We start from the raw sequence: 55,597 nt of genomic DNA on the forward strand, positions 1-55,597 counted from the left end.
CGGACCTCCGCACCGATCCGCACGATGCCCCGCTCATCCAGATCAGCGAGCACCTCATCGGACACATTCGGAATATCCCGAGTGATCTCCTCCGCCCCCAGCTTGGTGTCGCGCGCATCGATCTCGTGCTCCTCGATATGAATCGAGGTCAACACATCCTCTTCCACCAGGCGCTGCGACAAGATGATCGCGTCCTCGTAGTTGTGACCCTCCCACGGCATGATCGCCACCAACAGGTTCTTACCCAGGGCCATCTCACCGTTCTCGGTGCACGGACCATCAGCCAGAACCTGACCACGCTCCACCCGCTGACCCTCATCCACAATCGGACGCTGATTCGAGCACGTACCCTGATTCGACCGGTTGAACTTCCGCATCCGATAGGACTTACGCGTCCCATCATCAGCCATCACCGTCACATAATCGGCCGAAACCTCCTCGACCACACCGGGCTTCTCGTTCACCACCACGTCACCGGCATCGATCGCGGCACGCGACTCCATACCGGTGCCGACCAGCGGGGCCTCCGAGCGGATCAGCGGAACCGCCTGCTTCTGCATGTTCGCGCCCATGAGAGCCCGGTTGGCGTCGTCGTGCTCGAGGAACGGGATCATCGCGGTCGCGACCGACACCATCTGACGCGGCGACACGTCCATGTAGTCGACTTGGGCGGAATCGACGAGCTCGACCTCGGAATTCCGGCGCCGCACCGCGATTCGCGGCTCGACGAAGCGCCCCTCGGTATCGAGTGGCTCGTTCGCCTGCGCCACGACATGCAGGTCTTCCTGGTCGGCGGTCAGGTAGTCGACCTCGTCGGTCACCCGGCCGTCGACCACTTTCCGGTACGGGGTCTCGATGAAGCCGAACGGATTCACCCGCGCGTACACCGACAAATAACCGATCAGGCCGATGTTCGGGCCTTCGGGTGTCTCGATCGGGCACATCCGGCCGTAGTGGCTGTAGTGCACATCGCGGACCTCGAGGCCGGCGCGCTCCCTGGTCAGGCCACCCGGGCCCAGCGCAGAAAGGCGGCGTTTCTGGGTCAGACTCGCGAGCGGGTTGCGCTCGTCCAGGAATACCGACATCTGCGAGGTTCCGAAGAACTCCCTGATCGCGGCGACGACCGGGCGGATGTTCATCAGAGTCTGCGGCGTGATCGCCTCGACGTCCTGAGTGGTCATCCGCTCACGGACCACACGCTCCATGCGGGAGAGACCGATTCGCATCTGGTTCTGGATCAGCTCGCCGACAGTGCGCAGGCGACGATTGCCGAAATGATCGATGTCATCGACCTCGACCCGAACCTCGATGCCACCGGGGGCGGTCATGGTCTTGTCACCCGCGTGCAGGCGCAGCAGGTATTCGATGATCGTGACGATGTCTTCCTCGGCGAGCACCGGTGAGCCGATGACTTCACCGGAGTGGATGCCGAGCTTCTTGTTGATCTTGTAGCGACCGACGCGCGCCAGGTCGTAGCGCTTCTCCTTGAAGAACAGGTTCTCCAGCAGGGTCTGCGCGGACTCCTTGGTCGGCGGCTCACCCGGACGCAGCTTGCGATGGATGTCCAGCAGCGCCTCATCGGTGCCCGGCGTGTTGTCCTTCTCCAGCGACGTCATCATGATCCCGGAGAAACCGAACCGCTCACGGATCCGCTCATCCGTCCAGCCGAGCGCTTTGAGCAGGACCGTCACGGGTTGGCGGCGCTTGCGGTCGATGCGCACACCCACGGTGTCGCGCTTGTCCACGTCGAACTCCAGCCACGCACCGCGCGACGGAATCACCCGCACACTGTGCAGGTCCTTCTCCGTGCCCTTGTCGACACTGTGGTCGAAGTACACACCCGGCGAACGCACCAGCTGCGACACCACGACACGCTCGGTGCCGTTGATGATGAACGTGCCCTTGTCGGTCATCATCGGGAAATCACCCATGAAGACCGTCTGGCTCTTGATCTCACCGGTGTTGTTGTTGATGAACTCCGCCGTCACGAACAGCGGAGCCGCATACGTCAAGTCCTTGTCTTTGCACTCATCGATCGAGGCCTTGACCTCCTCGAAACGGGGATCGGACAGGGTCAGCGACATCGTCCCGGCGAAATCCTCGATCGGCGAGAGCTCCTCGAGCACCTCCGCCAATCCGCCCGCCCGCGCGTCGCCGCGCGCCGCCGCCCGTTCGTGGCGGCCGGGCGCGCCGATCAACCAATCGAAAGAATCGAGCTGGATATCCAGCAACCCCGGAACATCGAGGGGCTCACGAATTTTGGCGAACGAGACCCGCTTCGACGCCCCGGAGACCCCGGTCTCGACGGGCATTCCTGTATCGGCGTCGGCCTGACTCGAGATTGTCAAGATGCGTCCTTCCAGCACCTCGCGCCGCCCACGCGTTCGCGTGGTCGTCGCGGTATCTGCTTGTCCTGTGGGCGGTAGTTCTCCTGTACGCACCGTGCTGGACTGTGCCCGAACATGCCTCGACAACAACGGGTGGAAAGTGGCACGCCGACAGTGCCACTTTCCACAGTCATTTCGTATTTCGAGAGTTGGACAGCACGCGACCCGGCGCGAAGCCTTAAATTACACCCAAACTTGGCCGATGTCGAGGACATCAAGAAATAGACACATGATTTCTCGTGTCTTCCCATATTGATAGTGACATCTCGATATGCGGTTCGTCAAGTCTATTAGCGGTAATTCGCCAGCTTTACTCGATCGGGTCTCCTGCCAGGGCCGCGGCGTCGGCCGCTCGTGGTGCGACCGGCCTTCGCGCGGCCAGGATGACAGCCATCGCGGCGATCGAGAAGGCGGTGCCGCACCACAACGCCTCCGCGGGCTGACCGGTGTGGTCGACGACCACGGCGGCGGTGGCGGGGCCGAGAACGGCGCCGATATTGAACGCGGTGGTGGCCAGCGCGCCCGCGAGCCGTGGCGCGGTGGGCGCTGCGGTCTGCACGATCGTCGCGATCAGCGTCGATCCCACCCCGAACGCGATCGCCCCGGACGCCGTCGCCATGATCGCCACCCCGGGCAGGGTGTGGGCGGTCGAAGCGGCCAGCAGCCACACTCCGACGAGACCGCTCGTACCGAGCGTGATGATCCGCTCTCGGTGATCGTCGCTGTAGCGGCCGGTCGACGTCACGCCGACGAACGATCCGATGCCGAACAGGGCCAGCACGATCGGAACCCAGCGGCTGCCCGGCTCGGCGAGCCCGGCCGTGATCGAACCGAGGAACGTGAACCCCGCGAACGTCGCGGCGTTCACCAGTACCGCGACCAGGACCGCGACGAGAACCGGGCGTGTGCCGAGCACCGCCCACTCCTTCATCGAAGAGGGTTCCTCGGGTGTCTGCCGATCACCGGCGCGCACAGTGCGAGGCACCAGCGCCCATACCGGGATCACCACAGCACCGCTGATGACGGCGACGGCCCAGAACGCGGCACGCCAACCCCACACCTGTCCCAGCAAAGTCCCGGCCGGCACACCTGCGATGCAGGCCACGGTCACCCCGGACACCACCACCGAGGTCGCGCGGCCCACCACGACCGGGTCGACCAAGCGCGGCAGAGCGGCCAGCACGATGGCCAGGAACCCCGCGTTGGCGACCGCCGCGACGATCCTGGTCGTCAGAAGCACCGCGAACTCGCTGGTCACCGCGCCGACGACATGAATCGCGCAGAACACCGTCAAGAACGCCGCTACCGAATGCCGGACCGGTAACCGGCCCGCCGCCACCGCCATCGCCGGTGCGCCGAGCACCATGCCCGCCGCGAACAGCGAGGTCAGCAGGCCGGCCGTGCCGAGCGAGACCCCGAGATCCTCGGCGATCCGCTCCAGCAACCCCGACACCATGAATTCGGACGTGCCCTGCGCGAACACCGCGACAGCCAGCACGAACACCACAATGGGCATAGAAGGACAACTCCCCGGATAAGGGCGCCGCGCAGCCGACACGGCGCCCGAGATGGTCGCGGAATCGGGCGAACCGTCGCCCGATCGCGGAGAAACGAACATCGTCCGGCGTCGCGAAAAATCTGCCTGTCGCGTTACGACCAGCAGTTTCTGCATTCACAACGCCGCCCAGCGCATATGCCGGGCGGCTATCGTCTGGACGCATCCGGGGAATTCACGCCCACACCATAACAACGTGCCCGGGCGGGACCAACACAATTACCGATTCGCCTTCGGACCGAAAGTCCCGGTGCTTCAGTGCGACCGCAGGCGTGTTATGGCGGCGTGGTTCGCCCGCGGATCCAGCGTTATGGCCGCCGCCCACACGTGTGCCGCGACGGCGCGCTGGTCGAACAGGGCGACCCAGGCGTCGGTGGACGCGCGGGTGTCGTTCACCCAGGTGGGCGTCGGTCCGAGTTCGGGAAGGTGCGTGTAGGTCAGCGCCGTGTAAGCGCGTGCTCGGCCATCGAAAATCGTTGCCGCGCACATGGGGTCGGCGGTCGCGCGTTCGCTCAGCAGACCCGCCTCCGCGGCCTGGATCGCATCCGGCGGGACGCCGTCGGCTCCGGGGAATATCTCGCCCACCGTCAGGTATGCCAGGCCGAAACCCCACACGCGGCGGGTGAATCGCCGGATCAGCCATTCGGCCGAATCCAGGATGGGGGAGCGTTCGGCGTCGGGATCGAGCACTATCGCGGTGTGGGCCGCGTCCTGTGCCGTGGAGGTCTCCGCGTGGGCGAACCCCCAGAAGTGCACGGTGTCGGAGCCGGCGGAATCCGCGCGGCGTTCGGCCATCATCGTCGTGAGTATCGAGTCGATCGTGGTCCTCGGTGGATATCGGATGGTGGAATTCGTCGGCTTGGGGGTCGCGGGTCGCGGTCGATTTCGTCGCTTGGACATTCGGCTCTCGGTTACCTGTGTGAAGTAGCGGATCAGGCCAACTCATCCGCTCGGGGCGGGACAGGGAGGTCTGCGGTGCGCGCGCCGTGCGCGGGCAGCAGAACATCCCAGAACTCGGCGCGGACCGCGTCCCACAGCCGGAAGTGGCGCGGGAACCATTCGCGGACCTGCGCCAGATCTGGCAGTGCGCGCTCGTCGAAGGCGACGAGACCGCTCTGCCCCAGGGGAATCGGCACGGTGTCGCCGTTGTCGCGCAGCCGGTAGGCCGGTGTGGGGTCGGAGCCGTCGCGGAAGAACACGATCTCGATCCGACTTCCCACCACCCGCCAGGCAGCCTGCGCGGCTCCGATCGTGGTGCGATGCAACCGGCTCACCCCCGCAGACCATCGGGTGGGGCCGCCAACGCCGACAATCGCTCCAGCACCGCTTGGATCGTCCGTACGTCGAGGGCGCGGTCGATGCTGCCGCTTTCGTCATGTGACGGGAACCCGATTCCGCGTGCGGCGGCGCGTTCCCGATGGCTCACCGCCTGCGGTGTCAGCCGTCCCGCGATCACCAGCGTACGGTACGCGGCCGCCTTCCACGCACACCGCTCGATCCGGCAAGTCAGGTGCGCCCGCATCTGCTCGTGCGCCAGCCGCACGTCGGCGCGCGCGCAGACTCCGGGCGGAACGAGTAGTCCATCCACCACCTCGCGATGCCCGTGCCGGTGTGTCCCGATGCCGTGTCCCGTCGGTTGTCGATCGTCCGTAATCCACTCCGACGCGCGGAAATTCGTGACGAAATCGAGTTCTGTTCCGTGTTGTTCGGCCATGTGCATATGCTGCGAACGTGCTCGCGACGGGGAGCTCGATTCGGCCGGTGCCCAGCAATCGGCGCGTACGCGCTGAGCGCTTCCCGAGTGGGCGGACATCGATTCCCGCCGTGGGAAAAAGCAGGTCACACCGTGGGATAGCAGGGGAGGACACAACGGAAATGGTCGGTACCAAGGCGGACATCGGCCGGACGACGCTGCCGCGTCGCCAGTTGGGCCGCGCGCTGCGCGACGCGCGTCAGGCCGGCGGTTACACCCTCGAGCAGGTAGCCGAAGTCCTGGAGATCAGCCGATCCTCGCTCGGGCGGCTGGAGTTGGGGCAGAACGAGAAGATCAAAGTTCGGGACATCGAGTACATCTGCCGGTACTACGGGCTACCGGACGAGCGGATCGAGTACCTGAAATCGCTTGCCGAGCAAGCGCGTACGAAACCGTGGTGGGAGGATTATCGGGACCTGGTGAGACCAGGGTTCAACACGTATCTTCAATTAGAAACCGCCGCCACGGAATTGCACTTCTTCCAAACGCTCATCATACCGGGTCTATTGCAGACTCCAGACTATGCCCGCAGTGTGCGACCGTCCGCGTCGATGGACCCCTCTGAAGAGTCCGACTGGCTCGTGGAACGGAGAATAAGACGATCAGCGATCCTTACTCGGAAGCACAGGCCGATGCGAGCAGAATTCCTGGTGCACGAGTCGGCTCTGCGTACTGTTGTCGGCTCCACGCGAATCATGTCTTCGCAATATCGTCACCTTGCTGACATGGGTACGAGAGAGAACGTCTCGATCAGGGTTGTTCCGTTTACCGCTGGCTTCCCCGGAGGACTGGCGGTACCGCCGTACATAATCATCGACTTCCCGCATGACGAGCCGTCCGTCGTCTACACCGAAGGGGCCATAGGCACAATGATTTTCGAGGAAAAGGACGAGGTGAACCGCTTCCGGGTGATTCACGAAGCCGTCAGCGGTGCTGCACTCGAAGAGCAACGATCGAGAGACTTGCTCAGAAATATGGCCAGGAGATGCGAACAATGATCATCGACCTATCCGGAGCGAAGTGGTTCAAGTCTGTCCATAGTGGTGAGGCCGACGCCTGCATTGAAGTCGCGTGGCTCGAGGCCGGTTACGTCGGTGTCCGCGATTCGAAGAACCGGACCGGCCCGGCGTTGACCTTCACCCCGGGTGGATGGGACGCCTTCATCACCTGCGTCACGAATGATGTATTCACCCAGGCAAATTGAGCTGCGAAGCTACGGAAGCCGACAGACGACGGTCCGGCCTCGCCTGCGCAGCCGAGGCCGGACCGAAGTCGTGTCGACACAGCCGATAGCACGCCGGACGGCGTGCTATCGGCACGCAGGGATCAACGGCGGCTGAGCCAGACTGCTGCCAGCGGGTATGGGGCAATAATCGGGGTACCGGCGATATTCACCGTTCCGCTCCAGAGCCCCTGGCGGGGGTCGATGTCATGCAGGTCGAGGCCGAGCGGCACGAAGTCGAACGAAACATAGGTCTCGTCCGGGCCGACCGGCGTCTGATGCCCACCCCGGCTCGAGCCGCCGCAAACCAGCGCCACAGTCCTGCCATCGACAAAAACTTGCAGGTCGCAGTTCTCGATCGGTGACCCGATCACATTGGAGGGGCCCCTCCCGATGTGGTAGGTCCCCGGCGGGATGACACCGTTGCGCGGAAACTCCGGATCATCAGCGGAGGCAACGGCGGGAGCGACAGAGATTGCGGCAGCGGCCAGCGCGAACCCGGCTACGATCTTGCCAAACTTCATCGATTAGCTCCTTCGAAAATCAGTCGAACTCAGTCGTATGTCCTAGCTTTCGTCCAGCTCGTTACTGCACTGCCACCCTAGAACCGGAACCAAACCCGCTACCCCCGAACGCGGAGAGCCCTTGGCAGCGCGCGGCGACCGAACCACAGGCCGCGTCGCATCCGGCGCGCTCCGGACACCGCAGGACCAGCGCGGGCAGGGGAGCAACATGTCGTTGTCTGCTAGTGTTGCCGAACCTGAGTCGTCGCGGGTCGAGAGGGTGGGGATGAGTCGTCGAATCACGTTGACACTGCTTATCGGTGCGCTGGCGACCGGGGTTGTCGGCTGTGAGGACACCACGAGCGGATCGCCGGCAGCGGGGTCTAGTACGACTGCTGCCCAGGCTCTGTTCAACCCGTGCACGGGGATTCCCGATGAGGCGTTGCGGAAGGCTGGGGTCGACCCGGCCACCGAGGAGCCCGGAATCGCCGGGGTGCCTCAGTCCGGCTGGGAAATCTGCAACTGGGATGGCCCCAAGTACTTCATTACCGTATTTTCCACCGGTCGTACGGTCGCAGAGTTCGAGCGTAAGCCCGGGAATGTCGATTTTCAGGATGTCACCGTGGGAGGGCGCCCAGGTCGGCAATTCAGGGTCGAGGGTGCTTCGAAGTATCTCGATTGCGATGTGTTATTCCCTGCGAGTCAGGGGGTTGTGCAGTTGAAAGTCCTGAACCGGGCAGGTCGGGACGACCTCGAGGACCCATGCACGATCCTGCAGCGGGTCGGCGTGTCGATTGTGCCTGCGCTACCACATTGATCAGGGAGGGGTCATATGAGCGAGGACAATGCGGAACTGTGGATTGGGCTGGCAGGACGAGCTCGGTCGGGGGAGCTGTACGTCGACGACGAGAATACCGCGTATCAGTGCGCGAAGGCATGTGACCAGCGTCTGGCGGACCTGGAGGGATTACGTAGGTTCACCGCTGTTGCCCAAAGCGTCTCCGGCTTCGGTGATTTCGACATGGCGGACAAGCTCGTCGGCAAGTTTCTGAAGCAGGCCACTGGTGATACCAACTCGATCGACCAGATCATCCTCGAACACATCGAGACCGTGAAGAACATGCGAGAAGTCATGGCGATCTCGTTCAAGCGGATCACCGGGCAGGACATCGAGAACGCGGCGCAGATCACTACTGCCACCGATGGGGCGGGCTGAAGTGTAGCCGCGAACAGCGGTACAAGACCCTTGAATCAAATTCCTTGTCTCGAGCCACCAAGGTGATCATGAACGAAGAACTTCTTGATGAAATCGCTCGGTTCCACGCCTACACGAAGGCGATTTCCGGTTTGATGCAGGATGTTTTCGCCGCCGCGCCGCCCCGGACCACCGGTCGTGACAACACGGGAGTGGTCGAGGCTACTCTCGCCGAGGCGGGCGAGTTGATCGACATCCTCATTTCCGACAACTGGGCGCGGCACATCGACCGAGGTGAGATCGGCCGAGCTGTGATCGACGCGATCAAAGATGCCGAACAGCAACGTTTCGCGTCAACGATGACCGCCGCAGTCGACAACGGAACCATAGATCGGCTCGAAGCACTGGACATGAACGATGTGGTGCCGACGAGATTCGATCCACCAGCACCACCACGGCGCCCCATAGTCGGCACCCCGCAGCTGGTAGAAGAGACTCTTCACGCCATGAGTAGCCGAACCGACGTAAAGCGCGACCAGTCCGTTGGAACGGTCGGAACGGAAGATGATCTCTATACATCGGTCACCCTGAGTCGCAGCGGCATCGTCGACTGCGTCGTCCGTCTCCCGTGGGGGATGGATGCCGGAGGCAGCACCATCGCCTGGGCTGTCAAACAGGCCTACGACGAAGCGCATCGGCTGCTCGCCACTGCGACCGATGCTTCGACCGACACATTGAGCAACTTGATGAACGATGCCATCCATGCCCTGGCATCGCTGCAGAACCAATCGCCGAGGGGGAAATCGTGAGTCCAGGAAAATTCGAAGTCGCGCTCGACTCATTGCGCGCAGACGCGAGGGTCTGGTCTCGTGAGTCGGCAGCGATGTCGGATCTGGGGGGAAGGTTGGACGCATTGAGATTCAACCATCTCCAAGCCGGGTTGTTTCAGTTCATCGTCGACGCCAATGATGAACTCGTCAGCAAGATGTCCGACCGATCAGCCGCGGCTTCTCGGCGGTTCGCCGAGGTAGCCGATACCCTCAGCTTCTGTGCTGACACATACGAGGCCGAGGATGCCGCGGGTAAACATCGCATCGATAACGTCTGGTGAGGGGAGGATCTCGTAATGACTTTTGATATCACGTCGTACGATCTGGTGGTACGCGAGCTCGAGAACTTCTTGAAGAAGATCGACGGGTCGATCGAAGTCGATGTGCCCTCTGCTGAAAGCATTGCTCTCGATCTTCCGTATGTTCGTCTGATTCCGTCGGTACAGCGAGCGGTCAAGGTGTGTGCAGACAAGATAGTCGAGGTCTGCAAATGGATTTGGGAGAAGGTCTACCAGATCGTACAAGGGATTCGCGCCCCGTACGAAATGTACCTGCGCAGCAACGACTGGGCTGCGATACGCAACGTTGTAACGAGTATCCAGGGCGAGATCGACCCGAACAACCTGCAAGCCAACCGAACATGGAAAGGCGCGGCACAGCTTTCGTACCTCAAGACGAGTACCTCGCAGAGCGCGGCTTCCGGAAAAATGGGGGATGTCTCCGATAAAGCCAGGAGCGCGATGATGGAATGCGCCGCCGGAGGCCTGGCCTTCTACAGCGGGGTCCTCGTTATCTGCGCGAGTTTCCTGGGCGGCCTCGCCAGGGCGATCGGGGAGTTGGCAAGCGGCATCGGCGCACCGATCAGTATCGCCGACATCGCTGCGACATCAGGATTATCCGCGGGTCAGCTGTGGACTGCGGTCACGTTGGCGACCGGTTTCGTCGGACTGCAAGCCAAAGCATTCAGCGAGCTGAATGCCGCACTTTCCGATAACAGCACCTTCCCAGGGGGATGGCCGGATTCGCAGGCGTGGACATTCGCCGACGCGTCGGTAGAGGGGGACGGTGAATCCAAGTGGCAGCTGAGCTGAACGAGGCCGAGGGGAGGCGTAGACGGGTCGAGAGGTGGGAACTGGGGGTTCGCTTGTTCGGCCTCATCGTGACAGCCGTTCCACCCACCGTGATCGGGTGGGCGCTCACTTGCACGGTCGTGGGCGAATTGGTGGGCATCGAGGCAGTGCAGCGCGGAGCGATCGTATTCGCCTTGGGGGTACAGGTGTTCGCGATCGCGGTCAGTCGACGGCAGCCGCCTGAGGGGCGGATGCGGGCGGCGGTCCGCGGTGCCTTCGTCAGTGCGTACGTGGCGGTTGCGGTAACGGGAGCGGCGGCGGTGATGCGAGGCTTGATGGGCAAAGTTGAAAACTGGGAGATATGGGCAGCTCCGCTCTACCTGGCGCTTATTTTCTCCCTTCTCGCTTTATTCGAACAATGTGTTAAGCCGTCACGGCCGTTCGGCGCGCCACGAGGGGGCGGGGATGGCGTGAGAGAATAACGTGAGGTTATCGGTAAATGTGAGGATCGTGATTCCAGTGGGCTCGAGCTTTCGGCGGGCTCAGTCGATCGACGTGCGATGATCCGCCCGTGCGGCCTCGAACCCATTGCACCCCAATACATTTGGCCCATGCATCGGCCGTTCTGGGGGCCATTTCACTCGGCGCGCAGGTCGGTGGGTTTCTCGTGGACTGCCTTACTACCCAGCGCCGTCTGACCCAGCGCAGGCAGCGAGAGATCAGGTTGACCGTCTGCTACTGTGGGCGCACTTGAGTCGTCACGGGTCGAGAGGGTGGGGATGAGTCGTCGAATCATGTTGGCACTGCTTATCGGTGCGCTGGCGACCGGGGTTGTCGGCTGTGAGGACACCACGAGCGGATCGCCGACGGTGGGTTCGAGTACGACTGCGGCGCAGGCTCTGTTCAACCCGTGCACGGGGATTCCCGATGAGGCATTGCGGGCGGCCGGGGTCGACCCGGCCACCGAGGAGCCCGGCATCGCTGGGGTGCGTCAGTCCGGCTGGGAGATCTGTAATTGGGAAGGTTCCCGATACTTTGTCTCGGTGTTTTCCACTGCTCGTACGGTTTCGGAGTTCGAGAAGAAGCCTGGCAATGTCGACTTCCGGGACGTGACAGTCGCCGGTCGCGCGGGACGGCAATTCAAGGTCGAAGGCGCATCGAAGGATCTGCTCTGTGACGTCGTGTTTCCGGCGCATCAGGGTGTGATTCAGCTGCGTGTCTCCAACAAGGCCTCGATCAACAGTGTCGAAGAACCCTGCACAAGCTTGTCTCGGGTGGGCGGGGCCATCGTGCCGGTATTTCCGCAATAACTGGGGGAGGAATTTCCGATGAACGAGGACAATGCGGCGACTTGGAAGAATTTGGCTGGTCAGGCCCGTGCAGGAGAGCTGTATCTCGATGATGAGAACGCCGCATACCTATGTGCCAAGGCATGCGATGATCGTCTCGCCGAGTTGAACAGGATCCTCTTCGCGACCCAAAATGCTCAGAACGTCTCAGGTTTCGGTGATTTCACGATGGCTGCTGCATTGAGCAAGAAGTTCCTGAAACAGGCAACGGGGGATTCCAATTCAATCGACCAGGTCATTCGAGAGCACATCGAGACGGTGCAGAATATGCGTGAGGTCATGGCGATCTCGTTCAAGCGGATCACCGGGCAGGACATCGAGAACGCGGCGCAGATCGCGAGTACCACTGAGCAGGTGCGCTGATGGGTAATCCGTACGGTGGTATGCCGCAGTTTCAGCTCGATCAAGGGCTGGGCTCGGCTATGTGGCGCAGTGTCACCGATTGGATCGCCGGTGAGGAGTTGCAGCCGAAGGTCGATACGGCCGAGGTGCAGGGCAAGTACAACCAGCAGCGGGACGGCGTGCGCAGCCGGGCTGCCGGTGTCGGGTTCGAGGGCGCGTTCCGGCCGAGGGAGGTCCTGGATGCGGACGAGTTCGAGCGGCACGATGTCGCCACGCTGCGTCAGAAGGTCGATCAGATCGATCTGAATGCGGTGAACGATCTGATCGCCGCGTGGAACACCATCGCGGATCGGCACCAGACCTCGCTGGAAACCTTCAAGACGGCGATGGAGCGGGCCACCGATGACAGTGTGTGGCGTGGTGAGGCGCGCAATGCCGCAGCGAGTGCGGTCAGTGACTATGCCGCCCAAGGTGCGCAAGTTTCGCACGCCGCCCGGCTGACCGGTAACAAGCTGTCCGAGTTGCTGACCGGCCTGGAGCCGACCAAGCAACTGGTTCCGCACGCGCCGGAACATCGCAGTGGATGGGACAATCTGCGTGGATTCGTGGTCGGGCGAGATTGGCGCAATGACGACGTCGCCGAGTACAACGCGAAAACAGAGGCGTTGCGGGTGCTTCGCACCGTGTACTCCCCAGTCGTCATGGAGTCCGATACCAATGTCCCAGTGATTCCCCGTCCGGTGTCGACTGCGAACCCGAACGGCAACGGCGACGGTAGCAATCCACGGGGCACGAACAACGGCAGCGGAAACCCGTCGGGGACGTCGTCTCCTGGTTCGAATCCGTCCGATACGAACTCCACCGACGAGCCGACGACTTCGTCGAGCACCGAGCCCTCGGACACGACCTCCGAAATGCCGGAGTCGACCAGTACCGATCCGGCTTCCACGACGGAGGATTCGACCACACCGGCTTCCACCACACCGGCGACGACACCCGCTTCGACGACGCCTACGCCGACCACATCGCCGAACACTCCCGGCACCCCACACACGAGTACGCCGGGGAGTCCGGGAAGTCCTTCCAGTCCGGGCGGGCCGGGTGTCTCGGTGCCATCCAAAGGCGTGCCGAACAACCCCAACGCCGTATCCGCCGCAGCCGCACGTACCGGTGCCTCGCCCGGACGCGCCGGTACCAGCGGCATGGGCGGAATGGCGCCCGGTGCGCGGGGCGGCAAGTCCGATGAGGAATCTACCAAGGGCATCCCGGATTACCTGATCACTCAGGAACACGGCAACGAGCTCACGGGGCTGGACGAACTGCCCCGGACGGTGCCGCCGGTCATCGGTGACAACCCGCGATAAGGATGTCATCGAATGCCTGAGGTGCAGAGCTGGCGGTTCACCGCGCTCGAATTCCGGACGCTGTGGGAGTCGACCGGCCGGGACGTGTTGCCGTATCCCTTGCAGCATCAGTACACGACGGAATTCCGGTCGGAGAGTTTGCGATTGCGGCAGGCGGCGGCGCAGTCGTTGCGCCCGCGCATCGATGACGACCTGCTCCGTGCGGTGGAAGTGCTGCTGGCGCCGGAGGCCCGGGTGGAAGTGGCCGGATTCGCAGGCAAGCGCAAGGACCGGAAGCTGCGGGCGCATGCGGGGGTGCACTACGAGCACGGCGCGATCGCGGTGCAGGAACCGGGACCGGACGTCGAGCACGGCGGTGATGTGGTGTTGACGTTGCTGTCCGCCGGTGCGGTGGCGCGGGCCGTGGTCGATGTGTTCCCCGCCTGCGGGCCGGGGCAGGGCAAGCAATTGCAGGCTTCCGCGGAGGAGTTGGCGCGGCCGCGTCCGCCGGTGCGCGATGCCTGGCGGCCGACGCCGCGGGAGGAGTTCGAGCGGTTCTTCACCCGGGCGATGACCTTGATCGGTCATGTCGGCGTCTACGCGATGGGAAGTGTGGACAATCGGCACATCGACGGGCGCAAGGATTTCCAGCTCAACGATGTCGAGAAGGACGGCAGGTACGTCACTTTCGGCGACGACCCGGTGACGATCAAACCCACCACTTCCGAACGCATCACCGCCACCCTGCAACAGATGATCGCCAGAACGGTCAAGGACGTGCGCGACGGGGTTCACTTACCGTACTGACCTCGCGAGCGGCGAGGCGTTTCGACGCCGCCGGCAGTGCCGCCACCGCATTCGTCCCTACCAGGCGCGCGTCACCGCAGGCCCGGCTCAGGGTGTGCCCCTGCTCCAGGGGCCTGAGGCGAAGCGGTGGGAGGGTGCCGCGGCCCCTGCCTCCGGCAGGTCACGACACGCGCGACACACGCCACCGGCCCCGACTCGGCAGAAGCCGTGCGGCCGACATGTCGGGAACGCCACGGCGGCTCCGTCCCAGGAGTAGACGGCCGAGCCGTCCGCATGGGCACGCACCGCCAGGCCCACGCCCAACGACAATGAGACCTCTAGAGCACACGAGCCTACGTGTCGAGATCGGCGCGCCAGTTCCGTTCCGCAGCGCGAAACATAGGGAGTAGAAGTCATGCCCATCAAGTTGGAGAACGTCGCCATCGCGGTTCGCGACCTCGAAGCGACGATCGCTTTTTTCACCGACCTCGGTCTGACCGTCATCGGCCGGGACACGGTCAGCGGCGAGTGGACCGACACCGCCGTCGGCCTCGACGGCAACCACGCCAAGATCGCCATGCTCCAGACACCAGACGGCAACGGTCGGCTCGAGCTCTTCGAGTACATCCACCCCGACGCAATCGAGACGAGCCCGACCCGGCCCAACGAGATCGGGATGCACCGCGTCGCGTTCTCGGTGGACGACCTCGACGAGGCCCTCGAGATCGCGGCGAGGCACGGCTGCCACCCTCTGCGCGGCGTGGCGACGTACAGGGACGTCTACAAGCTCACCTACGTCCGCGGACCCAGCGGCATCATCGTGATGCTTGCCGAAGAGCTGAACAAGAGCTGACCGCGCCCACGGCGCGCACCTCGCGATACCGGCGCGCATCAGCGCTGCGGACCAGAGCGAGCAAAGCGCCGATCAGGCACGTTCTCTCGGAACGGCGAAACCGAACGTCCGCCCGTCGCCGCGGTGCGGGCCGGAACCCGTGGCGGATCCCGGATTCACTCTCCGGGCGACGAGCGGACGCTCGGCTGGGGGGCCGGATCCGCCGGAGGGGGGACGGCGGATGCGACGCCCGTGTCCCGCGGTGTCCGGGCCGCGGGACCGGCTGGGGCGGTCAGACGTTCGCGTAGGCCAGCGAGGGAACGCGCTGGATGGCGAACGAGGACCGCAGGTAGAACCACCAGGTGACGGTGGCCATCACCAGGAAGGCCCCGGCGTAGGCCCAGAACGCGGGGGCCATGCTGTGCAGGTGGGTGTTGGACAGCCGCAGGGCCTGCTGCAACAGCCAGCCGCCGGAGGCGCCGACCGCGCCGATGACGCCGATCGCCGCGCCCGCCTGGCGTTTCGCCGAAGCGGCGGCCTCGGCCGCGTCGAGGCCGTGCTCGGAGGCGTACTTCTTGGACTCGGCGCTGAAGATGGTCGGGATCATCCGGTAGGTCGAGCCGTTGCCGATGCCGGTGAGCACGAACAGCAGCAGGAACGCCAGCAGGTAGAGCGGGAAGCTCTTCAGTTCCAGCCCGGCCATGATCAGCGCGACCGCGACCGCCATGGCGCCGAAGACGTAGAAGGTGATCTTCGCGCCGCCGACCTTGTCGGACACCCAGCCGCCGAACGGCCTGCTGAACGAGCCGACCAGCGCGCCGAGGAACGCGAGGTTACCGAGCGTGGTGATCCAGCCGATCTTGGCCAGGTCCGGGAAATTGGCCTTGATCAGCGTCGGGAAGGCGAAGGAGAAGCCGATGAACGAGCCGAAGGTGCCGATGTAGAGGATCGCCATCACCCAGGTGTGCCGGTTGGTGAGCGCGAGCCGGTAGGACTTGCCGTCGGACTTGGCGGTGCTGATGCTGTCCATGTAGCGCAGCGCGCCGAACGCGGCGGCCAGGATGAACGGCACCCAGACCAGCACCGACAGCGTGATTCCGAAGCGGTAGCCGCCCGGGTCCTTGGCCATGAGGTGGGTGCCGAAGGTGATCAGCAGCGGCAGCACCAGCTGCGTCTGGGCGACGCCCAGGTTGCCGCCCGCGGCGTTGATGCCCAGCGCCGCACCCTTCTTGCCCTCGGGGAAGAAGAAGTTGATGTTGGCCATCGAGGAGGAGAAGTTGCCGCCGCCGACGCCCGCGAGCGCCGCCAGCAGCAGGAACACCCACATCGGCGTGCCCGGCTGGTTGACGAACCAGGCCAGGCCGAGCGTCGGAATCAGCAGCATTCCCGCGCTGAACACGGTGAACGCCCGACCGCCGAACCGGGGAATGGCGAAGGTGTACGGAATGCGCAGCGCGGCGCCGACCAGGGTGGGGGTGGAGGTGAGCAGCAGGGCGTTGCTCACCGCGACGGGGTTGCCCTTGCCCAGACCGGCGAGGAAGTCGAATCCGGCGGCGCCCATGCTGGTCACGACGGTGCCCCAGATGACCCAGATGCTGAAGCCGAGATTCTCGGCGAATACGGAGAACATCAAATTCTTGCGCGCGGTTTTCGCGCCACCGGATTCCCAGAACTTCGCGTTGTCCGGATCCCAGTGATCGAGCCAGCGTCCACGTTTCTGGTATTCGAAAGTCGTTGGGTGCGACTGCTGGCCGGTGGCTGCTACGACGGTCATCGGCTTCCTCTCGATTCGGCTCGACCGGCCCTCATCGCGGCTGTGCCGCCGGCGGCTGTCGAGTGCCTGGCTACGGTCGAGATAAAGGTAGGAGCCGCGTGTTGCGTCCCCGTGGCCCTCGATGACGTTCCCGGCAAATCCGACTCACATCGCGCGGCCCCGAATGGTGACCACTCGGTTACCTGCGCCGTTTATCGCGCGTCCGGATATTCCGCGATGAGCGAGTTGAGGAAGCACCGCGTCGCCGCGGCGGCGCGTTCGGGATCACCGTCGATCACCGCGTGCACCAAGGCGGCGTGCTCCTCGGTATAGGAGTCGTCGGACTTCGATGTCCGTGCGCGGATGACCTGTTCGATGATGGGCAGCAGCGAATCGTAGAACTCGAGATACACCGCGTTGTGGCTCGCGACGACGATCGCGCGGTGCAGCTGGACGTCCGCCTCGATCGCGGCGGCGGAGTCCTCGTCCCACTTCTTGTCGCGTTCGGCCAGCAGGCGCAGCAGATTCGCGATATCGGTGTCGTCGCGGCGGCGCGCCGCCAAGCCCGCGGCGGTGACGTCCAGCGCGAGGCGCAGTTCCAGGACGTCGCGTTCCTCGGCGTCGGCGAAATACTTGCCCAGTGTTCCGCCGAGGTCCGACGCCGCGATCACGTAGGTGCCGGAACCTTGGCGACGCTCGAGCATGCCGGCGTGCACGAGGGCCTGGACGGCCTCGCGCACCGTGTTACGGCCGGTGCCGGTGAGCTCGGTGAGCTCCGGCTCGGTCGGGATGCGGGAGCCGATCGGCCAACGGCCGGAACGAATTTCGGCACGCAGCTGGTCGGTCACCTGGGCGATGAGGCTGGTGCGCCGGACGGGTTGCACCTCGACAGAGTACCGCCCATCACAAATCGTTGCCGGTCATCATCCGGTCATCCTATGATTTCTCGGTGACTGTGACCCTTCCCGGAACCGAGGCTCGCCAGGAATCCGTCCTGGTCGAGCGCCGTCGACGTGCGCTGACCGAGGGCCGCCTGCTGGTACTCACCGCCATCGTGATGTCGGCGCTCACGCTGCGGGTCGCCGTCACCGCGTACAGCCCGCTGGCCGAGCGGATCGGCGCCGAGATCGGTTACGGGGCAGCCGTTGTCGGCGTCTTCGGCATGATCCCCACCGCCATGTTCGCGCTGTCCGGGCTGCTCACCCCGGTCCTGGCGGTCCGGCTCGGGCTGGAGCGCACCGCGCTGACGGCCATGCTGATGGCGGGCGCGGGCATGGTGCTGCGGGTACTGATGTCGGGCACCGCCGAACTGCTCGTCTTCTCGGCCCTCGCCCTCGCGGGCATGGGCATCGGAAACGTGGTGATCCCGCCGCTGGTGAAGCGGTACTTCCCGGATCGCGTCGCCGTGATCAGCTCGCTGTACATCGTGATGGTGCAACTCGGCACGGTCGTGCCCGCCTTCATCGCGGTCCCGGTCGCGGACGCGCACGGCTGGCGCGTGTCGCTCGGGGTGTGGGGCGTGCTCGGCTTCGCCGCGGCGGTGCCGTGGCTGGCGGTGCTGCGCGGCAGGCGCGGTCACGACGGCGCGGACCGGACGGCCGTGCCGGAGCAGCCGCCCACCGGGCGCGTGTGGCGCTCGCCCATCGCCTGGGGAATGGCGGGCATGTTCGGCATGACCTCGCTCACCACCTACGCGATGTTCACCTGGTTGCCGAAGATCCTGAGCGAGGCGGGCGCGAGCGCCGCGTACGGCGGGGCCATGGTCGGTCTGTTCGCCGTGGTCGGCCTAGTGGCCGCGCTCACCGCACCCACCGTGGTCGCCCGGTTCCGCAATCCGTTCCCTGTGGTGGTGGGCTGCGCGGTGCTGTTCTTCATCGCGTTCGCCGGACTGCTCATCGCGCCGATGGCCGCGCCGATCCTCTGGGTCGTCGTGCTCGGTCTCGGCCCGAGTACGTTCCCGATGGCGCTGACGCTGATCAACCTGCGCACCCGCACCCCTGCCGGGTCGGCCGCGCTGTCCGGCTTCACCCAGGGCGTCGGCTACGCCGTGGCCTGCGTGGGCCCGCTGCTGTTCGGCGTGCTGCACACGGCGACGGGTGGCTGGCTGCTTCCGTTCGCGCTGCTCGGCCTGGCGGTGCTGGTCCTGCTGGCGGGCGCCTGGCAGGCGTGCAAGCCGCGGCTGCTCGAAGACACCTGGAATTGAGGCGCGGCGCCGTCGGCGCCGAATCTCACAGCTCCGGTTGCGCGACTGTGCGAACAGGGTGAGGATGTGCGCATCCGAATTGTGCGACGTAGCGCGCGTCACACCTCACCGCCCGCGGAATTCGAATTCTGTCCTTTTGTGACGCATGGAAACCGTTGTGTCACATGCCTGAAACATTCCCGCGAAACTCACCCCCGATCGCGGGTAATCGTGAGCAACCGTTGATTTGACGGTCATTTCGCGCAGCATTTCGGCAATACCCCTTTCCTACCGTGGAGCCAACCGACATTGGGAGGCCCCGTTGAGCACGCTGACGCGTAACCGTCTGGAAGCGCTGGGACGGACGAAGATCCGCAGGCCGCGCATCGAGCACTGGGATGCGGAGGATGTCGCCGCCTGGGAAGCGGGCGGCAAGGACGTCGCCCGGCGCAACTTGATCTGGTCGGTCTTCGCCGAGCACGTCGGATTCTCGGTGTGGTCGATCTGGTCGGTGATGGTGCTGTTCATGCCGACCGACAAGTTCGGCATCGACCCGGCGGGCAAGTTCTTCCTGGTCGCCATGCCGACCCTGGTGGGCGCGTTCCTTCGGATTCCCTACACCGTGGCGACCGCGCGGTTCGGCGGGCGCAACTGGACGGTGTTCAGCGCGGCGATGCTGCTGATCCCGACGCTGCTCACGCTGTATTTCATCAACCAGCCCGGCACCTCGTACACCACCTTCCTGGTGGTCGCGGCCTTCGCGGGCTTCGGCGGCGGCAACTTCGCCTCCTCGATGACCAACATCAACGCCTTCTACCCGCAGCGGCTCAAGGGCTGGGCGCTCGGCCTGAACGCGGGCGGCGGCAACATCGGCGTTCCGGTGATCCAGCTGATCGGCCTGCTGGTCATCGCGACCATCGGCAACGGGTACGCCTCGCTGATCTGCGCGGTCTACCTGGTGCTCATCGCGATCGCCGGACTGGGCGCCGCGCTGTTCATGGACAACCTGCCCAACCAGAAGGCCGATCTGTCCTACATGCTCATGGCCCTGAAGGTGCCGCAGTCCTGGGCGATCGCGTTCCTCTACATCGGCACCTTCGGCTCGTTCATCGGCTACAGCTTCGCCTTCGGCCAGATCCTGCAGATCAGCTTCCGGGCAGGCGGCGACAGCGTCGCGCAGGCCACGCTGCACGCCGCGCAGATCGCCTTCATCGGTCCGCTGCTCGGCTCGCTGGCCCGGCCCTACGGCGGCAAGTGGGCCGACCGCATCGGCGGCAGCCGCGTCACCCTCTACGTCTTCGGCGCCATGATGGCGGCGGCCGTGGTGGTCACCGTGGCCAGCACGATGGCCGACAGCAACAACGGCGTGGCGGGCGGGGCCGTGATGACCGCGCTCGTGGTCGGCTTCATCGCCCTGTTCGTGCTCTCCGGCATCGGCAACGGGTCGGTCACCAAGATCATCCCGTCGGTGTTCGAGGCCAAGTCCAGGAGCCTGGACGCCACGCCCGCCGAACGGTCGGCCTGGTCGCAGAACACCTCCGGCGCGCTGATCGGTTTCGTCGGCGCCATCGGCGCCCTCGGCGGCGTGGGCATCAACCTGGTGCTGCGCTCCTCCTACGCGTCCACCAAGTCGGCCACCACCGCGTTCTGGGTGTTCATGGCCTTCTACGTGCTGTGCGCCCTGGTGGTCTGGGCGGTGTTCCTGCGCCGTCCCAGCCTGCGGGGCCTGCCCGCCGACTCCGATGTCGTGACCGAGGCGGAGACCTTCGTCCTCGAAGCCGAAGCGGGCCAGTCCCCGTCCCAGACCCCGTCCGCCGGCTCGTCGGCCCGCGCTTGACACCCGATCCAGTCCAGGAGGACACACAGATGAACCCCACAGTCGCTCGTAAGACCGCGGTGGTCGTCGGCCACGGAATGGTCGGGCACCGGTTCGTCGAGGCGCTGCGCTCGCGCGACACCGAAGGCCGCTGGCAGGTGATCATCCTCAGCGAGGAGAAGCTGCCCGCCTACGACCGCGTCGGCCTCTCCTCCTACGTCGGCGCGTGGGACGCGAGCGCGCTCGCGCTGCCCGGCAACGAGTACGCCGGTGACGAGCTGGTCGAGCTGCGCCTGGGCCAGAGCGCCGAGTCCATCGACCGGGCGGCGCGCAAGGTGACCACCTCGTCGGGCGACATCCTCGCCTACGACGCGCTCGTGCTGGCCACCGGTTCCTACCCGTTCGTGCCGCCGGTGCCCGGCCACGACGACCCCGCCTGCTTCGTCTACCGCACCCTCGACGACCTCGACGGCATCCGCGCGGCCGCCGAAGCCGCCGGTCCCGGCGGGGTGGGCGTGGTGGTCGGCGGCGGCCTGCTCGGCCTGGAGGCCGCGAACGCGCTGCGCCTGCTCGGGCTCACCCCGCACGTGGTCGAGTACAACACCCGGCTGATGCCCGCCCAGGTCGACGAGGGCGGCGGCGCCATCCTGGAGCGCCTGGTCACCGATCTCGGCCTGCACGTGCACACCGGCGTGGGCACCTCCTCGATCGAGGCGGCCGACCAGGGAGTGAAGGTCACCCTGTCCGACGAGACGGTGATCGAAGCCGGGCTCGTGGTGTTCTCCGCCGGTGTCCGCCCGCGCGACCAGATCGCCCGCGACGCGGGAATCGAGGTCGGCCCCCGCGGTGGCATCATCACCGATCTCGGCTTGCAGACCTCCGACCCGAACATCTGGGCCATCGGCGAATGCGCCGCCGTCGAGGGCGTGTGCTACGGCCTGGTCGCGCCGGGCTACAGCACCGCCGAGATCGTGGCCGACCGCCTCCTGGGCGGCTCGGGCGAGTTCCCGGGCGCGGACATGTCGACCAAGCTCAAGCTGCTGGGTGTGGACGTGGCCAGCTTCGGTGACGCGCACGGCGTCACCGAGGGCGCGCTGTCGGTCGTGCTGCACGACGCGGCCAAGGGCACCTACGCCAAGCTGGTCGTCTCCGACGACGCGAAGACCCTGCTCGGCGGCATCCTGGTCGGCGACGCCACCGCCTACTCGGCGCTGCGCCCGCTGGTCGGCCGCCCGCTGCCCGCCGAACCGGCCGCGCTGATCTCGCCCGCGGGCGCCGAACTGGGCGCCGACGCGCTGCCCGACGACGCGCAGATCTGCTCGTGCAACAACGTGTCGAAGGGCGCGATATGCGGGGCGATCGCCGACGGCGCCTGCGACGTCCCGGCGATCAAGAGCTGCACCACCGCCGGAACCTCCTGCGGCGGTTGCGTTCCCATGCTCAAGAAGCTGCTCGAGCAGTCCGGCGTGGAGATGTCCAAGGCGCTGTGCGAGCACTTCGAGCAGTCGCGCGCCGAGCTGTTCCAGATCGTCCAGGTCACCGGCATCCGCACCTTCTCCGGCCTGATCGCCAAGTACGGCAAGGGCGCGGGCTGCGACATCTGCAAACCGACCGTGGCGTCCATCCTCGCCTCCACCTCGAGCGACCACATCCTCGACGGTGAGCAGGCCGCGCTGCAGGACACCAACGACCACTTCCTGGCCAACCTCCAGAAGAACGGCACCTACTCGGTGGTGCCGCGGATGCCCGGCGGCGAGGTCACCGCCGAGCAGCTGATCACCATCGGCGAGGTGGCCAAGGAATTCGGCCTGTACGTGAAGGTCACCGGCGGCCAGCGCATCGACCTGTTCGGCGCGCGCGTCGAGCAGTTGCCGCTGATCTGGAAGCGGCTGGTCGACGCGGGCATGGAATCCGGTCACGCCTACGGCAAGTCGCTGCGCACCGTGAAGAGCTGCGTCGGCTCCACCTGGTGCCGCTACGGCCAGCAGGACTCGGTCGGCATGGCCGTGCTGCTGGAGAAGCGCTACCGCGGCCTGCGGTCGCCGCACAAGCTGAAGCTCGCGGTCTCCGGGTGCGCCCGCGAATGCGCCGAGGCGCGCGGCAAGGACGTCGGCGTGATCGCCACCGAGAACGGCTGGAACCTCTACGTCGGCGGCAACGGCGGCCTCACCCCGAAGCACGCGGTGCTGCTGGCCGGTGAACTCGACGACGAGACGCTGATCAAGTACATCGACCGGTACCTGATGTTCTACATCCGCACCGCTGATCGTTTGCAGCGCACCGCTCCCTGGCAGGAAGCGCTGGAGGGCGGCATGGATTACCTCAAGCAGGTGATCTGCGAGGACAGCCTCGGCATCGCCGAGGATCTGGAGGCGGCGATGGCCCAGCACGTCGCCGGCTACCGCGACGAGTGGGCCGCGGTGCTGGACGACGAGGAGAAGCTTTCTCGCTTCGTGTCGTTCGTCAACGCCCCGGAGGAAGCGGATCCGACGATTTCGTTCGACGATTCGGGCGAACGGAAGGTTCCCGTCCTGCTCGGACTGCCCAAAGTTCCCGTCGCCACGCAGGGGAAATGACCGCTTAACCGCTTGGAAACAGAACGCCGGTACCAATGAGTAAGGCGTTTGGAGGATGACACCGATGACCGTGATCGATACCCCCGGCATTGCCACAGCTACCACCACCGGGTGGACACAGGCTTGCCGTCTCGACTACCTGATTCCCGGCCGCGGCGTTGCGGTGTTGCTGAAAGGCGGCCAGCAGGCCGCCCTGTTCCTGCTGGATAACGGCATGCTGTATGCCGTCGGCAATATCGATCCGATCGGCCGGGCGGCGGTCATGTCGCGTGGGATCGTCGGCGACCGCGGTGGGGCGCCCGTCGTGGCCTCGCCGCTGCTGAAGCAGGCCTTCTCTCTGGTCGACGGGCGTTGCCTGGACGACGAATCGGCGGTGCTGCCGGTGTACGCGGTGCGCGTGGACGACGGCATCGTTTCGATTTCCAACGAGCCGGTTGCCGCCGCGCTCGCGTCCTCGGATGGATGAAACGCCAATGACAACAATTGACGCCGGCGAGAGCCTGGCCGGATTCACGGTGGGCATCACGGCGGCCCGGCGGGCGGTGGAGTTCGCCACGCTGCTCGAACGCCGGGGCGCGACCATCGTTTCGGCGCCCGCCATCCGGATCATCCCGCTGTCCGACGACAACGAGCTGGAACGAGTGACCCGGCAGCTGGTCGCCGATCCACCGCAGATCACCGTGGCCACCACGGGAATCGGGTTCCGCGGGTGGATGGAGGCGGCCGAAGGCTGGGGCCTGGCCGAGGACCTGCGCACGACGCTGGGGACCACCCGGATGCTCGCGCGCGGCCCGAAGGCCAAGGGCGCCATCCGCGCCGCGGAATTGCGCGAGGAATGGTCGCCCGCCTCCGAGTCGTCCGCCGAAGTGCTCGATCACCTGCTCGCCGAAGGCGTGGAGGGCGTCCGGATCGCCGTGCAGTTGCACGGTGCCACCACCGAGTGGGAACCGGTACCCGACTTCTGCGAGGTCCTGCGGTGCGCGGGCGCGGATGTCGTGCCGGTGCCGGTGTACCGCTGGGTGCCGCCGGACGATCAAGGGCCGATGGATCACCTCATCGAGTCGATCGTCACCTCCGGCATGGACTGCGTCACCTTCACCAGCGCCCCTGCCGTGGCGTCGATGTTGATGCGTGCCAAGGAAACCGGACTGCTGGAGGGGTTGCTCTACGCGCTGCGCGGCCGGGTGCTGCCCGCCTGCGTCGGCCCGATCACGGCCGCGCCGCTGGAGGAACTCGGGGTGCCCACCTCGATGCCGGGCCGGGCCCGCCTCGGTGCGCTGGCCCGCCACGTCGCCGAGGAACTGCCTCGGCGCGCCAACCGGATTCACGCCGCGGGCCACATCATCAGCGTGCGCGGCGCCTGCGTGGTGGTCGACGGTCAGGTGCGTCAGCTGGCGCCCGCCCCGATGGCCCTGATGCGCTCGCTGGCCCGTCAGCCCGGCCGGGTCGTCTCCCGCGAGGACTTGCTCGCCGCGCTGCCCGGCGGCGGGGACGACACGCACGCGGTGGAGACCGCCATCGCCCGGCTGCGCGCCGGACTCGGCACGCCGAAGGCGATTCAGACCGTGGTCAAACGCGGGTACCGGCTCGCGCTGGACCCGGCGGAATGTACCGACAACAATCCACGGCCCACCGCGACAGGAGGCCCGCAGGTGCCCGGCGTCGGAATTCCGACCCGGGCACCTCGGCACATCCAGACTGCGGGGAGCTGGTGACCGCGCCCGCCCTGGTGCTGGTGGCCCACGGGACGCGCAGCACCAAGGGCGTGCAGATGATCGCGGCGCTCGCCGAGGCCGTGACGAAGGAACTCGGTGCCGGGATTTCGGGGCCCGGCACCGAGACCGGCGACAGTCCCTGGGTGCGCACGGCATTCGTGGACGTGCTCGGCCCTTCGCCGTCGGAGGTGCTGCGCGACCTGGTCACCCCCACCGGCGAATCCGTACCCGCCGTCCTGGTTCCGGCGTTCCTGGCCTCGGGATACCACGTGTACCAGGACGTGCCGCGTGAGGTCGCCGAGAGCGCCCATCCCGCGGTGACGGTCACGCCCGCCATGGGCCCGGACCCGGCGCTGGCGCGGATCATGGCGATGCGCCTGCGCGCGGCGGGCTGGGCCCCGGGCGACGCGGTCGTCTTCGCCGCTGCGGGCTCCTCGGATGCCCGTGCCCGGCAGGACGTCCGGCGCGCGGCCGCGCTGCTGGCCGAGCACCTCGGGGTCGCGGTCCGCATCGGCTACGTCGCGACCGGCGCGCCGCGCGTGCCGGACGTCGTCGCGGAATTGCGCGCGGCGGGGGCGGACCGGGTCTTCGTCGCCTCGTACCTGCTCGCGCACGGCCTGTTCCAGCAGCGCCTGCACGAAGCGGGAGCCGACGGCGTCGCCGAGCCCATCGGTGTGCACCCGGCGGTCGTCCGGTTGATCGCCGACCGCTACCGGGTGGCCGCGGGGGAGATGGTCCGGGCGCGGGCTCGCTGAGCGATCGGCATTCCGCGCCGCCACCGGTACCGGCAGGGCTGGTCTACGGTTCCGGCGGCTCGGACGAGGCGGTGAGCCGCCCGGTCCGCCGCGGTTCCGCGGTCATCGCTTTCGTTCGGCGGCATAGGGATTCGCCGGGTTCGCCGCGACGAACTGCGACCAGGTCTGTGTGCCGTCGGGATGATCCGGGCAGGTGTTCAGGCCCGCGCGGAACGCGCTCCCGATTCGGCCGGGCACCGGGAGCGGGACGATCCGCCGCGGCCGCTGCCGGGCGGCTTGCCAGACCTGCGCCAACTGGCTCATCGTCCGCACTTCCGGACCCCCGAAGTCCGGAGCCCGGCCGAGCGGCTCGCCGTCGGCCAGCGCGGCGAGCCGCCGCGCCACGTCGGCGGCGGCGACCGGCTGGAAACGGAAGTGCGGCGGCAGCGGCGCCACCGGCCATCTCTCGACGCTGTGCAACACGGCCGCGATCAGCTCGTGGAACTGCGTCGCCCGCAGGATCGTGTGCGGCACGCCACTGTCGATGACGGCTTGCTCGCAGGCCAGCTTGTTCCGGTAGTACCGGAACGGGATGCGGTCGATCCCGACGATCGACACGTACAGCAGGTGCCGGACCTCTCGAGCGTGCCGCAGCAGATGCTCGGTCTGGGCGAGGTCGGAGCCGCCCATCCGGCGGAAATCCGAGGCCGCGTGCACGATTACGTCGGTACCCGCCGCGGCCTCCGCCACGCCGGTACCGGTGCGCAGATCGCCCACATGCGTGCCCGCTCCCGAGCGACGGGAGAGCACCCGCACATCATGACCCGCTTCGCGCAGCCGATCGACCACAAGCCTGCCCAGCGCGCCGGTTCCGCCCGTGACGAGAATCTTGGTCATGGTCAACTTCTACCGAGGAAACCGGGCAGGCGTAGGCAAGTGCGCCGTCACAGTGGCGAGTCGCACAGCCGGTAGCAGGGCCGGCCGCGGAGCGATTGTTCGGTCGCGTCGGTTCGGTGGGCCCGCCTGCCGCGCGCTAGGGCCGAGTAAGTTCCCCGCGGCTCATCGAGGCGGGCGCGCGGGTGAACGACGCGCGGTAGCTGCTCGGTGGCACCCCTACCTGCCGGATCATGTGCTGCCGCAACGACTCCGCCGAGCCGAGGCCGCTGTGCCTGGCCACCTGGTCCATCGGCAGCGTGGTGGATTCCAGCAGTTCCCTTGCGCGTTGTAAGCGCTGGTGCAGCAGCCATTTCTGCGGGCTGAGACCGGTTTCCTCGTGGAAGCGGCGGGTCAGTGTGCGAACGCTGGTGCGCGCGTGGGCGGCCAGGTCGTCCAGCGACAGCGGCGTGTCCAGCCGCCGCAGCGCCCAGGCGCGGGTGTCGGCGAGCGTGACACCTTTCTCCGCGGGCAGGGGTGCGTCCACGAACTGAGCTTGCCCGCCGGACCGCACCGGCGTGACGACGGCGGTGCGGGCGGCGGCGTTCGCCACCGTCGCGCCGTAGTCGATGCGAATCAGGTGCAGGCACAGATCGATTCCGGCCGCCGCGCCCGCGGCCGTGGTGATCGGGCCGTCCTCGATGAACAGCGCGTCGCTGCGGACCGCCACATCCGGGTGGTTCGCCGCCAGTTCGTCGGCCAGGCCCCAGTGCGTGGTGGCGGTGCGGCCGGACAGCAGGCCCGCCTGCGCCAAGACGAAAGCGCCGCTGCAGATCGAGGTGACGCGTTTGCCCGCGGCCACCGCGCCACGCAGGGCGGTCAGTGTGGCGGCGTCGGCGTCCGCGCGGCTGCCGGTGCTCGGCACGATGACGATGTCCGCTTCCTCGATCGCCGCCAGGCCGCGGGAGACCACCACGTCGAAGCCACCCAGTCCGGCGGGCAGCACGCCGGGCGCCGCGGTGCACACGAGGATGCGGTAGCCGGGTTCGCCGTCCACCATCGCCGCGCCGAGCACCGTTTCCGGCATGGCCAGGTCGAAAGCCTTCACCGGGGGAACCGCGACAACGGCGACAGTCAGCATGGCCCGATCCTTGGGATAGTTGGCAATCCGGCCAGTAGTCTACCCGCCCGCGTCCCGGCAGGCTGACTGGTACGCGATCGGCAAACGGCACGGACAGACCTGCGTTCGCGTGAATCTGGTTGTTGTAGAGAGGAATTCGCATGCAAACGCATGTCATCGTCGGTCGCGGCGCCACTGCTTCGGCCACCGCGGCGCTACTCGCCGAGTCCGGCGACCGGGTACGCATGGTCAGCCGCAGCGGCGCTGGGCCCGAGCACCCGCGGATCGAACGAATCGCCATGGACGCGCTGGATGCGGCCGCGCTGACCGCCGTCGCGGAGGGTGCGGAAACCTTGTTCAACATGGCCATGCCCGCGTATCACACCTGGCCGCAGACCATTCCGCCGTTGTTCGGGTCCATCCGGTCCGTCGCCGAGCGGACCGATGCGAACTACGTGATGCTCGGCAATCTGTACGGCTACGGTCCCGTCGACAGTCCGGTCACCGAGCAGTCCCCGCTCGCGGCCACCGGCCCGAAAGGACTGGTGCGCGCCCGCATGTGGCGCGAAGCCGAAGAAGCGCACCGGGCGGGACGGGTGCGCGTCACCGAGGTCAGGGCGGGACAATTCGTCGGCCCCGGTGCGATCTCGTTGTTCTCACTGCTCGCCCAGCCGAAGATCCTGGCCGGGCAGTTGGCGCTGCTGCCGCAGGAACTCGACCTGCCGCACGCCTACACCGCGGTCGGTGACGCGGCGGCGGCGGCGGTCGCCGTCGCTCGCGACGAGCGCGCGTGGGGCCGCCCCTGGCATGCGCCGAGTATCACGGCGACCGTACGGGAGATGGCCGGGCGGTTCGCCGCGGCCGCCGGAGCGCCCGAGCCGCGGCTGGCCGTCATGAGCGATCGGGAGCTGACGCTGCTCGGTCTGACCGATCCGTTCTACGCCGAACTGTTCGAGACATACCACATGTCCCACGAGGTCTTCACAGTCGACGATTCAGCCATTCGTGACACGTTCGGACTGAAGGCATCCGATCTGGATGAGGTGTTCGCACAGGTGGTGCGCGGGGATTGATGGCGGTGCGTGCGAGATCCGCGCGCGGGTCTCGCACGCACGGTGGATGCGCGGCCCGCCGGTCGCAGCGGGATCGTACGTTGATATTTGCCGAATAATTGCTTTATAGGTCGAATAATCGAGATTATCGGCGTTGATAGCATTTGAGCAGCAATTTCATGTGCGATTGAGAACATGCTCGACGAATGCCAGATGCGTCCCGGTGGGGTGATGGACACTCGTTTCATGTACCGGCTCCTGCGATGCCTGGTTCCACTTCTCGCGGTGTGCGCCGCCTTCGTCCCGGCCACGACCGCCGCCGCCGATCCCGGCGCGAGCATTCTCGACGTGCGCCCGCTGGGTGGGCGGGAGTTCGAAGTCGTCGTCCACTCCGCGGCGATGGATCGCCCCATCACGCTGTGGATGTCGCATCCGGGTTCCGGCGCTCCCGCGCTGTACCTGCTGAACGCCGTGGACGGGGGCGAGGACGGGGGTCCGTGGACCCGGCGCACCGACATCGCGGCGTTCTTCGCGGACAAACCGGTCAACGTGATCGTGCCGTTGAGCGGGCGCGCCAGCTATTACACCGATTGGCTGCGCGATGACCCTGTGCTCGGCCGCAACATGTGGACGACGTTCCTGACCAGGGAACTGCCGCCGCTGCTCGGGGCCAGGTTCGGGATGAACGGCCGCAACGCCGTCGCGGGACTTTCCATGTCGGCGACTTCCGCGTTGGATCTCGCGATCGGTGCGCCCGGCCTGTATCAAGCCGTCGGCGCCTACAGTGGGTGTCCACGCACCAGCGATCCGATGGGCCAGGCGATCGTCCGATCGCAACTGGGAGTGTTCGGCGCGGACCCGGCCAATATGTGGGGTCCGCCCGGCGATCCGGCCTGGGCCGAACACGACCCCATGGTGCAGGCCGAGCGGCTGCGCGGTGTGGCGCTCTACATCTCGGCGAGCACCGGCGCACCGGGATCGCACGAGACGCTCAGCGATCCCGGCATCGACGGCAACCCCTTCCGGCTGATGGATCGGTTGCTGGTGGGCGGAGGCATGGAGACGGTGATCAACGGTTGCACCCGGGCGTTCGTGGACCGGCTGAGCGCTCTCGGCATCCCCTTCACGGCGAATCTCCGCCCCGCGGGCACGCATGCCTGGACCTATTGGCAGGACGACGTGCACGAGTCCTGGCCGCTGTTCGCGGGTGCGCTGGGCGTCTGATCGGGACCACCCGGCGGCCGGGCCCGGATCGGCCCGGTAGGCGCGAGTTCGCTACGGATTCCAGGGGTCGAGTCCGCCCTCGGGATCCAGGTGGTCGAGGTTGGCGACGCGTCTGGCCGATCGCATCAAGGCTTCCCGGTTGATGTCGTTCGGATTCTCGTAGTAAGTCCGGGCCGCCTGCTGGTGCAAGGTCGCGACTCGGTGCCCGATCGCCCATCGGGTGTCACGCCCCGCGCCGTCCCACTCGTCCGGCGTGATCGCCGCCCGCAGCGCCCGGTCCGAATGCCAATTCTGCTCGACCCGCTGCACGAATCCGTGATCGATGGCGGCGCCGGGGGCCGGTGCGTTGCTGTGCCGGACGAAACTGTCCGCCGCGATGACCGCCTGGGCGGCGAAGGCGTCGTGCGCCTCGTGGTCGACATGGTTGTCCACCGCCCAGGCCGCCGCGATCGCCTTCTGCAACGGTGCGAAGCTGTACGGATTCTGCGATGCCGTCGATTCCTGGACGGAGTACGCCGTGAACGCGTGGGTCACCCGCTCGTGGGTGGCGCCGGAGGAGAGCAGCACGGCATGGATCCGTGAATCGGGAACCTTGTTGTCCCGAAGCACCTTCAAGGCACGGGATACGCCCAGCTGGGTGCGCATGCCGCCCATCGGCGCGGCCGCGTCGACCGCGACAGCGCGCCAGTTCGTGCGGGCCAGCTGGTGCTCGATGTATCCCTCTTCGCGGCTGGTCAGGATTCTCCTGGTGGAGCGTTCGATCCTCCTTCGTGTGCTCGACAGCGGGTTCAACGGATTGACCCGTCCGCCGGCGAGCCATGCCGTCACCGGCGAGGAGTTGATGGCGTTGAGCGTGGTGAGGGTGCTCACCAAACCCATTCCGGGCGCCGACTTTCCAGCGCCGCCACCCCCACCACCCATGCCGAGGGCGGTGCCGCTGCCGCCGCTCGCGGACTTGCCCTGACCCTGGATCGCGAGGCCGAACCGGTTGGCGATCCAGTCGTTGCCGCGGCTGAGGCCGCTGCTGAGGCGTTTGAGCTGGAACACGGCGACGATCTCGACGGTGCCGGCGATGATGATCACCGCCATGACCTGGCCGCGGGCCTGCGCGAACAGGTTGCCCATGAAGAGGATGTAGACCCCGAGAAAGATGGTGTACGCCGTCATGCGCGCCGCCGCGACGAAGCTGTCCACGATATTGCGAACCAGGAAGGTCTGCGTCGGGCCGTACACGAATCCGCCTGCGGCGAAACCGAATATCGACATGAACCCGTGATAGATCGTGTCGAGCGCGGCCTTGATCACCTTGAGTCCGAGGTACATCGCGAAGACCAGCAGGATGCCGCCGCAGGTCAGCAGCATGAGCCCGGTGGCGACCTGCCCCATGGATGGGTTCTCGGCCTTCGCGTGCGCGGCGGAGTCGCCGCACGACTTCAAGCCGCTGATCACCCGGGCGTCGTCGCCTGCCGCCACACCGGCCGACCAGGCCGACCGGCAGGCGGGCCGCTGGTCGACCGTGTGGCCGAAATTCCACACCTGCAACGGCTGCCGGGCGAAATTGTCGGCCAGATCGCTCTGCATCGTCGCCACCAGCTGGGTCGGATTCGGATCGGCGTCGCCGTTCAAGCCCGCCGCCACCGAGATGCCGAGATCGCGGCCCTGCGCCAGCAACCCGTGCGAGGACAGCACGTCCGCCAAGGGCTCGGCCAGGAACAACGGACCCAGCAGCGCCACGCCCACCATCGTCACCACCTGCATGGTGGCCTTCGCGTGGTAGCCGCGCGCGATGAACCACCCGACGCAGACCGCGCCGATGCTCGCCGCGGTGACCAGCATGATCGGGGTCGCGATCTGTGCCGTCATGGCGTCGGCCACGCCGTGCAGGGCCGCACTGAACATGTCCAGCCACCGGAAGCTCAACGCGTAGCCGATCAGCCAGATGGCCGTCGTCACGATGGCTATGTAACCGATGAACTCGAAACCCAATACGGCCCACAGGATGGTGGCGCGCGGCTTGAACAAGCTTTCGTCGCCGGTCGCGAATCGGTAGTCCGACAGCGCGATACCCGACGAGTCGTGGATGTTCATCCAGCTGAGACCGTCGATCTGGGAGGTTCCGGCCGTGCCGCCCGCCGCGTCCTGTGCTGCGGCCAGCGCGCCGACGAAGCCGGGGAAGACGAAGAGCGCGAAGATGATCAGGGCGATCCAGACGGCCCGGCGCCGCCAAAGCCCTTTTTCGAGACGCGGCCACCGGCTCGGCACCCCGCCGCGCAGTGCGCGCCCCGCTGTGCGGAACGTGTCCGGGAACGGAATCGGATGCCGCCTCGATGACCTACGGCGGACAGCGCGTGATCGCACCGCTGGGGGGCAGATGTGCACGGAAGAGTCCTTCGTCCCGTCTGTGGGGGCGCAGCCGATTGCGAGAAGTCGAACGGATTGCGCGCCGAGGCCGATGACGATGCGTGGCCCCGTCTCACGCCTGTATTACAGACAGGTACGGAAACATCCGCTTGAACGTCCAATGACAACCAGGCGGCTCGGGAGTGTACGTACGTACTCCGGCCGTATACCTAGAGGTCCGATCAAAATGACTGTGGTGCAGTAATTTTCAGTTTCGGCCACGGCCCTGGGACGCATGCCGTGTCATCGATGTGCTCGGCCGCTCACGCCGCCCCGAGGCCCCGGAGACGACACGCGGGCGTTCTCGACCGGCGGAACGCGGACTTGTCGGACACCGGGTGAACAATGCCGCTATGGCATACGACGAGGAGCTGGCCGAGCGGATCCGGGAACTGATCGTGCCCGGCCCCGAACTCACCGAGCGGAAGATGTTCGGCGGACTCGCCTTCTTGATCAGTGGCAATATGGCGGTCGCCGCCAGCGGGCAGGGCGGTCTGCTCGTGCGGGTGGATCCCGAGGAGGGCGAGCGGCTCCTGGATGACGCCGTGCAGCCCATGGTCATGGGCGGTCGCGAGATGGTCGGCTGGTTGCGGGTCACCGCCACCGACGACGACGAAGTCCTGCGGGAATGGGTCGAGCGCGGCGTCGCCTACGCCCGGACCCTCCCGCCGAAGAAGAAATAGAACCGGCCCGGCTCAGGGCCGGACCTGCCGCCGGAACAGCACACGGTCGAACTCGCGGCCGTACTCGTCGACCGCGACCACATCCATCTCGCTGGCGAACACGCCGGGCCGGACGTCGACGCGCAGGAACGAGTAATTCCGGAAGCGGACCCGTGACCATGGCGCGGCTTCGTCCTGCTTGCCGCCGCCCGGCGTCCAGACGTAGCTGTTCGGCACCCCGGTGTCGGGCAATTCGTTGCCGCGGAAGGTCTCTCGTGAGCCCGGCTGGAATTCGTAGCGCGGGCGACCGCCGCCGCCCACGGTGTAGTAGACGGTCCCGTCGGTCTCCGGGTAGACGATCGAGTTGTCGCCCGCGACCTTCGTCGCCTGGCCGCCGCGGATCGGGTCGGTGCGCTCGTAGACGTGATTGTGGCCTTGCAACACCAGATCCACCTGGAATCGGTCGAACAGTCCTACCCACGCGTCCCGCACGCCGCCGTCGCTGGCGTGCGATTCGGTGGTCGAGTACGCGCAATGGTGGAAGAAGCAGACGATGAAGTCGATGTCGGCGTCGGCGCGGTAGGCGGCCAGGGTGCGCTCCACCCAGCTCGTCTGCGCGCCACCGGAGTAGCCGCTGTTCGCGCGGATCTCGTAGGAGACTTCGTTGGCGTCCAGCGAGAGCACCGCGACGTTGCCGTAGGTGAACGAGTACGCCGACGGGCAGCCCGCCGGACCGTTGCCGGGGAAGTCCAGGCGCGCCAGGTGCCCGCCGTAGCCGTGCTCGCCGTAGGTGCCTTCCATGTCGTGATTGCCGGTGGCGAACATCCACGGCGTCTGCGCGGCGCTGGACTCGATGGCGTTGAAGTAGACGTCCCAGACGTAGGGGTTGTACTTGTCGAACCCGCTGGCCGGTCGCGCTCCGTGCGCGGCGAACTGTCCCGGCTTGCCCGCGCCGGAAGGATCGGCGTAGGCGATGTCGCCCGCGAGGATGTGGAAATCGGGCCGCGCGGCGGCGATCTGGCGCAACACGTTGCTCGCATGCGGCACGGCCGGATCGTTGTCGGCCTTGTAGTACTTGTCGTCGTAGTCGCCGGGAGCGACGCCTTCGGGCAGCGCAGGGGTCTCGTCGGTGCCCTGGTCGCCCATCATGGTGAAGCGGAACGGAAGGACCGCGGGGCGTGCGCTGGGCATCGCGGGCGCGGCGGCGCGGATGTCGCCGACGAACCCGTCGGAGGTCCGCCAGCGGTAGAAGTGCGGCACCCGGCCGGGCAGGCCGTCCACCGGGGCGTGGACGTAGAACTGTTCGGCCGCGAGCACGCCGCCGTCGTCGGTGGGCAGTTGGGTGAGCAGATTGCGCACTTCGGCTTCGACCGTGCCGCCCAACGCAGGCGTCGGTCCGTGGTCGAGGTACACCGTGGCGCCCGCCGGACGCCGGGACAGCTGCGCCGCGAAACGCAACTGGCCGGCCGCCTCCGGGCCGAAAGCGACGCGTCGTCCACCCACCGCCAGCTGGGCGTCCTCGGCGTAGGCGCGCCTGCCGAACGGCGTCGTGCCGATCGTGGCCACGGCGGCGGCCGCCGCGGCGCCGCGCAGGATATTGCGCCGGGACACCGGATGACGGCGCAGGTAGGCACGGTGCCATTCGTGCTGCTCGGCCATGGTCATGTGAGCGGCGAGATGGCCGGGGATTCCGGTGTCGGGAACGTCGCCTGCTGGATTCAGCGGTGTGGACGGCATACCGCAGATGCTGTACCGGCCGGGCGCGCGGAGCAACTCGACACCGCACCGCAGGCGGGAATACCTCGCGAACGACCGGCTTCGGCGGGTGCGAAACAGGCATATGCCGGAAAAGAACTGCGCGGGCCGGGCATTCGTGGAGCGTGGCGCGGTCGGCTCGGTCTACGCCGGTGGCTGGTCCGGCGGGTGCGGCGACCGATCCCGGTCGGTGGGGAGATCGGGGGAGAACGGGGAGACGAGCGAATCGCTCCACGCGAAGCTCTGCGCGCCCGGTCGCGCGCGCCCGGCGGCAGCCGCCGATGGTTCGTTGTTCCCGGTCAGCCTCAGGACGGTCCGCTCCAGCGCGGGCAGGATCTCGGTGATGTCGAGATCGGCGTTCGCGAAGCGGCCGATCAGCGCGTAGGTCATATGGGTCAGCACGAGCGCGATGTCCGCTACGTAGTCGGGCTCGGCGTCGGCGAAAAGGACTGCGATAGCGGGCAGCACGGCGTCGAAGCCTTGAGCGTCCAGTCGTCGGCCGCCGGGGCCGAATCGTGCGCGATAGTAGGCTTCGAGCATCCGGGGATTTCGTTCCCAGGGTTCGAATACATACCGCAACAACCGGATCAGGCCCTCGCGAAGCGTCTCGCCTTCGATCTGCGGCGCCGGGGTGGCGTAGGTATTGGTCGCCATCCATCGCTCGACCGCGGCGAGCATCAGATCGTCACGGGTGGCGTACCGCTTGTAGACCGTGGCGAGAGAGACGTGCGCGTTCCGCGCGACCGCCCGCAACTGGACCGCGTCGTAGCCGTCCGACTCGAGCATCGACAACACCGCGTCGATGATCTTCGCCGCCGAATCCTCTTCGTCTGTCCGGGCCACGTACGTACGGTAATCCAGGGATCTTGTCGTGGATACTCGCCACGACAGCGGCGTCGCTCGGCAGGATTCCGATTCTCCCGCATCGTCACCGAACGGGGCTCCGGTGCGGCACCCCCGTGACTAGGCTGCGGGGATGACGCTCTTTCTCCGCGTCGCCGTGGTGCCGGTGGCGCTCGCCGCCGCCCTGGTGAGTGCGGCACCTGCCGACGCGACGCCCGGTAGCGACATCACCGCCGTCACCCTCGGTGAGGCCCGGATCCCCGCCGGGCTCCTACCGTTCGTCGCGGGCACCGATCTGGTCGTCCGCGAGATCACGATCGGCCCCGGCGGCTCCACCGGCTGGCATTATCACGTCGGCCCGGTCTTCGGCTTCGTCCGATCCGGAACGCTCACCCACCCCGGTCCCGAATGTGACGCACCGGTCTATCGCACGGGCGAGTTCATCTACGAGCCCGCGGGCGAATGGAACGTCCACGTCGGTCTGAACCGCGGCAGCGAACCGCTGGTCCTCGACGTCGTCTACGCCCCACCGACAGGCGAGCCATTGTTCATCGACGCACCCGCCCCGCCCTGCGCGTAGCGTCCTCGGCACCGGTCGAAGGTGCCGACACTCCGAGCGTAGTGGTCTCGGCGGCTCTTGGATAAGCGGTTGTCTCGGGTTCAGCAGTCGTGTGCACGACGATGCGCCCGTGTCCGAGTTCGTGAAGTTTCGGCGCGTGCGGGATCGATCGAACATGATCCGGCCGCGCTGGGCTCCGGTCGGCGTGTGCGAACTCGGATGACGCGGACCGTGTAGCAAGCTGTGCGGTGATCGTCCGCGGCGGGCGATCTGCGGTGCGTCGACTTCCGGATGGAGCCCAGACATGTCGATGATTCCTGCTGAATTGAAATACACCGATGCGCACATGTGGGCACGGCTGGAGCGCGATGGCACGCTGGCGGTTGGACTCACCGACCATGCGCAACAGAACTTGGGCACGATCCTGTTCGTCACCACGCCGGGCGTCGGCACGTTCGTCGGGACCGGCGAGGCCGTCGGCGCCGTGGAGGCGGTCTCGGCCATCGCCGAGATGTACAGCCCGGCGCGCGGCGTAGTCGTCCAGGTCAATCCGGCGATCGTCGATGACCCCGAGCAGGTGAACAACGACCCGTACGCGGCCTGGCTGTTCAAGATCAGGCGGGCGGAAGGCGTCTCGGATGACGAGCTGCTCGATGCCGACGCCTACCGCCGGTTGCTCGAGGATCTCGGCGCGTGAGCGGGGAACGCCGCCGCGCCCGCAGGCGAGAAATCAGTGGTCCGGGTCGCGGTCGGGCACTGTTTCGCGACGTGCACCCCGGCCGCGCCAACTGCGGTAGCCGCGATGGGCGGCGAAAGCTCCGATGATCGCGGTGACGCACCATACCGCGATCGCGGTGTAGGCCAGAGGGGCCGAGAGGTCACCGATCGATGCGCCGAGCGCGGTGTAGACGAAGGCCCGCGGCGCCGATCCGATCAACGCGCCGACGGCCATCTGCCACAACGGAATTCCGAAAGCGCCGAAGACATACGACGCCAGGGCGTCGGAGATACCCGGGACGAAGCGCTGACCGACGACGGCCCACATGCCACGCCGTTCGATCTGGGCGTCGATGCGCTGGGCGCGCTCGGCGCCGAGCAAGCCGCGCGCGCTCTCGCGGCCGGCCCGCCGCCCGAGGAAGCTCGTGATGGTCGCCGTGCCCACCGCCGAACCCAGCGTTACGAACGTCCCGACCAGCGGCCCGAACAGCAGACCACTCCCGGCTGCCAGCAGCGGCCCGGGAACGAAGACGGCGCCGAGCACAGCCGACACCACCAGGTAGGCGAACGGCGCCGCAGCCCCGGTCGCCGCGACCATGCCGCGCACCCCCTCGACGTCGATCACCCGCGCGACGGCGACGAGATAGAACATCACCGCCAGGCCGGCGGCGAACAGCGCGAGCCGTGCGATGTGCAGCCGCCGGCTGCCGGGAGAGAGCTGATCGTCGCCGGTCATGGTGCGTCCAATCCTGCCGCACGCCCGACCGCACCTCGATTCGTGGTTGCCGAGAAGGCTCTCCAGCATGTTCCGCTGGACTCGAATCAGGGTGGGTCGCGGGGGAGGAGGGTGCCGAGGGGGCCGAGGTCGATGTTGAGGTCTTCGGGGGTCAGGCCGAAGTGGTCGCGCAGTTCGTCCATGCGTTGTTCGAGCAGCATGAGGGTGGTGCCGATGCGTTCGATCTGGGTGTCGGTGAGGTCGCCGGCGTCGACTCGGCGGAGTGCTTGGCGCTCCATGAGTTGGCGGAGGAGTTCCACCAGGGTGAGGACGAGGCTGACCAGTCCGCGTTCGACGGATTCGGGTTCGGTGTCGATGCGCGGGGGGATGCCGCCGAATTCAGTCATCGGGCGGTTCCAGCGCGCCGTGCGTCGCGGGCCCGAGTGACGTGGACAGGGTGCTGATCGAGGAGATGAGGGCGCGCAGCGAGATCTGGACCAGGTCGACGTCCGCGATAGCGAGCCTGATGTCGCCGGTGATCACCACGCCGCCTGCCAGCACCCGATCCAGCAGGTCGACCAGCGCGACGCGGCGCTCGTCGACATCGTGGCCCGCCCTGCTCATGCCGGCTCTCGTTCCACGCCCGCGAACGAGTACGGCGGCCAGGGGCCGGTGAGTTCGAGCCGGATGCCGGGGAATTCGTCGCCGAGCGCGGTGACGGTAGCGGCGAAGTCGTCGGCGTGCTCGTCGTCCACGAGATAGGTGCCGTTGAGCACCATCCAATCCCGGCGGCCACTCAGTGTCGGATCGGTCAAGGCCTGCCGTCGACCCGCCGCGGCGCGGCGGACCAAGCGCGTGTGAATTTCCTCGGCCCGCTGCGCCGCGTCGCGTTCCACGGTTTCCTGCGCGGACAGTTGCGCGCGGCGCCGGGCCAGATACGCCGCGCCCGCGCCTTTCCCGCTGCCTTCGCTCGCACGGGCCTCGGCCACGGCGGCGGTCAGGGCGGCCCGGTCACCATAGGCCTTCACGCCCCACTCGGTGCGCCCGCTCACCAGCGCGAGCGCCGCGGCGAAGTCCGTTCGCCGCTCGTCGAGCAGGTCGCGCACCCGGTCGTCGTCGAGGAACACGGTGGCCAGCCGGAGCGGGACGGTCGGACCGCGGCGCACCGAGGCCGACACGACGGCGTCATGTGCCCGGGCCGTCCCCTCCAGCCAATCGAGATCCTCCAGCTGACCGCGCAGCGGCTCCTCCCCGAACACCTCCAGCGGCACGGAGCCGACGAGGGCCGCCAGATCGCCGGAGACCACCGTGCGCACCGGCTCACCCGCGACGCCGGTCAACTCGCCGAGGTCCTCCGAGCCGCCCCGGCTGGACGTCACCGCGTACAGCCAGACTCCGAGACCCTCGCTCACGACCGATCTTCCCTCGGCTCGCGGCGGTGTTCGATCGGTCGGCGTTGTTCGCCGGCGGCCTCCAGTTCGGCGATCCGGTCGCGGAGCTCACGGTTCTCCAGTTCGAGATCGTGATCCTGCCGTTCCAAGGTGTGGGCCTTGCTGTTGAGCCAGGGGTCGGTCTCCCACCAGTCGATGCCGACCGACTTGGCCGTCTCCAAGGACGCGATCACCAAGCGCAGCTTGATCGTGAGCAGTTCGATGTCGAGCAGGTTGACCTGGATGTCGCCCGCGATCACCAAGCCCTTGTCGAGCACCCGCTCGAGAATATCGGCGAGGTTCGTCGAATGCCCCCCGCCGCCGAAGGGCTGCGGTGCGGACGAACCGCCGCCGACCACCGTCATCGCCGCTCCCTTCCGATATCGGTGCTGCCCCGGGCGTAGCGCCGCGTTCTGCGGTAGGCCACCAGGTTCCCGTCGAGATCGACCTCCACCTCGTAGAGCGCGAGAATGTCCGCCGACGAGGGGATACGGCGGTCCTCGAGCACTTCGATCTCCACCTGCCAGCCGTCCTCGGTCGGTTCCAGCGAGGTGACGCCCTGCACCTGTTTCGAGGTCAGTTCCACGAAGAGTTCCACCGCCACCGCGACGGCCTGTGCCGTGGTGAGGGGCGGTGGCTCGTCGGAAGCCGAGTGCACGTCCTCGGAGTCTGCGGAGGTGGTCTTGCGTGCCACGCGAGTCACTCCTTCCGGTCGATCGCGATCACGCCCGCCGACCGGTCATACGGTCCAGGACCGCCTGCTGCGCTTGTTTTCGCTCCTCTTCGGACAGTTGACCGGCTGCGGCGGCCGCGTCGATCTCCTCGAGTTCCCGCCGCATCAAGGCGGGATCGTGCATTTTCTGGTCCACCTGGTCCTGGATCAATTCCCCCAACCAGATCACTCCGCGCACCGGGGCGACGGGCAACGACAAGATCGACGTGACCACACCGAACAACATGCGTTACTCCTCGGGTGCGCGCTTCGTCACGAAGTCGTAGGCGGCCATCGGACCGAGGAAGTTCAGTTCCACGCGGCCGTCCCACTCCTCGCCGAGCCTGCGCAGTGCTTCCTCCAGTTCCTGTTGCCGGGCCAGCTCGACCAGCACCGCGATGTGGACGGCCTCTTCCTCATGGGACGGGTCGCGCTGGTTGACCAGTGGCTCGAACTGCTCGATTTCGGAGACCACCCTGCGGGTGTCCTCGGCGCGCTTGGCCTCGATGGCCTGATTGATCAGCTCGCCCAAAGCGATCCGGGCGTTGCGCGTGGCGTCCTCGGGTTTGTCGCGGATCTCGTCGCGCAGCTGGGCGGCCCGGTCATTCTCGTCGAGCAGTTCCCGCAGGATGGTGTTCTCCACGTACCGCCCTCGGATCACGAACTGCGCACGGCCCTCGAGTTGCTCCAGCGCGGAACGGAATTCGTTCTCGTTCGCCTCGAGCAATTCGTTCTCCACCGCCTCCGTGTCGGTCATGACCGCGCCGAACCGCAGCGGAAGGACCGGGGCGACCGCGGCGGACCCGTCCAGCAACTCGGCGTGGGCGGTGAGGTCGTCGGGCGTGCCCAGCGGTCGATCGGATTCGAGTGTGCTGATCAGCGCGGCGATCTCGCCGTGCCGCACCACACCGACCTTGCCCGGGGGATCCCCGACACCGGTGGCGTTCGACTCGGGTTCCACATCGGCGGGCACGATGCCGTAGACATACACGGCGGCTCGAGCGGTAGTCATCAATCCTCCTTGCGTCTGGGCCTGTTCGCCGTCTGGCGCTTCTCCTGCACGTCGCCGAGAAAGTCCATGACCTTCTCGCCCGCCGCCTCGAGCGCGCCGCTCGTCTTGTGCTTCGCCAAGCCCTGGGTGCCCTCGCCGACGAGGTCGGTCAGCCCCTTCGGTTGGGTGGAGATCTCCAGCCGGTTGACGGCCTCGGCGAAACGCAGATACGTGTCGACGCTGGCCACCACGACGCGGGCGTCGATGGTCACCAGCTCGATGCCGACCAGCGACACGCGCGCGAACGCGTCGATGACCAGGCCTTTGTCGAGAATCGTGTCGATCACGTCGGCCAGGCTGGAGGAATTCGGGCGCGCCATCGTGCCCGCTCCGCCACCGCCGCCGCCTCCTGCGGGTTCGATGGTCATGCGTTTGCTCCTCGCTTCTCGCGCGACCGGCGGGTCACTGTGGTGCGGCGACGGCGGGCGGCCGGTCGACGGCGGGGCGACTCGGATTCGCCCTCCTCGTCTTCGTCGCGCTCGTCGGCGTCTCGCTCGTCGGTCTCGTCTGTTTCTTCTTCGTCCGGCTCCTCGTCCGGTTCCTCGTCCGCGGAGCTCTCCTCGTCCGCGCGGTCTTCTTCGGTGTTCTCCTCTTCTTCTCGTCGTGCGGTCTCGTCGTCCTTGACGACCTTGCTTTCACGGATCTCGCCGTGCCAGCCGACGATGTCGTCGGGGTGCAGCACGGACTCTGTCATGACGTGGCGTTGGAAGTGCTTGAGTTCCAGGCGGCACCGGCGACCGGCCGCGCGCCACATATTGGCGGTCTTCTCGAACAGTCCCTGGGGGTGGTACTCCAGCACCACGAGGATGCGGGTGTAACCCGGCGTGAGCTCGTGGAAGGTGACCGCGCCGTCGATGTAGCCTTTGTGGCCCTTGGACCGCCAGACGATCCGCTCGAAGGGCACCTGCTCGAGAATCGTGGATTCCCAGGTGCGCCGGGACCAGAACACTTTGCCGGTCCAGCTGAGCTTCTCGTCGGCCATCTGCTCGACTTGCTCGAGCTTCTTGGTGAACTTCGGGAAGTCCGCGAACTGGGTCCACTGGTCGTAGGCGAGGTCGATCGGGACGCCCACGTCGATGTGCTCGACGATATTGGTCAGCTTGATCTTCTTGCCGCCACCCTTGCCCTTGCCGCCGGTCAAAGACTCCTTCGCCGTCTCGAACCCTTCACGCAGCGTGTGGCCGAGCTTGCTCTTGCCCATGCTCATGGCCGCCTGGAACGGCGAGGCGCCTCCGGCCAGCTTCTCCACGCCGGTCAGCGCCGACAGCAGGTTTCCTCCGCCGCCTTCGGCGTAATCGGTCAGTCGGCCCGCCGTCTTCGAGACCTGGTTCGTGAGCCCGGACGCCGCACGCTGGGCCAGGGTTCCGGCAAGGTTCTGCATCGATTCCTGTAGGAGACCGGTCGGCGAGGTCTGTGGGCCCTTCTTCTTAGCGCTCGAACCCGCTCCGGTCGCGGCTTTGGTAGCCCGGCTCGCCGTGTCGGCCAGTTTGCCGACCCCGGCCGTCGCGTCGCGCAGAGTTTTCGCCATCGAACTCACCTCCTCGTGCGTCGCACGGGCGCTTCACCGGCATCGGCGCGACTGCGGCGCGCCCGGGTCCCGGTCGGTTTGCGATCCCCGGAGTCGGACGAACGGTCCGCGGCCCGAGAGCCGGCTCCCCGCCCGGCGCCGGCGGCCGACCTGCGAGTACGCGTCCGCGCGGCGGGCCGCTCGGTGTCCTCGCCCTCGTCCTCGGGCTGGTCGGAGTCCTCTTCGTCTTCCTCGTACTCGTCCTCGGGACCCTCGTCCTCGGATGCTTGCTCGTCGTCCTCGGATGCTTGCTCGTCGTCCTCGGATGGTTCCTCGTCGTACTCGGACGATTCCTCGTCGTAGTCGTCCTCGTCGGCATCCGTCTCCCGCGAGCCGCGCCGATCCCCGCTCGCCAGGAGCGTCGAACCTTGCTGCAACCGGTCGTTCAGCGCATCGATACGGTTGCTGGCGGCGGTCACCGCGGCGGACCGCGCGGCGCCGAGCAACTCGCCGCGAACGGTGTCGGTGATCTTGGCCAACTCCGGCGACGATTTGAGCAACGATGTCCCACGCTCGAGCAGGTCTCCTGGCGTTCCCCCGGATCGCCGGGCCATGGCGGCGCCCGCCAGCGACAACGCGAAGCGCATCTTGCGCGTGCGGCCCAGGAAGTACCCGATGCCCACCCCTAACGCGATTCTTCCTCCACCTTTCATTTCTCACTCCTAGCTCGCCTCGACTGCCACCGCTCCGGCGAAGCCGGGGCGCCGAGACTGGACGTCCCCCAGAAGTGGGGTAGACCACATTGCGGCGGCCAAACCTCAGCGTATGCCTGGTTACCTAACCGGTCGATGGGTTCTGCCTGCGAAAAGCGGGGAAGTACCGAGCTACGGCAGCGCTTTCAGCGATCGTCTGGCGGGGAGTGGCCTACATTCGCGGAAAAAAATTTCGGAGAAATTCGCGAACTATGTCGAAGGCGGCGGAGCGGTTCCGACCAGAAGGTGACAGCAGATCACGCCACAGCACAGGAGCACATCATGTCCGTCAACACCTTCTTCTGGTTCGACAACGCCGCCGAGGAAGCCGGCGCCTTCTACGCCTCGGTGATCCCGAACTCGCGGGTGGTCGACATCTCCCGCAACTCCGATGGTTCGGCCTTCATCGTCGCGCTGAACCTGGACGGTCAAGCGGTCACGCTGATGAACGGCGGCCCGGACCACCCGTTGACCGATGCCGCGTCGCTGCAGGTGGTCGTGGACACCCAGGACGAGATCGACCGCCTGTGGGAAGCCCTCACCGCGGACGGCGGCGAGCCCGGCCCGTGCGGCTGGCTCCAGGACCGCTACGGCCTGTCCTGGCAGGTGACGCCCTCGGCGCTGCCGAAGCTGATGGGCGGCGACGATCCCGCCAAGACCATCGCCGTCGGCACCGCCCTGCGGTCGATGTCCAAGCTCGACGTGAAGGTGCTGCAGAACGCCTACGACAACGCCTGACCCCGCGGGGATCCGCACCGCACGGACAACCGGGCGAATTGCGCCCCACGCCCGGCAATGCGGACGACCCCGCCCGGACGCCATTGTCCGGGCGGGGTCGTCTTGCGCGGCGTCTCTAGCGCCAGCGTTCGGGGGTCACGGGCGCGTCCCACGCCCGGGCGTAACGGCGCTTGTCGGGAGCGTCGTATTCCTTGCTGCGGTAGATCACATACGGCCGCATCAAGTAGCCGACGGGCGCGCTGAACATGTGCACCAGCCGGGTGTAGGGCCACAGCCCGATCAGCGCGAGCACGACCAAACCGTGCAGCTGGAAGGTCCACGGCGTGTCCACCATGAGCTCGGGCTCAGGGGCGAGCGTGAACAGGCTGCGGAACCAGGGCGAGACGGTCTCGCGGTAGTTGTAGGTGCCCCACAGCAGATTGCTGCCCCACGTGTTGAGCAGGCCGGTGATCAGCGCGGCGGCCAGCAGCGTGTACATCAGCTTGTCGTTGCCCGTCGTCGCCTTGCGGACGGCGGGCACCGTGAAACGCCGGTAGAGCAGGATGCCGACGCCGGCCAGCACGGCGAGACCGGCCACCGACCCCGCGCCGACCGCGATCACGTGGTACAGGTGCTCGGAGACCCCGACCGCGTCGGTCCACGACTCCGGGATCAGCACGCCGAGCACGTGACCGCCGAACACCCCGAGCATGCCGAAGTGGAACAGCGGGCTGCCCAGGCGCAGCAGGCGGCTCTCGTAGATCTGTGATGAGCGAGTGGTCCAGCCGAACTGGTCGTTGCGGTAGCGCCACAGGTGGCCGAGCACGAACGAGGTGAACGCGATGTACGGCAGGATCAGCCACAGGGCGATCGGCAGGTTCGGCGTTGCGTTCATCGTCGGCCTTCCGATCCGTCGAACAGGGAGGGGTCCATCGCGAAGGGTTCCAATCCGACTTCCTCTTCGGGCGGCCCCTGGGCGGCGAGTTCGGCGATGCGCCTGCGGTCGGCGGTGGTCGGCGGCGGCAGCGTGGCCCCGATCGCCGCGAGCACTCCGGCATAGGGGGAGCCGTTGTCCGACAGCGAAAGCCGCAGCAGCTCCAGCACCGGAACGTGCTCGCCGAGCAGCCGTTCGCCGCCGATCGGATCGACGGTGGCGGCGAACTCCAGCAGCACGGGCAGGTGGTCGGGCAGCTCTTCGTCACCGAGTTCGACACCGGCGTGCCGGTAGGCGTGCTTGAACCGCAGCAGCGCCATCCCGCGCTTGCGGGTGTCGCCGTAGGCGTAGAAGGTCAGGTGCAGGCTGGCGCGACGGCGCATGTCGAAGGTCGCGACGTAGTCCGCGGCGAGTTCCAGCGGCGGAGTCGTCCGCAGGTGGTCGAGGCATTCGTCCAGGTGGGCGCGCACTTCGTCCGGTAGGGCGGCCGCGGCCGTCGCCAACTGGTCGACCATGGACAGCGTCTGCTCGCCTGGATAGTCCAGCAGCAGCGCGGCGATCCGCCACACCAGCTGACGGTCGCGCTGGGCCAGTTCGACCACCGGTTCCGGGCGGCGCCGCAGCTTCAGCAGGCTCATCGCCCCGCTCCGGTCGGAGTCGAGGCCGGATCACCGGTGGCCGCGTTGCTCGCGCCGCCGTCGGCGTTCCCGTTGCTCGCGCCGTCGGCGTGCCCGTTGCCGGAGCCGTTGGTGTGGCCGTTCGCGTGCCCGTTGCCGTTGGCAGCGCCGTTGCTCGGCAGCAAACCGTCGGTGCTCTTCCCGTCCCAGTTCAGCAGATTGATCCGGGACGACTTCTCCTGCGGCGCGGCGTCGTTGGAGTCGGTGAGGTGGAACTTCTCCACCATCTGGTCGAACGCCGTCATGCCCGGTCCGCCGTCGGTGTCCAGGCTGCATCCGGTGGCGAGCGAATCCAATTCGTGCGCGCGGGCTCCCGCGCCGGTCGGGATGACATAGCGATGCTCGTACTTGGCGATGGCCAGCAGCCGGTACATCGCCTCGATCTCTTCCGGCTCCAACCGCACCGACGGCGCGATCGAGGGATCGGGCTCCTCCCCGAGGTTCACCGACCGCATGAACGAACGCATCGCCGCCAGGCGCTGCAACGACGCGCGCACCGGGCCCACGTCACCCGCGGTGAACAGCTCGGCCAGGTACTCCACCGGAATGCGCAGCGCGTCGATGGCGCCGAACAGGTTCGACGCGTTCTCGCCGTCGTGCCCGGTCTCGGTGAGCACGTCCACCACCGGCGACAGCGGCGGCACGTACCAGACCATCGGCATGGTGCGGTACTCCGGATGCAGCGGCAGCGCGATCTGGTAGTCCACGATCAGCTTGTAGACCGGCGAATCCTGCGCGGCCTGAATCCATTCCGGCGAGATTCCGGCGCGCTCGGCCTCGGCGATCACGCGCGGATCATGGGGATTGAGGAACACACCGAGCTGGGACGGGTAGAGATCGGCGTCCTCGGTGACCGAGGCGGCCTCCAGCACGGCGTCGGCGTCGTAGAGCATCACGCCGATGTAGCGCAATCGCCCGACGCAGGTCTCCGAGCACACCGTCGGGATGCCGACCTCAACGCGCGGGTAGCAGAAGGTGCACTTCTCCGCCTTGCCCGTCTTGTGGTTGAAGTAGATCTTCTTGTACGGGCAGCCGGACACGCACTGCCGCCAGCCGCGGCACTTGTCCTGGTCCACCAGCACGATGCCGTCCTCGGCGCGCTTGTAGATCGCGCCGGAGGGGCACGACGCCGCGCACGACGGATTGAGGCAGTGCTCGCAGATCCGCGGCAGGTAGAACATGAAGGTCTCTTCGAACTCCAGTTTCACCTGGTCGGACAGCTTCGCCAGCAGCGGGTCCTTGCCGACCTGCTCGGGACCAGAGCCGAGGTCGTCGTCCCAGTTGGCGCCCCAGGTGACCTTCGTGTCCTCGCCGGTGATCAGCGATTTGGGCCGCGCCACCGGCGTCGTGTCGATCGGCGGCGACGACAGCAGGTTGTCGTAGTCGTAGCTCCACGGCTCGTAGTAGTCCTCGACCGTGGGCAGATCCGGGTTGGCGAAGATGTTCAGCAGCCGCTTCAGCCGGGAGCCGGACTTCAGGGTGAGCTTGCCGCGCTTGTTCAGCGTCCAGCCGCCCTTCCACTTCTCCTGATCCTGGTACTGCCGCGGATAGCCCTGTCCGGGCCGCGTCTCCACGTTGTTGAACCAGACGTATTCGGTGCCGCCGCGATTGGTCCAGGCCTGCTTGCAGGTGACCGAGCAGGTGTGGCAGCCGATGCACTTGTCCAGGTTCATCACCATGGCCAGCTGTGCCATGACTCGCATGTCAGTACCGCTTTCCTGCGTCGGTGGGTGCGTGGTGGGCCGTCATGCCGCCGTCACCCATGTCAGTACCGTCTTGTTGCGTCGGTGGGTGCGTGTGGGCCCAGATGCCGCGCTCACCCATGTCAGTACCGCCTTGTTGCGTCGGTGGGTGCGTGTGAGCACACCTGCCGCCCTCACCCATGTCAGTACTCGACTTCCTGCGACCGTTTGCGGATCGTCGTGACCTCGTCGCGCTGATTTCCGGTGGGGCCGTGGTAGTTCAGCGCGAAGGACTGCTGCGCGTAGCCGCCGATGAGATGGGAGGGCTTGATCATGATGCGGGTGAGTGCGTTGTGGATACCGCCGCGCTTGCCCCGGCCCTTGGTGTCCTCGCCGATGCCCTCGATGCGCGGCACGTCCACCGCGCGGTCCTGGGCGTGGTACATGAACACGGTGCCCTCGGGCATCCGGTGGCTGACGATGGCGCGGGCCACCACGATGCCGTTGCGGTTGATCGCCTCGATCCAGTCGTTGTCGGCCACACCGATCTTCGCCGCGTCGCGATCGGACATCCAGATCGTCTGCCCGCCGCGCGAGAGCGTCAGCATGTGCAGGTTGTCCTGGTAGGCGGAGTGGATCGACCACTTCGAGTGCGGGGTGAGGTAGCGCACGGTGACGCCCTTGTCGCCCACGTCGCCGATCGAGGGCTCGTGGAACAGGGCGGTCATGTCCAGCGGCGGGCGGAAGATCGGCAGCTGCTCGCCGAGCTCGATCATCCAGTCGTGATCGAGGTAGAAGTGCTGGCGCCCACTGAGCGTGTGCCAGGGCTTGAGCCGCTCGGTGTTGATGGTGAACGGCGAGTAGCGGCGTCCGCCGGTCTCGCTGCCCGACCACTCCGGCGAGGTGATCACCGGGACCGGGCGGGCCTGGGTGTCGGCGAAGGTGATCCGCTTGCCCTCGTGCTCCGCGGCCAGGTCGGCCAGCTTGGTGCCGGTGCGGCGTTCCAGCGCGTGGAAACCCTCGACGGCCAGACGCCCGTTCGTGGTGCCCGACAACGCGAGGATCGCCTCGGCCGCGTGGGTGTCTTTGGCCAGCGACGGGCGGCCCTGCGCCACACCGGAGACAACCGTGCCGTTCACCCCGGCGAGGTACTCGACCTCCTGATCGGGATAGGTGGTGACACCCTTGGTGGTGACGCCCAGCGTGTCGATCAGCGGCCCGAGCGCGGCCATCTTCTCCGCCAGCTTCGGGTAGTCGCGTTCGACCACGACCAGTTTCGGCATGGTCTTGCCCGGAATCGGTTCGCACTCACCGGCTTTCCAGTCCAGCACGCGACCGCCGGCCTGGGCCGTCGCGTCCGGCGAGTCGTGCTGCAACGGCACCGCGACGATGTCCTTGCGCTTGCCGAGATGCTTCTCGGCCATCCAGGAGAACCCGCGGGCGATCCGGTGGAAGGCGTCGAAGTCGGTCTTGGCCTCCCAGGGCGGCGAGATGGCCGGGGAGAAGGCGTGCACGAACGGGTGCATGTCGGTGGAGGACAGATCGTGCTTCTCGTACCAGGTGGCGGCGGGCAGCACGATGTCGGAGAACAGCGTGGTGCTGGTCATCCGGAAGTCCAGCGACAGCAGCAGATCCAGCTTGCCGGTGGCCGCGGTCTCCCGCCAGGTCAGCTCCTGCGGCCGCACGCCGGTGGCGTCGGTGGTCTGCAGATTGGAGTCGGCGCCGAGCAGATGACGCTGGAAGTACTCGTTGCCCTTGCCCGAGGAGCCGAGCAGGTTCGCCCGCCACACGGTCAGGCACCGCGGGAAGTTCTCCGGCGCGTCCGGGTCTTCGCAGGCGAACCGCAGGTCGCCGGACTTCAGCCCGTCCACCACGTGCTCGGGAGCGGTCTTGCCCGCGGCCTCGGCCTCGTCCACCAGGTCGAGCGGGTTGCGGTCGAAGGTCGGATAGCTGGGCATCCAGCCCAGCCGGGTGGCGAGGGCGATGTTGTCGGCGGCGGTGCGGCCGGCGAACTTGCCCGTGCCCAGGGGTGAGGCGAACGGCTCGGCGGTGAACGGGTCGTAGCGCCATTGGTCGTTGGTCAGATACCAGAACACCGTGCCCTGCATCTGCCGTGGCGGGCGCTGCCAGTCCAGGCCGAAGGCCAGGGTGGACCAGCCGGTCACCGGGCGGCACTTCTCCTGTCCGACGTAATGCGCCCAGCCGCCGCCGTTCACGCCCTGGCATCCGGTCAGCAGGGTCAGGGTGAAGAACGCGCGGTAGATCTGGTCGGAGTGGAACCAATGGTTGGTGCCCGCGCCCATCAGGATCATCGAGCGGCCGCCGGAACGCTCGGCGTTGTCGGCGAACTCGCGCGCGATGCGCTGGGCCTGCACGGCGGGCACTCCGGTGATGGCTTCCTGCCAGGCCGGGGTGTATGGCTCGTCCGCGTCGTCGTAGCCGCTGGGCCAGGTGCCGGGCAGACCGTCGCGGCCGACGCCGTATTGGGCGAGCAACAGGTCGAAGACCGTGGTGACGCGCCTGCCCGCGACGGTCGTGGTCGGCACGCCGCGGGTGAGCACGCCGGGAGTGTCGCTGTCGAAGCGGGGAATCTGTACAGCCGCAGCGTCGTCGGTGCGGCCGTACAGACTCAGGAGGGGATCGACGTCCCCGAGATCGAGGTTCCAGCGTCCGGCTCCCTCGTCGCCGAAACGATGGCCGAGCGAGCCGTTCGGCACCACCGGCTGCGCCCGCGCGTCCAGCAGCACCGTCTGGAACTGCACGCCCTCGCCGGTGCGGCCCAGGTCGGCGGCGGTGAGGAACTTGCCGGGGACGTAGGCCCCGTCGCGCTCGTCGAGGGTGATGAGGAACGGCAGGTCGGTGAAGCGCTTGATGTAGTCGAGGAAGCGCGGCGTGGTCTTCTCGACGAAGAACTCCTTCAGCACCACATGACCCATCGCCATGGCGAGGGCCGCGTCGGTGCCGGGGCGCGCGGGCACCCACTCGTCGGCGAACTTGGTGTTGTCGGCGTAGTCGGGGGAGACCACCACCACCTTCTGGCCCCGGTAGCGGGCCTCGGTCATGTAGTGCGCGTCCGGTGTCCGGGTGACCGGCACGTTCGAGCCCCACATGATGAGGTAACCGGCGTCGAACCAGTCCGCCGACTCGGGCACGTCGGTCTGGTCGCCGAACACCTGCGGCGAGGCCACCGGCAGGTCGGCGTACCAGTCGTAGAACGACAGCATGGAGCCGCCGAGCAGCGAGATGAACCGGGCGCCGACGGCGTGGCTGACCATGGACATGGCCGGAATCGGCGAGAACCCGGCCACCCGGTCCGGGCCGTACTGCTTGATCGTGTAGACGTGTGCGGCGGCGGCGATCTCGGCCGCCTCCCACCACTCGGAGCGCACGAATCCGCCCTTGCCCCGGGCGGCCTTGTAGCTGCGCGCCTTCTCCGGGTCTTCGACGACGTCGGCCCAGGCCAGCACCGGATCCTTGAGCCGGGACTTGGCTTCCCGGTACAGCTCGAGCAACGTGCCGCGCACGTAGGGGTAGCGCACCCGGGCGGGCGAGTAGGTGTACCAGGAGAACGACGCGCCACGGGGACAGCCGCGCGGCTCGTACTCCGGCTTGTCGGCGCCCACCGACGGGTAGTCGGTCTGCTGCGACTCCCAGGTGATCACACCGTCTTTCACGTAGATCTTCCACGAGCACGAGCCGGTGCAGTTCACGCCGTGCGTGGAGCGCACCACCTTGTCGTGGGACCAGCGATCGCGGTAGAACTCGTCGGCGCTGCGCCCGCCGACCTTGTGCAGCGTCCGCTGATCGGACGACACCTCGCCCCGGTGGAAGTACTTCCCCAGCCGCAAGAGCGCGTCCCCGGCGTCGGTGGCCGGGGCGGAGGGTGCGTGACCCTGGGTGCGGGAATTAACCACGACGTCCCCTTCGAGCTGTGCGATCGGGTGGATGTTCCGACTGTAAAGAGGCGCGCACGGCTGGCCAAACCTCTTTCTCACAGCCCATTCGAGAGCGTGGTGAGTTGTGAGATCGGCGCAACCTCCCGGTCACGGTAGTGCGCGGCTCCCCGGGGTGGTCCGGTGGGTCGACCAGGGCGAACCCGCTCTGAACTGGACGGAATCGGAGCGGAGGAGTTCACTCGGGCCCGCGTCGGTGATGCTTTGGAAACGGCTGGTTCTCCAGTGCTTTACATTTGTTAACACAAAGGAGCGGCTGTCCGAGGCGCCCCGCTTATCCGTTCCGGAGTGTTTCGGCCGAGGTTTCCTGACAGCGTATTGTAAGCACAATCACAATTCGCTGAGAATTCGCCCGACACTGCGAGAAATTGTCCTTCCGCGCGTGGTTCCAGGAATCGCCGTCCACGAATTCGTCTGGCGCCGAGCGGTCCACGCCGTCCCGATGGCTCGTCTGTTCACCATCGACCGGATGACACTGTCCTACGTGGTGACCCGGTGGCGGACGCGGAATCGGCCGCGCGATCGTGGCTCGACTGCTGGCTCTCGGCCACGCGGTGGTGGTCGAGCGCGACGCGGAGGCGCAGTCCTGGGCGGGCGGACGGGTCACCGTCTTCGCGGGTGACGCGCTCTCCACCGAGGGCGGCTTCGTCGACGGAGCGACCCTGCCCGTCGCCGGCGGCCGCTCGGTCCTGGCCGTCGATCCTGAATCTCGCTGAGACGCAGCCGATCACGCTTCGCATCGACCGGCCTGCGCGGTCGGCCGGTGCCGCGTCACCTGGAAGCTCCGGCGAGGCAGGGTACGAAAGCGGTTGCGGCGTGGGCGGATGAACGCGTCGGCCGCCGTCTCAGGCCGGGGCGGCGGGATCGATATCGGCGAACGTGTCGACCCAGCGGTGCGGCGGCCGAGGCGGATTGGGCTCGCCGGGCCGGGCGAGGCCGACGACGTGCCACCCCGCGGCGACAGCGGCATCGAGTTCGTCCGGATGATCGGACAGGAACAGGATGCGTTCGGCGGGGACGCCGATGGCTCCTGCGATCTTGTCGTAGGAGGACGACTCGCGCTTGCCGCCCGCCGTCGACAGATCGAAGTACCCGCTGATCAGCTCGGACAGGCTGCCGCCGCGCGCGAAGGCGAACCAATCCCGCTGATTGCGTACCGATCCCGAGGAGTAGACGTACAGCGCGAGCCCCGCGGCGTGCCACGCGACGAGCGCCGGTGGCACGTCCGGGAAGAACTCGCCGTGTAGCGCGCCGCTACGGAAGCCTTCCGCGCAGATCAGGCCCTGCGCGGTCTTCAATGGCTCGGCCTTGACGTCGGTGTCGAGCCACTCGCGCAGGATCGCGGCTACTTCCTCCGGCCCGGCGTCCGGGCGTCCGGCCAGCTCCCTGGTCGCGGCCAGCACGGGCGCGGCACCGGTGGAACTGTTCTCGGCCAGCCACCCTGGAAGTCGTTGCCGGGTATAGCCGTAGAGGTCTTCGCGCACCGACGCGGTGGGGCTGGTGGTGCCCTCGATGTCGACGACGACGGCGTCGATCACGGCGCGGTCAGCAGCTCGTCGAGGGTGGGGAAGCCCGCGCTGATCTTGTCGCCGGTGAAGTCGCCGACCCAGCCGTCCGCTTCCTCGAAGAAGCGGATGGCGATGAAATCGGGGCGCTCGCCCATATCGAACCAGTGCAGCGTGCCCGCGGGTACCGAGAGCAGGTCGCCGCCCTCGCACACCACCGCGAAGACCTCCTCGCCCAGGTGCAGATAGAAGCAGCCGCGTCCGGCGGCGAAGAAGCGCACCTCGTCCTCGGCGTGCCGGTGCTCGTCGAGGAACTTGCCGCGCGCGCCCGCGGCGATCTCCGGCCACTTCGGGTCGGCGTCGTCGGGGTGGATGCGGGCGATGTCGATGTGCTTGTAGCGCCCGGAGCCGTTCAGTTCCGCGACGTTCGTCGCGTAGTGCGCGAGCAGATCCTCGGAAGACACCGACGCGGCGTTCTCGATTACCGGCCAGCGGCCGAAGGTTACGCCGTGCTCGGCCAGTTCGGTGCCGATCACCTCGTCGTCGCTGGTGCGTACGCGCACGTCGGCCGCGTCGCCCGCGGCCATCACCTGCAGGAGGGTCATGTCAGTCCAATCTCGAGAAAGTCGTCGCGCGGGGCGAACGCGGCCGGACTGCCGGTGCGGGACACCAGCTCACACAATGCTTCCAGGCATTCGGCGCGATCGCGCGCCTGGCCGAGGTCATCGCCCCAGGCGGTGATGCCGTGACCGGCGATGACCAGGACGGGCAGCGCGCCGGGATGCTCGAGAAGGTAGCGTTCGATGTCCGCGCCGATGCGCGGCACCTCGGGCCAGTTCGGGAAGACCGGGATCTCCGCGACGGCCGGATCGCCGCCGCCGAGCCCCTTGATCAGCTCGTAGTCGGTGATCCGCAGCGTGGCGAGTGTGCCGGGGGACGCCGAGCGGGTGGCGAGTGCGGTGGCGAACGGCGGATGGATGTGCACGACCGCCTGGGCCGGGCGGGTCCGGTAGACGGCGGTGTGGATCGTCGTCTCGGCGGAGGGTTTGCGTCCGTGGTCTGCCACGGGCGCGGAGTCCGCTACCCGCACGGTGACCATGTCGCGCTCGGTGAGTTCGCCTTTGGACAACCCGCTTCCGGTGACCAGGGCGGTGGCGCCGGTGCGCACCGAGACGTTGCCCGCCGTGCCCGGCATCCAGCCGCGCCGGTAGAGCTCGCGAGCGATATCCGCGATGGCCGCGCCGTGCGACCGATCGGATCGGTGCACCACGCCGTGCTCGGTGACCACCGCGGTCACCATTTCGGCAGGCGTCACGTCGAAGGCCGGGTTGAAGACCTCGGTGTGCTCGGGAGCCGTTGCGACGCCACCGAATCCGGTCACCTCGGCGGCCGCGCGTTCCTCCACGACGATCTCCCGGCCGGTGGCCATCGACAGGTCGCGGGTCGACTCCGGGGCGACCACGACGAACGGGATGCCGTGGTGGCGGGCGGCGAGCGCGAGACCGTAGGTACCGATCTTGTTGGCGACGTCGCCGTTGGCGGTGACCCGGTCGGCGCCGACGAGCACGCAGTCGACCTGTCCGGTCGCCATCGCCCAGGCCGCGGCGGAATCGATGGTGAGCCGGTGCGGGATGCCCGCTTCGGCGAGTTCCCAGGTGGTCAGCCGCGCGCCCTGCAACAGCGGCCGGGTCTCGTCCACCAGCACCTGTTCGATCGCGCCGCGTTCGGCCAGCACCCGCAGCGTGCCGATGGCTGTGCCGAACGCGCTGGTCGCCAGCCGCCCGGTGTTGCAGTGGGTGAGCACCCGCAGCGGCCGGTCCGCACACAGGCGCTGCACCAGGTCGGCGGCGTGGGTGGCGGCGGCCCGGTTGACCCGGCCGTCCTCGGCGAGCATGTCGAGCGTCTCGGCGAGGACCGCGCCCGCGCCGTGGCCCACCTTCGTCCGAACCCGCCGCACCGCCCAGGCCAGATTCACCGCGGTCGGGCGAGCGGCGGCGATCCGGTCCGCCTCGGCTTGCGCGGCCGCCTCGTCCACCACGCCGTCCACGGTGTGCGCGGCGGTGGCGATGACGACGCCGAAAGCTCCCGCGATGCCGATGGCGGGCGCGCCGCGGATGGCCAGCGCCTTGATCGCGTCGATCACTTGGTCGACGGTGCTCAGCCGCAGTTCACGCACCTCGTGCGGCAGGCCGCGCTGGTCGATGGTGACGAGCGCGCCGTCGTCCCAGACCAGAGAGCTGTCGTCCATCAGGCGCATCCTTCTCGCGTCGAACCGTGTCGTGCCTGGTCAACGGTATCGGACGGGGGATGGCGGGCCGAAATCGCGTCAGGCGGCCGGGGTGCGCAGTTTCGTGGCGCGTTCGCGTGGGTCGTAGTCCGGCCCGACGCCCTCGATCAGCAGCAGGTCGCCGTCGATGTGATCGGCGCGCAGCGGCAGGATCTCCTGGTAGGCGGGCGAGTGGTACCACTCCCGCGCCTCGGTCATCCCGGGGAACTCGATCAGCACCATGCTGCCGGGCCAGTCGCCTTCCACGACTTCGGCCGGGGGCCCGTGGATGACGAAGCGGCCGCCGAACGGGTCCAAGGTGGCCTGGATGCGCTCCAGGTATTCGAGGATGTCGGGGTGGGCCCTGCGACTGCGGAGGTGGGCGAAGCCATAGGCGGACATGGCGTTTGGCCTTCCTTCGTTCGATCACGCCGGGGATGGCGTCGCACCGACGGTAGGTCCGCCGCGCGCGGTGCGGCAATTACCCGAGGGGTAAGCGCACTGGTCTCGAACGACCGCGACCGCCGGACCCGGGAGGAGTTGGGGCC

At 67.3% G+C, this 55,597-nt stretch carries 57 protein-coding genes; 25 read left to right on the forward strand and 32 right to left on the reverse strand.

The genetic code is table 11. The features are described 5' to 3' along the window. From rpoB to ABZ803_RS04360, 5 genes are all read right to left on the reverse strand, one after another. The coding region (gene rpoB, locus ABZ803_RS04340; RefSeq protein ID WP_357034274.1) for a DNA-directed RNA polymerase subunit beta at positions 1-2,366 on the reverse strand (2,366 nt) is incomplete at its 3' end. A 331-nt stretch (positions 2,367-2,697) separates the two neighbouring features. Continuing rightward, entirely contained in the window at positions 2,698-3,903 is a 1,206-nt protein-coding gene (locus ABZ803_RS04345) for a Cmx/CmrA family chloramphenicol efflux MFS transporter (RefSeq protein WP_357032725.1), read from the reverse strand. A gap of 294 nt (positions 3,904-4,197) precedes the next feature. After that, positions 4,198-4,740, reverse strand: coding sequence for a hypothetical protein (locus ABZ803_RS04350; RefSeq protein ID WP_357032728.1), 543 nt, complete (start codon positions 4,738-4,740; stop codon positions 4,198-4,200). A 134-nt stretch (positions 4,741-4,874) separates the two neighbouring features. Further along, a complete protein-coding gene (locus tag ABZ803_RS04355) occupies positions 4,875-5,216 on the reverse strand; it encodes a hypothetical protein (protein ID WP_357032731.1) in 342 nt (113 codons plus the stop codon). After that, positions 5,213-5,656, reverse strand: coding sequence for a hypothetical protein (locus ABZ803_RS04360; protein ID WP_357032735.1), 444 nt, complete (start codon positions 5,654-5,656; stop codon positions 5,213-5,215). The genes ABZ803_RS04355 and ABZ803_RS04360 overlap by 4 nt, the downstream gene beginning before the upstream one ends. A gap of 161 nt (positions 5,657-5,817) precedes the next feature. Here ABZ803_RS04360 and ABZ803_RS04365 point away from each other — a divergent pair, with 161 nt between their 5' ends. Together ABZ803_RS04365 and ABZ803_RS04370 are read left to right on the forward strand one after the other, a co-directional pair. After that, positions 5,818-6,693, forward strand: coding sequence for a helix-turn-helix transcriptional regulator (locus ABZ803_RS04365; RefSeq protein ID WP_357032738.1), 876 nt, complete (start codon positions 5,818-5,820; stop codon positions 6,691-6,693). Continuing rightward, entirely contained in the window at positions 6,690-6,899 is a 210-nt protein-coding gene (locus ABZ803_RS04370; protein ID WP_357032741.1) for a DUF397 domain-containing protein, read from the forward strand. Before ABZ803_RS04365 ends, ABZ803_RS04370 begins: the two co-directional genes overlap by 4 nt. Positions 6,900-7,021: 122 nt before the next feature. Here ABZ803_RS04370 and ABZ803_RS04375 read toward each other — a convergent pair whose 3' ends face one another. Beyond that, the gene (locus ABZ803_RS04375) at positions 7,022-7,441 is read right to left on the reverse strand and encodes a hypothetical protein (protein WP_357032744.1); all 420 of its coding nucleotides are present in this window, start codon (positions 7,439-7,441) and stop codon (positions 7,022-7,024) included. 283 nt (positions 7,442-7,724) lie between these two features. Between ABZ803_RS04375 and ABZ803_RS04380 the strand changes: the two genes are divergently transcribed. The 10 genes from ABZ803_RS04380 to ABZ803_RS04425 all read left to right on the forward strand — a co-directional run bounded on the left by ABZ803_RS04380 (position 7,725) and on the right by ABZ803_RS04425 (position 15,188). Next, complete coding sequence (locus ABZ803_RS04380) at positions 7,725-8,237, forward strand: DUF3558 domain-containing protein (protein WP_357032747.1); 513 nt, start codon at positions 7,725-7,727, stop codon at positions 8,235-8,237. A gap of 15 nt (positions 8,238-8,252) precedes the next feature. Next, the gene (locus tag ABZ803_RS04385; RefSeq protein ID WP_357032749.1) at positions 8,253-8,636 is read left to right on the forward strand and encodes a hypothetical protein; all 384 of its coding nucleotides are present in this window, start codon (positions 8,253-8,255) and stop codon (positions 8,634-8,636) included. A 68-nt stretch (positions 8,637-8,704) separates the two neighbouring features. Next, positions 8,705-9,424, forward strand: coding sequence for a hypothetical protein (locus ABZ803_RS04390; protein WP_357032752.1), 720 nt, complete (start codon positions 8,705-8,707; stop codon positions 9,422-9,424). Further along, on the forward strand, positions 9,421-9,726 hold the full coding sequence (locus ABZ803_RS04395; protein WP_357032754.1) for a hypothetical protein: 306 nt from the start codon (positions 9,421-9,423) through the stop codon (positions 9,724-9,726). The genes ABZ803_RS04390 and ABZ803_RS04395 overlap by 4 nt, the downstream gene beginning before the upstream one ends. A gap of 15 nt (positions 9,727-9,741) precedes the next feature. Further along, positions 9,742-10,536: a hypothetical protein gene (locus tag ABZ803_RS04400; RefSeq protein ID WP_357032756.1), complete on the forward strand. Its 795-nt coding sequence runs from the start codon at positions 9,742-9,744 to the stop codon at positions 10,534-10,536. Between the two features lie 773 nt (positions 10,537-11,309). Beyond that, on the forward strand, positions 11,310-11,825 hold the full coding sequence (locus ABZ803_RS04405; RefSeq protein WP_357032759.1) for a DUF3558 domain-containing protein: 516 nt from the start codon (positions 11,310-11,312) through the stop codon (positions 11,823-11,825). Positions 11,826-11,843: 18 nt separating this feature from the next. Next, positions 11,844-12,227, forward strand: coding sequence for a hypothetical protein (locus ABZ803_RS04410; RefSeq protein WP_357032762.1), 384 nt, complete (start codon positions 11,844-11,846; stop codon positions 12,225-12,227). After that, positions 12,227-13,570: a hypothetical protein gene (locus tag ABZ803_RS04415; protein WP_357032765.1), complete on the forward strand. Its 1,344-nt coding sequence runs from the start codon at positions 12,227-12,229 to the stop codon at positions 13,568-13,570. The genes ABZ803_RS04410 and ABZ803_RS04415 overlap by 1 nt, the downstream gene beginning before the upstream one ends. Positions 13,571-13,582: 12 nt before the next feature. Then, a complete protein-coding gene (locus tag ABZ803_RS04420; RefSeq protein WP_357032768.1) occupies positions 13,583-14,356 on the forward strand; it encodes an ESX secretion-associated protein EspG in 774 nt (257 codons plus the stop codon). A gap of 394 nt (positions 14,357-14,750) precedes the next feature. After that, the gene (locus tag ABZ803_RS04425; RefSeq protein WP_357032771.1) at positions 14,751-15,188 is read left to right on the forward strand and encodes a VOC family protein; all 438 of its coding nucleotides are present in this window, start codon (positions 14,751-14,753) and stop codon (positions 15,186-15,188) included. Between the two features lie 271 nt (positions 15,189-15,459). Here the strand turns inward: ABZ803_RS04425 and ABZ803_RS04430 are convergent, their stop codons facing one another. Then, positions 15,460-16,941: an MFS transporter gene (locus ABZ803_RS04430; RefSeq protein ID WP_357032774.1), complete on the reverse strand. Its 1,482-nt coding sequence runs from the start codon at positions 16,939-16,941 to the stop codon at positions 15,460-15,462. 191 nt (positions 16,942-17,132) lie between these two features. Then, positions 17,133-17,804, reverse strand: a complete 672-nt coding sequence (locus ABZ803_RS04435; RefSeq protein ID WP_357032776.1) for a FadR/GntR family transcriptional regulator — start codon at positions 17,802-17,804, stop codon at positions 17,133-17,135. A gap of 173 nt (positions 17,805-17,977) precedes the next feature. Between ABZ803_RS04435 and ABZ803_RS04440 the strand changes: the two genes are divergently transcribed. The 6 genes from ABZ803_RS04440 (at position 17,978) to ABZ803_RS04465 (ending at position 25,964) form a co-directional block, all read left to right on the forward strand. Beyond that, complete coding sequence (locus tag ABZ803_RS04440) at positions 17,978-19,123, forward strand: MFS transporter (RefSeq protein ID WP_357034276.1); 1,146 nt, start codon at positions 17,978-17,980, stop codon at positions 19,121-19,123. 310 nt (positions 19,124-19,433) lie between these two features. Beyond that, positions 19,434-20,939: a nitrate/nitrite transporter gene (locus tag ABZ803_RS04445; protein ID WP_357034278.1), complete on the forward strand. Its 1,506-nt coding sequence runs from the start codon at positions 19,434-19,436 to the stop codon at positions 20,937-20,939. 29 nt (positions 20,940-20,968) lie between these two features. Beyond that, positions 20,969-23,494, forward strand: coding sequence for a nitrite reductase large subunit NirB (nirB, locus tag ABZ803_RS04450; RefSeq protein WP_357032779.1), 2,526 nt, complete (start codon positions 20,969-20,971; stop codon positions 23,492-23,494). A gap of 64 nt (positions 23,495-23,558) precedes the next feature. Next, positions 23,559-23,960, forward strand: coding sequence for a nitrite reductase small subunit NirD (nirD, locus tag ABZ803_RS04455; protein ID WP_357032782.1), 402 nt, complete (start codon positions 23,559-23,561; stop codon positions 23,958-23,960). Positions 23,961-23,967: 7 nt separating this feature from the next. Continuing rightward, positions 23,968-25,209, forward strand: coding sequence for a uroporphyrinogen-III synthase (locus ABZ803_RS04460; RefSeq protein ID WP_357032785.1), 1,242 nt, complete (start codon positions 23,968-23,970; stop codon positions 25,207-25,209). Continuing rightward, a complete protein-coding gene (locus ABZ803_RS04465) occupies positions 25,206-25,964 on the forward strand; it encodes a sirohydrochlorin chelatase (protein WP_357032788.1) in 759 nt (252 codons plus the stop codon). The genes ABZ803_RS04460 and ABZ803_RS04465 overlap by 4 nt, the downstream gene beginning before the upstream one ends. 102 nt (positions 25,965-26,066) lie before the next feature. Here the strand turns inward: ABZ803_RS04465 and ABZ803_RS04470 are convergent, their stop codons facing one another. Then, positions 26,067-26,840, reverse strand: coding sequence for an SDR family oxidoreductase (locus tag ABZ803_RS04470; protein WP_357032791.1), 774 nt, complete (start codon positions 26,838-26,840; stop codon positions 26,067-26,069). A 136-nt stretch (positions 26,841-26,976) separates the two neighbouring features. After that, positions 26,977-27,957 carry a helix-turn-helix domain-containing protein gene (locus ABZ803_RS04475; RefSeq protein ID WP_357032795.1) on the reverse strand — a complete coding sequence of 327 codons (981 nt, stop codon included), beginning with the start codon at positions 27,955-27,957 and terminating at the stop codon, positions 26,977-26,979. 140 nt (positions 27,958-28,097) lie between these two features. Between ABZ803_RS04475 and ABZ803_RS04480 the strand changes: the two genes are divergently transcribed. Both ABZ803_RS04480 and ABZ803_RS04485 read left to right on the forward strand, forming a co-directional pair. Further along, complete coding sequence (locus ABZ803_RS04480) at positions 28,098-29,009, forward strand: NAD-dependent epimerase (protein WP_357032798.1); 912 nt, start codon at positions 28,098-28,100, stop codon at positions 29,007-29,009. A gap of 174 nt (positions 29,010-29,183) precedes the next feature. After that, positions 29,184-30,212 carry an alpha/beta hydrolase family protein gene (locus tag ABZ803_RS04485; RefSeq protein ID WP_357032801.1) on the forward strand — a complete coding sequence of 343 codons (1,029 nt, stop codon included), beginning with the start codon at positions 29,184-29,186 and terminating at the stop codon, positions 30,210-30,212. A 51-nt stretch (positions 30,213-30,263) separates the two neighbouring features. Here ABZ803_RS04485 and ABZ803_RS04490 read toward each other — a convergent pair whose 3' ends face one another. Then, positions 30,264-32,474, reverse strand: a complete 2,211-nt coding sequence (locus ABZ803_RS04490; RefSeq protein WP_357032804.1) for a hypothetical protein — start codon at positions 32,472-32,474, stop codon at positions 30,264-30,266. A gap of 491 nt (positions 32,475-32,965) precedes the next feature. Here ABZ803_RS04490 and ABZ803_RS04495 point away from each other — a divergent pair, with 491 nt between their 5' ends. Beyond that, positions 32,966-33,295 carry a TfoX/Sxy family protein gene (locus ABZ803_RS04495; RefSeq protein ID WP_357032807.1) on the forward strand — a complete coding sequence of 110 codons (330 nt, stop codon included), beginning with the start codon at positions 32,966-32,968 and terminating at the stop codon, positions 33,293-33,295. A 12-nt stretch (positions 33,296-33,307) separates the two neighbouring features. Here the strand turns inward: ABZ803_RS04495 and ABZ803_RS04500 are convergent, their stop codons facing one another. Both ABZ803_RS04500 and ABZ803_RS04505 read right to left on the reverse strand, forming a co-directional pair. Then, positions 33,308-35,011 carry a metallophosphoesterase gene (locus tag ABZ803_RS04500; protein ID WP_357032810.1) on the reverse strand — a complete coding sequence of 568 codons (1,704 nt, stop codon included), beginning with the start codon at positions 35,009-35,011 and terminating at the stop codon, positions 33,308-33,310. Positions 35,012-35,173: 162 nt separating this feature from the next. Further along, on the reverse strand, positions 35,174-35,872 hold the full coding sequence (locus ABZ803_RS04505) for a TetR family transcriptional regulator (protein WP_357032813.1): 699 nt from the start codon (positions 35,870-35,872) through the stop codon (positions 35,174-35,176). A gap of 133 nt (positions 35,873-36,005) precedes the next feature. Here ABZ803_RS04505 and ABZ803_RS04510 point away from each other — a divergent pair, with 133 nt between their 5' ends. Both ABZ803_RS04510 and gcvH read left to right on the forward strand, forming a co-directional pair. Beyond that, positions 36,006-36,452 (forward strand): cupin domain-containing protein, encoded by a 447-nt coding sequence (locus tag ABZ803_RS04510; protein ID WP_357032816.1) that lies wholly within the window; start codon positions 36,006-36,008, stop codon positions 36,450-36,452. A gap of 283 nt (positions 36,453-36,735) precedes the next feature. Continuing rightward, complete coding sequence (gene gcvH / locus ABZ803_RS04515; protein WP_357032819.1) at positions 36,736-37,128, forward strand: glycine cleavage system protein GcvH; 393 nt, start codon at positions 36,736-36,738, stop codon at positions 37,126-37,128. A 33-nt stretch (positions 37,129-37,161) separates the two neighbouring features. Here gcvH and ABZ803_RS04520 read toward each other — a convergent pair whose 3' ends face one another. From ABZ803_RS04520 to ABZ803_RS04570, 11 genes are all read right to left on the reverse strand, one after another. Then, a complete protein-coding gene (locus ABZ803_RS04520; RefSeq protein ID WP_357032822.1) occupies positions 37,162-37,884 on the reverse strand; it encodes a TVP38/TMEM64 family protein in 723 nt (240 codons plus the stop codon). 86 nt (positions 37,885-37,970) lie between these two features. After that, positions 37,971-38,270: a gas vesicle protein K gene (locus ABZ803_RS04525; protein ID WP_062976204.1), complete on the reverse strand. Its 300-nt coding sequence runs from the start codon at positions 38,268-38,270 to the stop codon at positions 37,971-37,973. After that, a complete protein-coding gene (locus ABZ803_RS04530; RefSeq protein ID WP_357032825.1) occupies positions 38,263-38,487 on the reverse strand; it encodes a gas vesicle protein in 225 nt (74 codons plus the stop codon). The genes ABZ803_RS04525 and ABZ803_RS04530 overlap by 8 nt, the downstream gene beginning before the upstream one ends. Further along, the gene (locus ABZ803_RS04535; protein WP_357032828.1) at positions 38,484-39,275 is read right to left on the reverse strand and encodes a GvpL/GvpF family gas vesicle protein; all 792 of its coding nucleotides are present in this window, start codon (positions 39,273-39,275) and stop codon (positions 38,484-38,486) included. The genes ABZ803_RS04530 and ABZ803_RS04535 overlap by 4 nt, the downstream gene beginning before the upstream one ends. Further along, positions 39,272-39,658 carry a gas vesicle protein GvpJ gene (gvpJ, locus tag ABZ803_RS04540; protein ID WP_357032831.1) on the reverse strand — a complete coding sequence of 129 codons (387 nt, stop codon included), beginning with the start codon at positions 39,656-39,658 and terminating at the stop codon, positions 39,272-39,274. The genes ABZ803_RS04535 and gvpJ (ABZ803_RS04540) overlap by 4 nt, the downstream gene beginning before the upstream one ends. Further along, positions 39,655-39,987: a gas vesicle protein GvpO gene (gene gvpO / locus ABZ803_RS04545; RefSeq protein WP_357032834.1), complete on the reverse strand. Its 333-nt coding sequence runs from the start codon at positions 39,985-39,987 to the stop codon at positions 39,655-39,657. The genes gvpJ (ABZ803_RS04540) and gvpO overlap by 4 nt, the downstream gene beginning before the upstream one ends. Positions 39,988-40,015: 28 nt before the next feature. Then, complete coding sequence (locus ABZ803_RS04550; RefSeq protein ID WP_357032837.1) at positions 40,016-40,252, reverse strand: gas vesicle protein GvpG; 237 nt, start codon at positions 40,250-40,252, stop codon at positions 40,016-40,018. A 3-nt stretch (positions 40,253-40,255) separates the two neighbouring features. After that, the gene (locus ABZ803_RS04555; RefSeq protein ID WP_357032840.1) at positions 40,256-41,017 is read right to left on the reverse strand and encodes a GvpL/GvpF family gas vesicle protein; all 762 of its coding nucleotides are present in this window, start codon (positions 41,015-41,017) and stop codon (positions 40,256-40,258) included. Beyond that, positions 41,017-41,424 carry a gas vesicle protein GvpJ gene (gene gvpJ, locus ABZ803_RS04560; protein WP_174315509.1) on the reverse strand — a complete coding sequence of 136 codons (408 nt, stop codon included), beginning with the start codon at positions 41,422-41,424 and terminating at the stop codon, positions 41,017-41,019. The genes ABZ803_RS04555 and gvpJ (ABZ803_RS04560) overlap by 1 nt, the downstream gene beginning before the upstream one ends. Then, on the reverse strand, positions 41,421-42,584 hold the full coding sequence (locus ABZ803_RS04565; RefSeq protein ID WP_357032844.1) for an SRPBCC family protein: 1,164 nt from the start codon (positions 42,582-42,584) through the stop codon (positions 41,421-41,423). Before ABZ803_RS04565 ends, gvpJ (ABZ803_RS04560) begins: the two co-directional genes overlap by 4 nt. A gap of 5 nt (positions 42,585-42,589) precedes the next feature. Then, a complete protein-coding gene (locus tag ABZ803_RS04570) occupies positions 42,590-43,276 on the reverse strand; it encodes a hypothetical protein (protein ID WP_357032847.1) in 687 nt (228 codons plus the stop codon). Between the two features lie 321 nt (positions 43,277-43,597). On the opposite strand from ABZ803_RS04570, the gene ABZ803_RS04575 reads away from it, so the two are divergent. Continuing rightward, positions 43,598-44,053, forward strand: coding sequence for a VOC family protein (locus ABZ803_RS04575; RefSeq protein ID WP_357032849.1), 456 nt, complete (start codon positions 43,598-43,600; stop codon positions 44,051-44,053). Between the two features lie 115 nt (positions 44,054-44,168). Here the strand turns inward: ABZ803_RS04575 and narI are convergent, their stop codons facing one another. The 4 genes from narI to ABZ803_RS04595 form a co-directional block, all read right to left on the reverse strand. Beyond that, a complete protein-coding gene (gene narI / locus ABZ803_RS04580) occupies positions 44,169-44,927 on the reverse strand; it encodes a respiratory nitrate reductase subunit gamma (protein WP_357032852.1) in 759 nt (252 codons plus the stop codon). After that, on the reverse strand, positions 44,924-45,604 hold the full coding sequence (gene narJ, locus ABZ803_RS04585; protein ID WP_357032855.1) for a nitrate reductase molybdenum cofactor assembly chaperone: 681 nt from the start codon (positions 45,602-45,604) through the stop codon (positions 44,924-44,926). The genes narI and narJ overlap by 4 nt, the downstream gene beginning before the upstream one ends. Then, complete coding sequence (gene narH, locus ABZ803_RS04590; protein ID WP_357032858.1) at positions 45,601-47,337, reverse strand: nitrate reductase subunit beta; 1,737 nt, start codon at positions 47,335-47,337, stop codon at positions 45,601-45,603. The genes narJ and narH overlap by 4 nt, the downstream gene beginning before the upstream one ends. Before the next feature lie 191 nt (positions 47,338-47,528). Further along, on the reverse strand, positions 47,529-51,239 hold the full coding sequence (locus ABZ803_RS04595; RefSeq protein ID WP_357032861.1) for a nitrate reductase subunit alpha: 3,711 nt from the start codon (positions 51,237-51,239) through the stop codon (positions 47,529-47,531). A gap of 563 nt (positions 51,240-51,802) precedes the next feature. On the opposite strand from ABZ803_RS04595, the gene ABZ803_RS04600 reads away from it, so the two are divergent. Next, a complete protein-coding gene (locus ABZ803_RS04600) occupies positions 51,803-51,994 on the forward strand; it encodes a hypothetical protein (protein WP_357032863.1) in 192 nt (63 codons plus the stop codon). 129 nt (positions 51,995-52,123) lie between these two features. Here the strand turns inward: ABZ803_RS04600 and mtnC are convergent, their stop codons facing one another. From mtnC to ABZ803_RS04620, 4 genes are all read right to left on the reverse strand, one after another. Beyond that, a complete protein-coding gene (gene mtnC / locus ABZ803_RS04605) occupies positions 52,124-52,816 on the reverse strand; it encodes an acireductone synthase (protein ID WP_357032866.1) in 693 nt (230 codons plus the stop codon). Next, positions 52,813-53,388, reverse strand: a complete 576-nt coding sequence (locus ABZ803_RS04610; RefSeq protein ID WP_357032869.1) for a cupin — start codon at positions 53,386-53,388, stop codon at positions 52,813-52,815. The genes mtnC and ABZ803_RS04610 overlap by 4 nt, the downstream gene beginning before the upstream one ends. Further along, positions 53,385-55,031, reverse strand: coding sequence for an S-methyl-5-thioribose-1-phosphate isomerase (gene mtnA, locus ABZ803_RS04615; RefSeq protein ID WP_357032872.1), 1,647 nt, complete (start codon positions 55,029-55,031; stop codon positions 53,385-53,387). The genes ABZ803_RS04610 and mtnA overlap by 4 nt, the downstream gene beginning before the upstream one ends. A 78-nt stretch (positions 55,032-55,109) precedes the next feature. Further along, positions 55,110-55,451 (reverse strand): DUF1330 domain-containing protein, encoded by a 342-nt coding sequence (locus ABZ803_RS04620; RefSeq protein WP_357032875.1) that lies wholly within the window; start codon positions 55,449-55,451, stop codon positions 55,110-55,112. Positions 55,452-55,597 lie beyond the last annotated feature (146 nt).

The organism is Nocardia sp. NPDC047648, from assembly GCF_040642815.1.
GTDB classification, from domain to species: Bacteria; Actinomycetota; Actinomycetes; order Mycobacteriales; family Mycobacteriaceae; genus Nocardia; species Nocardia gamkensis.

What these genes read in the sequence shown, in the direction of transcription:
- ABZ803_RS04620 (WP_357032875.1), bottom strand. Translation starts at nt 55,451, where the DNA reads ATGTCCGCCTATGGCTTCGCCCACCTCCGCAGTCGCAGGGCCCACCCC.
- gvpJ (WP_174315509.1), bottom strand. Translation starts at nt 41,424, where the DNA reads ATGACCATCGAACCCGCAGGAGGCGGCGGCGGTGGCGGAGCGGGCACG.
- ABZ803_RS04495 (WP_357032807.1), top strand. Translation starts at nt 32,966, where the DNA reads ATGGCATACGACGAGGAGCTGGCCGAGCGGATCCGGGAACTGATCGTG.
- ABZ803_RS04485 (WP_357032801.1), top strand. Translation starts at nt 29,184, where the DNA reads ATGCTCGACGAATGCCAGATGCGTCCCGGTGGGGTGATGGACACTCGT.
- ABZ803_RS04550 (WP_357032837.1), bottom strand. Translation starts at nt 40,252, where the DNA reads ATGTTGTTCGGTGTGGTCACGTCGATCTTGTCGTTGCCCGTCGCCCCG.
- ABZ803_RS04385 (WP_357032749.1), top strand. Translation starts at nt 8,253, where the DNA reads ATGAGCGAGGACAATGCGGAACTGTGGATTGGGCTGGCAGGACGAGCT.
- ABZ803_RS04405 (WP_357032759.1), top strand. Translation starts at nt 11,310, where the DNA reads ATGTTGGCACTGCTTATCGGTGCGCTGGCGACCGGGGTTGTCGGCTGT.
- nirD (WP_357032782.1), top strand. Translation starts at nt 23,559, where the DNA reads ATGACCGTGATCGATACCCCCGGCATTGCCACAGCTACCACCACCGGG.
- ABZ803_RS04345 (WP_357032725.1), bottom strand. Translation starts at nt 3,903, where the DNA reads ATGCCCATTGTGGTGTTCGTGCTGGCTGTCGCGGTGTTCGCGCAGGGC.
- ABZ803_RS04500 (WP_357032810.1), bottom strand. Translation starts at nt 35,011, where the DNA reads ATGCCGTCCACACCGCTGAATCCAGCAGGCGACGTTCCCGACACCGGA.
- ABZ803_RS04375 (WP_357032744.1), bottom strand. Translation starts at nt 7,441, where the DNA reads ATGAAGTTTGGCAAGATCGTAGCCGGGTTCGCGCTGGCCGCTGCCGCA.
- gcvH (WP_357032819.1), top strand. Translation starts at nt 36,736, where the DNA reads ATGTCGATGATTCCTGCTGAATTGAAATACACCGATGCGCACATGTGG.
- narI (WP_357032852.1), bottom strand. Translation starts at nt 44,927, where the DNA reads ATGAACGCAACGCCGAACCTGCCGATCGCCCTGTGGCTGATCCTGCCG.
- ABZ803_RS04510 (WP_357032816.1), top strand. Translation starts at nt 36,006, where the DNA reads ATGACGCTCTTTCTCCGCGTCGCCGTGGTGCCGGTGGCGCTCGCCGCC.
- ABZ803_RS04460 (WP_357032785.1), top strand. Translation starts at nt 23,968, where the DNA reads ATGACAACAATTGACGCCGGCGAGAGCCTGGCCGGATTCACGGTGGGC.
- ABZ803_RS04440 (WP_357034276.1), top strand. Translation starts at nt 17,978, where the DNA reads ATGTCGGCGCTCACGCTGCGGGTCGCCGTCACCGCGTACAGCCCGCTG.
- ABZ803_RS04525 (WP_062976204.1), bottom strand. Translation starts at nt 38,270, where the DNA reads ATGACTGAATTCGGCGGCATCCCCCCGCGCATCGACACCGAACCCGAA.
- ABZ803_RS04530 (WP_357032825.1), bottom strand. Translation starts at nt 38,487, where the DNA reads ATGAGCAGGGCGGGCCACGATGTCGACGAGCGCCGCGTCGCGCTGGTC.
- ABZ803_RS04390 (WP_357032752.1), top strand. Translation starts at nt 8,705, where the DNA reads ATGAACGAAGAACTTCTTGATGAAATCGCTCGGTTCCACGCCTACACG.
- ABZ803_RS04350 (WP_357032728.1), bottom strand. Translation starts at nt 4,740, where the DNA reads ATGATGGCCGAACGCCGCGCGGATTCCGCCGGCTCCGACACCGTGCAC.
- mtnA (WP_357032872.1), bottom strand. Translation starts at nt 55,031, where the DNA reads ATGGACGACAGCTCTCTGGTCTGGGACGACGGCGCGCTCGTCACCATC.
- ABZ803_RS04575 (WP_357032849.1), top strand. Translation starts at nt 43,598, where the DNA reads ATGTCCGTCAACACCTTCTTCTGGTTCGACAACGCCGCCGAGGAAGCC.
- narJ (WP_357032855.1), bottom strand. Translation starts at nt 45,604, where the DNA reads ATGAGCCTGCTGAAGCTGCGGCGCCGCCCGGAACCGGTGGTCGAACTG.
- ABZ803_RS04425 (WP_357032771.1), top strand. Translation starts at nt 14,751, where the DNA reads ATGCCCATCAAGTTGGAGAACGTCGCCATCGCGGTTCGCGACCTCGAA.
- ABZ803_RS04475 (WP_357032795.1), bottom strand. Translation starts at nt 27,957, where the DNA reads ATGCTGACTGTCGCCGTTGTCGCGGTTCCCCCGGTGAAGGCTTTCGAC.
- ABZ803_RS04555 (WP_357032840.1), bottom strand. Translation starts at nt 41,017, where the DNA reads ATGACTACCGCTCGAGCCGCCGTGTATGTCTACGGCATCGTGCCCGCC.
- ABZ803_RS04400 (WP_357032756.1), top strand. Translation starts at nt 9,742, where the DNA reads ATGACTTTTGATATCACGTCGTACGATCTGGTGGTACGCGAGCTCGAG.
- ABZ803_RS04520 (WP_357032822.1), bottom strand. Translation starts at nt 37,884, where the DNA reads ATGACCGGCGACGATCAGCTCTCTCCCGGCAGCCGGCGGCTGCACATC.
- ABZ803_RS04420 (WP_357032768.1), top strand. Translation starts at nt 13,583, where the DNA reads ATGCCTGAGGTGCAGAGCTGGCGGTTCACCGCGCTCGAATTCCGGACG.
- ABZ803_RS04430 (WP_357032774.1), bottom strand. Translation starts at nt 16,941, where the DNA reads ATGACCGTCGTAGCAGCCACCGGCCAGCAGTCGCACCCAACGACTTTC.
- narH (WP_357032858.1), bottom strand. Translation starts at nt 47,337, where the DNA reads ATGGCACAGCTGGCCATGGTGATGAACCTGGACAAGTGCATCGGCTGC.
- gvpJ (WP_357032831.1), bottom strand. Translation starts at nt 39,658, where the DNA reads ATGACGGTGGTCGGCGGCGGTTCGTCCGCACCGCAGCCCTTCGGCGGC.
- ABZ803_RS04365 (WP_357032738.1), top strand. Translation starts at nt 5,818, where the DNA reads ATGGTCGGTACCAAGGCGGACATCGGCCGGACGACGCTGCCGCGTCGC.
- ABZ803_RS04360 (WP_357032735.1), bottom strand. Translation starts at nt 5,656, where the DNA reads ATGGCCGAACAACACGGAACAGAACTCGATTTCGTCACGAATTTCCGC.
- ABZ803_RS04570 (WP_357032847.1), bottom strand. Translation starts at nt 43,276, where the DNA reads ATGAAAGGTGGAGGAAGAATCGCGTTAGGGGTGGGCATCGGGTACTTC.
- ABZ803_RS04470 (WP_357032791.1), bottom strand. Translation starts at nt 26,840, where the DNA reads ATGACCAAGATTCTCGTCACGGGCGGAACCGGCGCGCTGGGCAGGCTT.
- ABZ803_RS04410 (WP_357032762.1), top strand. Translation starts at nt 11,844, where the DNA reads ATGAACGAGGACAATGCGGCGACTTGGAAGAATTTGGCTGGTCAGGCC.
- ABZ803_RS04480 (WP_357032798.1), top strand. Translation starts at nt 28,098, where the DNA reads ATGCAAACGCATGTCATCGTCGGTCGCGGCGCCACTGCTTCGGCCACC.
- ABZ803_RS04565 (WP_357032844.1), bottom strand. Translation starts at nt 42,584, where the DNA reads ATGGCGAAAACTCTGCGCGACGCGACGGCCGGGGTCGGCAAACTGGCC.
- ABZ803_RS04370 (WP_357032741.1), top strand. Translation starts at nt 6,690, where the DNA reads ATGATCATCGACCTATCCGGAGCGAAGTGGTTCAAGTCTGTCCATAGT.
- ABZ803_RS04610 (WP_357032869.1), bottom strand. Translation starts at nt 53,388, where the DNA reads ATGACCCTCCTGCAGGTGATGGCCGCGGGCGACGCGGCCGACGTGCGC.
- nirB (WP_357032779.1), top strand. Translation starts at nt 20,969, where the DNA reads ATGAACCCCACAGTCGCTCGTAAGACCGCGGTGGTCGTCGGCCACGGA.
- ABZ803_RS04415 (WP_357032765.1), top strand. Translation starts at nt 12,227, where the DNA reads ATGGGTAATCCGTACGGTGGTATGCCGCAGTTTCAGCTCGATCAAGGG.